The sequence below is a fragment of the Winogradskyella litoriviva genome, assembly GCF_013249065.1.
Taxonomy (GTDB): Bacteria; Bacteroidota; Bacteroidia; order Flavobacteriales; family Flavobacteriaceae; genus Winogradskyella; species Winogradskyella litoriviva.
Window position 1 is genome coordinate 288,357 of record NZ_JABRWQ010000005.1, and the last position, 57,671, is coordinate 346,027.

Annotated in this window: 54 protein-coding genes (2 of these 54 cut by a window edge); 22 read left to right on the forward strand and 32 right to left on the reverse strand. The window is 31.8% G+C overall.

Going from position 1 to position 57,671, the window contains the following annotated elements; all coding sequences use genetic code 11:
- From HNV10_RS12780 to HNV10_RS12815, 8 genes are all read right to left on the reverse strand, one after another.
- Window positions 1–1,009, reverse strand: partial view of a cryptochrome/deoxyribodipyrimidine photo-lyase family protein gene (locus HNV10_RS12780; protein ID WP_173301773.1) — the 5' portion only. It extends 482 nt beyond the left edge of the window; 1,009 of the gene's 1,491 nt are visible here — the first part of the coding sequence; its start codon is at window positions 1,007–1,009; its stop codon lies off the left edge, out of view.
- 1 nt (window position 1,010) lies between these two features.
- Window positions 1,011–2,480 (reverse strand): cryptochrome/photolyase family protein, encoded by a 1,470-nt coding sequence (locus tag HNV10_RS12785; RefSeq protein WP_173301774.1) that lies wholly within the window; start codon window positions 2,478–2,480, stop codon window positions 1,011–1,013.
- A 129-nt stretch (window positions 2,481–2,609) separates the two neighbouring features.
- Window positions 2,610–3,917, reverse strand: coding sequence for a DASH family cryptochrome (locus tag HNV10_RS12790; RefSeq protein WP_173301775.1), 1,308 nt, complete (start codon window positions 3,915–3,917; stop codon window positions 2,610–2,612).
- Window positions 3,887–4,036, reverse strand: coding sequence for a DUF2256 domain-containing protein (locus HNV10_RS12795; protein ID WP_173301776.1), 150 nt, complete (start codon window positions 4,034–4,036; stop codon window positions 3,887–3,889). The genes HNV10_RS12790 and HNV10_RS12795 overlap by 31 nt, the downstream gene beginning before the upstream one ends.
- Window positions 4,033–5,451 (reverse strand): SDR family oxidoreductase, encoded by a 1,419-nt coding sequence (locus HNV10_RS12800; RefSeq protein WP_173301777.1) that lies wholly within the window; start codon window positions 5,449–5,451, stop codon window positions 4,033–4,035. Before HNV10_RS12800 ends, HNV10_RS12795 begins: the two co-directional genes overlap by 4 nt.
- Before the next feature lie 2 nt (window positions 5,452–5,453).
- On the reverse strand, window positions 5,454–6,089 hold the full coding sequence (locus HNV10_RS12805) for a flavin reductase family protein (RefSeq protein ID WP_173301778.1): 636 nt from the start codon (window positions 6,087–6,089) through the stop codon (window positions 5,454–5,456).
- Window positions 6,090–7,400 carry an ABC1 kinase family protein gene (locus HNV10_RS12810; RefSeq protein WP_173301779.1) on the reverse strand — a complete coding sequence of 437 codons (1,311 nt, stop codon included), beginning with the start codon at window positions 7,398–7,400 and terminating at the stop codon, window positions 6,090–6,092. It lies immediately after the preceding gene.
- A 5-nt stretch (window positions 7,401–7,405) separates the two neighbouring features.
- Window positions 7,406–8,062 (reverse strand): TetR family transcriptional regulator C-terminal domain-containing protein, encoded by a 657-nt coding sequence (locus HNV10_RS12815; RefSeq protein WP_173301780.1) that lies wholly within the window; start codon window positions 8,060–8,062, stop codon window positions 7,406–7,408.
- A gap of 268 nt (window positions 8,063–8,330) precedes the next feature.
- Here HNV10_RS12815 and HNV10_RS12820 point away from each other — a divergent pair, with 268 nt between their 5' ends.
- Window positions 8,331–9,176: a DUF2911 domain-containing protein gene (locus HNV10_RS12820; protein WP_173301781.1), complete on the forward strand. Its 846-nt coding sequence runs from the start codon at window positions 8,331–8,333 to the stop codon at window positions 9,174–9,176.
- A gap of 67 nt (window positions 9,177–9,243) precedes the next feature.
- Here HNV10_RS12820 and HNV10_RS12825 read toward each other — a convergent pair whose 3' ends face one another.
- The 4 genes from HNV10_RS12825 to HNV10_RS12840 all read right to left on the reverse strand — a co-directional run bounded on the left by HNV10_RS12825 (window position 9,244) and on the right by HNV10_RS12840 (window position 15,764).
- Window positions 9,244–10,218 (reverse strand): Gfo/Idh/MocA family protein, encoded by a 975-nt coding sequence (locus HNV10_RS12825; RefSeq protein WP_173301782.1) that lies wholly within the window; start codon window positions 10,216–10,218, stop codon window positions 9,244–9,246.
- The gene (locus HNV10_RS12830; protein ID WP_173301783.1) at window positions 10,218–12,026 is read right to left on the reverse strand and encodes a sodium:solute symporter; all 1,809 of its coding nucleotides are present in this window, start codon (window positions 12,024–12,026) and stop codon (window positions 10,218–10,220) included. Before HNV10_RS12830 ends, HNV10_RS12825 begins: the two co-directional genes overlap by 1 nt.
- A gap of 194 nt (window positions 12,027–12,220) precedes the next feature.
- Complete coding sequence (locus tag HNV10_RS12835; protein ID WP_173301784.1) at window positions 12,221–14,728, reverse strand: PIG-L family deacetylase; 2,508 nt, start codon at window positions 14,726–14,728, stop codon at window positions 12,221–12,223.
- A gap of 163 nt (window positions 14,729–14,891) precedes the next feature.
- On the reverse strand, window positions 14,892–15,764 hold the full coding sequence (locus HNV10_RS12840) for an AraC family transcriptional regulator (RefSeq protein ID WP_173301785.1): 873 nt from the start codon (window positions 15,762–15,764) through the stop codon (window positions 14,892–14,894).
- 198 nt (window positions 15,765–15,962) lie between these two features.
- Between HNV10_RS12840 and HNV10_RS12845 the strand changes: the two genes are divergently transcribed.
- Complete coding sequence (locus HNV10_RS12845; protein WP_173301786.1) at window positions 15,963–16,544, forward strand: hypothetical protein; 582 nt, start codon at window positions 15,963–15,965, stop codon at window positions 16,542–16,544.
- A gap of 152 nt (window positions 16,545–16,696) precedes the next feature.
- Here the strand turns inward: HNV10_RS12845 and HNV10_RS12850 are convergent, their stop codons facing one another.
- The 4 genes from HNV10_RS12850 to HNV10_RS12865 form a co-directional block, all read right to left on the reverse strand.
- On the reverse strand, window positions 16,697–17,920 hold the full coding sequence (locus tag HNV10_RS12850; protein ID WP_173301787.1) for a DUF4272 domain-containing protein: 1,224 nt from the start codon (window positions 17,918–17,920) through the stop codon (window positions 16,697–16,699).
- 67 nt (window positions 17,921–17,987) lie between these two features.
- Window positions 17,988–18,713 (reverse strand): siderophore-interacting protein, encoded by a 726-nt coding sequence (locus HNV10_RS12855; protein ID WP_173301788.1) that lies wholly within the window; start codon window positions 18,711–18,713, stop codon window positions 17,988–17,990.
- Window positions 18,714–18,944: 231 nt separating this feature from the next.
- Entirely contained in the window at window positions 18,945–20,237 is a 1,293-nt protein-coding gene (locus HNV10_RS12860; protein WP_173301789.1) for an OsmC family protein, read from the reverse strand.
- 80 nt (window positions 20,238–20,317) lie between these two features.
- Window positions 20,318–20,887, reverse strand: coding sequence for a Crp/Fnr family transcriptional regulator (locus HNV10_RS12865; RefSeq protein ID WP_173301790.1), 570 nt, complete (start codon window positions 20,885–20,887; stop codon window positions 20,318–20,320).
- Window positions 20,888–21,381: 494 nt separating this feature from the next.
- Here HNV10_RS12865 and HNV10_RS12870 point away from each other — a divergent pair, with 494 nt between their 5' ends.
- Window positions 21,382–22,998: a CTP synthase gene (locus HNV10_RS12870; RefSeq protein WP_173301791.1), complete on the forward strand. Its 1,617-nt coding sequence runs from the start codon at window positions 21,382–21,384 to the stop codon at window positions 22,996–22,998.
- Between the two features lie 122 nt (window positions 22,999–23,120).
- Window positions 23,121–25,034: a membrane protein insertase YidC gene (gene yidC / locus HNV10_RS12875; protein WP_173301792.1), complete on the forward strand. Its 1,914-nt coding sequence runs from the start codon at window positions 23,121–23,123 to the stop codon at window positions 25,032–25,034.
- A gap of 242 nt (window positions 25,035–25,276) precedes the next feature.
- On the opposite strand, the gene HNV10_RS12880 is transcribed toward yidC, so the two are convergent.
- On the reverse strand, window positions 25,277–26,257 hold the full coding sequence (locus HNV10_RS12880) for a fasciclin domain-containing protein (RefSeq protein WP_173301793.1): 981 nt from the start codon (window positions 26,255–26,257) through the stop codon (window positions 25,277–25,279).
- A 64-nt stretch (window positions 26,258–26,321) separates the two neighbouring features.
- Between HNV10_RS12880 and HNV10_RS12885 the strand changes: the two genes are divergently transcribed.
- The 10 genes from HNV10_RS12885 (at window position 26,322) to HNV10_RS12930 (ending at window position 35,591) form a co-directional block, all read left to right on the forward strand.
- The gene (locus HNV10_RS12885) at window positions 26,322–27,032 is read left to right on the forward strand and encodes a toxin-antitoxin system YwqK family antitoxin (protein ID WP_173301794.1); all 711 of its coding nucleotides are present in this window, start codon (window positions 26,322–26,324) and stop codon (window positions 27,030–27,032) included.
- 138 nt (window positions 27,033–27,170) lie between these two features.
- A complete protein-coding gene (mnmA, locus tag HNV10_RS12890; RefSeq protein ID WP_173301795.1) occupies window positions 27,171–28,358 on the forward strand; it encodes a tRNA 2-thiouridine(34) synthase MnmA in 1,188 nt (395 codons plus the stop codon).
- A gap of 156 nt (window positions 28,359–28,514) precedes the next feature.
- Window positions 28,515–30,137 carry a S8 family serine peptidase gene (locus HNV10_RS12895; RefSeq protein WP_173301796.1) on the forward strand — a complete coding sequence of 541 codons (1,623 nt, stop codon included), beginning with the start codon at window positions 28,515–28,517 and terminating at the stop codon, window positions 30,135–30,137.
- 150 nt (window positions 30,138–30,287) lie between these two features.
- Window positions 30,288–31,229: an NAD(P)H-dependent flavin oxidoreductase gene (locus HNV10_RS12900; RefSeq protein WP_173301797.1), complete on the forward strand. Its 942-nt coding sequence runs from the start codon at window positions 30,288–30,290 to the stop codon at window positions 31,227–31,229.
- Window positions 31,230–31,449: 220 nt separating this feature from the next.
- Window positions 31,450–32,025, forward strand: coding sequence for a hypothetical protein (locus HNV10_RS12905; RefSeq protein WP_173301798.1), 576 nt, complete (start codon window positions 31,450–31,452; stop codon window positions 32,023–32,025).
- A gap of 137 nt (window positions 32,026–32,162) precedes the next feature.
- On the forward strand, window positions 32,163–32,681 hold the full coding sequence (locus tag HNV10_RS12910; protein ID WP_173301799.1) for a DUF3124 domain-containing protein: 519 nt from the start codon (window positions 32,163–32,165) through the stop codon (window positions 32,679–32,681).
- Window positions 32,682–33,290: a MarC family protein gene (locus HNV10_RS12915; protein ID WP_173301800.1), complete on the forward strand. Its 609-nt coding sequence runs from the start codon at window positions 32,682–32,684 to the stop codon at window positions 33,288–33,290. It abuts the gene before it with no gap.
- A 39-nt stretch (window positions 33,291–33,329) separates the two neighbouring features.
- A complete protein-coding gene (locus tag HNV10_RS12920; protein ID WP_173301801.1) occupies window positions 33,330–34,715 on the forward strand; it encodes an MATE family efflux transporter in 1,386 nt (461 codons plus the stop codon).
- Between the two features lie 79 nt (window positions 34,716–34,794).
- Window positions 34,795–35,022 (forward strand): hypothetical protein, encoded by a 228-nt coding sequence (locus HNV10_RS12925; protein ID WP_173301802.1) that lies wholly within the window; start codon window positions 34,795–34,797, stop codon window positions 35,020–35,022.
- Window positions 35,022–35,591 carry a phosphatase PAP2 family protein gene (locus HNV10_RS12930; RefSeq protein WP_173301803.1) on the forward strand — a complete coding sequence of 190 codons (570 nt, stop codon included), beginning with the start codon at window positions 35,022–35,024 and terminating at the stop codon, window positions 35,589–35,591. The genes HNV10_RS12925 and HNV10_RS12930 overlap by 1 nt, the downstream gene beginning before the upstream one ends.
- On the opposite strand, the gene HNV10_RS12935 is transcribed toward HNV10_RS12930, so the two are convergent.
- The 5 genes from HNV10_RS12935 to HNV10_RS12955 form a co-directional block, all read right to left on the reverse strand.
- The gene (locus tag HNV10_RS12935) at window positions 35,578–37,188 is read right to left on the reverse strand and encodes an ArnT family glycosyltransferase (RefSeq protein WP_173301804.1); all 1,611 of its coding nucleotides are present in this window, start codon (window positions 37,186–37,188) and stop codon (window positions 35,578–35,580) included. The two genes, HNV10_RS12930 and HNV10_RS12935, sit on opposite strands and share 14 nt — an antisense overlap.
- 2 nt (window positions 37,189–37,190) lie before the next feature.
- Window positions 37,191–37,814 carry a lipid-A-disaccharide synthase N-terminal domain-containing protein gene (locus HNV10_RS12940; RefSeq protein ID WP_173301805.1) on the reverse strand — a complete coding sequence of 208 codons (624 nt, stop codon included), beginning with the start codon at window positions 37,812–37,814 and terminating at the stop codon, window positions 37,191–37,193.
- 8 nt (window positions 37,815–37,822) lie between these two features.
- Window positions 37,823–38,539, reverse strand: a complete 717-nt coding sequence (locus HNV10_RS12945; protein WP_173301806.1) for a glycosyltransferase — start codon at window positions 38,537–38,539, stop codon at window positions 37,823–37,825.
- A gap of 77 nt (window positions 38,540–38,616) precedes the next feature.
- The gene (locus tag HNV10_RS12950; protein ID WP_173301807.1) at window positions 38,617–38,844 is read right to left on the reverse strand and encodes a hypothetical protein; all 228 of its coding nucleotides are present in this window, start codon (window positions 38,842–38,844) and stop codon (window positions 38,617–38,619) included.
- A gap of 152 nt (window positions 38,845–38,996) precedes the next feature.
- Window positions 38,997–39,566, reverse strand: coding sequence for a DUF2911 domain-containing protein (locus tag HNV10_RS12955; protein ID WP_173301808.1), 570 nt, complete (start codon window positions 39,564–39,566; stop codon window positions 38,997–38,999).
- 267 nt (window positions 39,567–39,833) lie between these two features.
- Here HNV10_RS12955 and HNV10_RS12960 point away from each other — a divergent pair, with 267 nt between their 5' ends.
- The 4 genes from HNV10_RS12960 (at window position 39,834) to HNV10_RS12975 (ending at window position 43,332) form a co-directional block, all read left to right on the forward strand.
- Window positions 39,834–40,331 (forward strand): RNA polymerase sigma factor, encoded by a 498-nt coding sequence (locus HNV10_RS12960; protein WP_173301809.1) that lies wholly within the window; start codon window positions 39,834–39,836, stop codon window positions 40,329–40,331.
- On the forward strand, window positions 40,315–40,884 hold the full coding sequence (locus tag HNV10_RS12965) for a hypothetical protein (protein WP_173301810.1): 570 nt from the start codon (window positions 40,315–40,317) through the stop codon (window positions 40,882–40,884). The genes HNV10_RS12960 and HNV10_RS12965 overlap by 17 nt, the downstream gene beginning before the upstream one ends.
- A gap of 46 nt (window positions 40,885–40,930) precedes the next feature.
- Window positions 40,931–42,517 (forward strand): hypothetical protein, encoded by a 1,587-nt coding sequence (locus HNV10_RS12970; protein ID WP_173301811.1) that lies wholly within the window; start codon window positions 40,931–40,933, stop codon window positions 42,515–42,517.
- Window positions 42,518–42,645: 128 nt separating this feature from the next.
- Entirely contained in the window at window positions 42,646–43,332 is a 687-nt protein-coding gene (locus tag HNV10_RS12975) for a peptidoglycan DD-metalloendopeptidase family protein (protein WP_173301812.1), read from the forward strand.
- Here HNV10_RS12975 and HNV10_RS12980 read toward each other — a convergent pair.
- The 9 genes from HNV10_RS12980 to HNV10_RS13020 form a co-directional block, all read right to left on the reverse strand.
- Window positions 43,329–44,627, reverse strand: coding sequence for an APC family permease (locus tag HNV10_RS12980; RefSeq protein WP_173301813.1), 1,299 nt, complete (start codon window positions 44,625–44,627; stop codon window positions 43,329–43,331). The genes HNV10_RS12975 and HNV10_RS12980 overlap by 4 nt on opposite strands.
- 71 nt (window positions 44,628–44,698) lie before the next feature.
- On the reverse strand, window positions 44,699–45,106 hold the full coding sequence (locus tag HNV10_RS12985; RefSeq protein ID WP_173301814.1) for a hypothetical protein: 408 nt from the start codon (window positions 45,104–45,106) through the stop codon (window positions 44,699–44,701).
- 62 nt (window positions 45,107–45,168) lie between these two features.
- Window positions 45,169–46,248, reverse strand: a complete 1,080-nt coding sequence (gene corA, locus HNV10_RS12990) for a magnesium/cobalt transporter CorA (protein WP_173301815.1) — start codon at window positions 46,246–46,248, stop codon at window positions 45,169–45,171.
- A gap of 2 nt (window positions 46,249–46,250) precedes the next feature.
- Window positions 46,251–46,784 carry a mechanosensitive ion channel domain-containing protein gene (locus tag HNV10_RS12995; protein WP_173301816.1) on the reverse strand — a complete coding sequence of 178 codons (534 nt, stop codon included), beginning with the start codon at window positions 46,782–46,784 and terminating at the stop codon, window positions 46,251–46,253.
- Between the two features lie 37 nt (window positions 46,785–46,821).
- Window positions 46,822–47,757 carry a septum formation inhibitor Maf gene (locus tag HNV10_RS13000; protein WP_173301817.1) on the reverse strand — a complete coding sequence of 312 codons (936 nt, stop codon included), beginning with the start codon at window positions 47,755–47,757 and terminating at the stop codon, window positions 46,822–46,824.
- 79 nt (window positions 47,758–47,836) lie between these two features.
- On the reverse strand, window positions 47,837–48,430 hold the full coding sequence (locus HNV10_RS13005; protein ID WP_173301818.1) for a Maf-like protein: 594 nt from the start codon (window positions 48,428–48,430) through the stop codon (window positions 47,837–47,839).
- A gap of 6 nt (window positions 48,431–48,436) precedes the next feature.
- Entirely contained in the window at window positions 48,437–49,363 is a 927-nt protein-coding gene (locus HNV10_RS13010; protein ID WP_173301819.1) for a geranylgeranylglycerol-phosphate geranylgeranyltransferase, read from the reverse strand.
- A 162-nt stretch (window positions 49,364–49,525) separates the two neighbouring features.
- On the reverse strand, window positions 49,526–50,059 hold the full coding sequence (locus HNV10_RS13015; RefSeq protein WP_173301820.1) for a KdsC family phosphatase: 534 nt from the start codon (window positions 50,057–50,059) through the stop codon (window positions 49,526–49,528).
- A gap of 15 nt (window positions 50,060–50,074) precedes the next feature.
- Complete coding sequence (locus HNV10_RS13020) at window positions 50,075–50,866, reverse strand: Rossmann-like and DUF2520 domain-containing protein (protein ID WP_173301821.1); 792 nt, start codon at window positions 50,864–50,866, stop codon at window positions 50,075–50,077.
- 69 nt (window positions 50,867–50,935) lie between these two features.
- On the opposite strand from HNV10_RS13020, the gene HNV10_RS13025 reads away from it, so the two are divergent.
- The 3 genes from HNV10_RS13025 to ccsA all read left to right on the forward strand — a co-directional run bounded on the left by HNV10_RS13025 (window position 50,936) and on the right by ccsA (window position 55,203).
- Window positions 50,936–51,325: a group III truncated hemoglobin gene (locus HNV10_RS13025; protein WP_173301822.1), complete on the forward strand. Its 390-nt coding sequence runs from the start codon at window positions 50,936–50,938 to the stop codon at window positions 51,323–51,325.
- A gap of 56 nt (window positions 51,326–51,381) precedes the next feature.
- Window positions 51,382–51,831: a large conductance mechanosensitive channel protein MscL gene (mscL, locus tag HNV10_RS13030; RefSeq protein WP_173301823.1), complete on the forward strand. Its 450-nt coding sequence runs from the start codon at window positions 51,382–51,384 to the stop codon at window positions 51,829–51,831.
- Between the two features lie 105 nt (window positions 51,832–51,936).
- Window positions 51,937–55,203: a cytochrome c biogenesis protein CcsA gene (ccsA, locus tag HNV10_RS13035; RefSeq protein ID WP_173301824.1), complete on the forward strand. Its 3,267-nt coding sequence runs from the start codon at window positions 51,937–51,939 to the stop codon at window positions 55,201–55,203.
- 10 nt (window positions 55,204–55,213) lie between these two features.
- Here ccsA and HNV10_RS13040 read toward each other — a convergent pair whose 3' ends face one another.
- Window positions 55,214–56,899, reverse strand: a complete 1,686-nt coding sequence (locus HNV10_RS13040) for a carbamoyltransferase family protein (RefSeq protein ID WP_173301825.1) — start codon at window positions 56,897–56,899, stop codon at window positions 55,214–55,216.
- Window positions 56,900–56,996: 97 nt separating this feature from the next.
- Between HNV10_RS13040 and HNV10_RS13045 the strand changes: the two genes are divergently transcribed.
- Window positions 56,997–57,671 carry the 5' portion of a trans-sulfuration enzyme family protein gene (locus HNV10_RS13045; protein ID WP_173301826.1) on the forward strand. Its footprint extends 483 nt past the window's final position, so the window shows 675 of its 1,158 coding nt (coding positions 1–675); it begins with the start codon at window positions 56,997–56,999; its stop codon lies beyond the right edge, outside the window.

Genomic DNA, 57,671 nt, shown 5'->3' on the forward strand with positions numbered 1-57,671 from the left:
AATTTACGTATCCTGTTTCAAGTAAACAACGCATACTCGCATCTACTAACGGAAATCCGGTTTGGCCTTCTTTCCATGCTTTTTGATAACTTTCCGATAGAGTTTTCTTTAATTTATGATAGCCTTTATTAACACTTGCGTTTTCCATGGTGTGTTCCATTTCAAACTTTTGAATGAAATGGGCTTGCCATCGTAACCTTGAAATAAATGCACCAATATGACGTTTATTTTCAGCTGTAGATTTTAATTGTTGTGCTTTCTGAAACACTTGCCTAATGGACAAATTTCCCCAAGCTATATATGGCGAGATTCTACTACAACTGGTTCTTGAAGCTTCGGGTTTTGAAATATTAGCCATGTAATCTTCATGTCTATTTTTAAAAAATGAATTGGCATATTTCCAACCCATGGTTGTTCCACCTCTTTGAAACTTGGTGTCTTCTGGTGTTGATAAATCTGTTTCGGATAAGACGTCTTTTAAAGTTTCAATTTCTGAATGATTTAAAAACTGATTGTTGGTAGGTTGAAAAACTTCCAAAGCACTATTCATGTAAGTTTCCCAATTTTCAAACCAATTGTCTCTGTTTACCAAACCACGTTCAACACCATTGTTTTTAGATTCTTCCCAGTTAATAAAATTGTTTCGGCAATAGCGTGTAAATTCTTTATCTCTATTGTAAGTGACTAGCAATCCGGTTTCCACATGCGAAAAAATAGAATCAATTTTGTAGAATGCTTGTAGTTGATTAAAGGCACTCGTGATATCGCTAGTTATTGTTAGTACCTTTGTATGATGTGCTTCAAGATTTTCATTTAAATCTCCTAACGATTCTTTTATAAAATTGAAATGACGCTCGCTGTAATGTGCATCATTCAGCAATAAATGTTCAAAAACATATAAAATAAGAACACGTTTGCCCGATTTTAAAGCGTTCGAAATGGCTTCATTATCCTGAAGTCTTAAATCGCGCTTCAACCAAACGACATTAATATGTTCTTTTGTTTTCATCTTAAAGTTGTTCTAAAAATTGTTCTGCGTTGTTAAAATGATTTTCTAAAGTTTCTTTTTTCATTTTGTCTAAATTGCCCAAAAGCATGCCTAATCTTGGATTGCCAGCAAAGAAATCGCGATGCTTATCCATAAACGTCCAGAATAAACCATCCCAAGTGTCTTGCCAATCGCCTTTAGCATAGTTGCTCATTTTCATAATGTAATTGCTGCTACTGATGTAGGGTTTTGTAGACATTAAACCACCATCGGCAAACAAACTCATGCCATACACATTGGGTACCATCACCCAATCGTACGCATCTATAAACAATTCCATAAACCATTGGTAAACCTCGTCTGGATGAAATTCGCAAAGCACCATAAAATTACCGAGTAGCATTAAACGTTCAATATGATGGGCGTAACCTGTTTTTAATACTTTTTTAATAACATCATCAATAGGTTGAATTCCTGTGGTGCCTTCATAGAATGAGGCTGGTATTTTCTTGTTGAAGTTCCAAAAGTTTTTTGTGCGTTCTTCTGTGCCTTTTACTTCGTACACACCTCTTATAAATTCGCGCCAACCTAATATTTGACGCACAAAACCTTCTAATGAATTTAAGGGAACGTCATTAGATTTGGCATCATCAATGGCCTTTTCTATGACATCCATAGGATTTAGCAGCCCAACATTGATAAGAGGCGAGAGGATGCTATGATTTAAAAAGTGTGCTTCCTTAACAATGGCATCTTCATAGGGTCCAAATTCGTGAAAACGTTGTTCAAAAAACTGGTTCAACCATTCTTCTGAAGATTTGAAATCTATAGGATAAACAACAAAATCATTCAGTTCACCATAATGCGCGCTAAAATTAGCGTTGACATATGCTTCAGCTTCTTTGTGATAATCTGTTTTATCAGGAAAATGAATAGGTGGTGGTGTTTTGTCTTTGGGATATTTCTTACGGTTATCAGAGTCATAGGTAAGTTTGCCACCTTCTGGTTCTTTATTAACCATTAAAATATCACGTTCTTTACGTTGCTGCTTGTAAAAAGAGGTTTGAAAGAATTTCTTTTTAGTTGGTTTAAAAAAGGAACTTAATTCTTCTTTGGTATTAATGAATAGTGGATTTTCATACCATTCAATTTCTATGGATTTTGAAACTGAATTAATATGTTTTTGAAGCCAATTATCTGTTGGGTCAATGACGTGAAGTTTTTCCATACCATCTTCAATTAGATTTGGTATCAGCTGTCTAACATCAGCTAGTTTTGTGGTGGCTTCAATATAATTTACGGTTTTATCTTGAGATTCAAGATAATTCCCATAAGCTTTCATCGATGCTCTGTGAAAGGCAATTTTTTGTTTGTGGAATTTGTATTGATTAAAGAATAAGAATTCTTCAACTAAATAAATATCAGCATCTACTTTAAGAATTGGTGTATTCTTAAATAATTGATGTGGAAATATGAGTATGGCTGCTTTCAATTTTTTCTTTTTAGTTTTTAATCCTGCTACGATTTAAGCGCATTTTAGTTATTTATGGTTGGTTTTGAATATATTGCATCTCGATACTATTTTTCATTCTTCAAAATCACTCGATGTGACGTTTTGTTTTCAGAACAATGTTGGTTGTAACCATAAACTTCTAAATTTTCTATTCGAGTCATAGCGTTCCGCTTGTAATTCAACATTAAAAGTTCTATCTCTAGGGTCGTTACCAACCCCAGCAACGTACATCCAATTGCCATAATTGCTGTGCACGTCGTAATCTACGAGCAAAGACTCAAAATAAGCAGCACCAATGCGCCAATCTAGTTTTAATGATTTGGCAAAATATGAGGCCACATTTTGGCGTCCTCTGTTGCTCATCCAACCAGTTTCTTTGAGTTCAATCATATTAGCGTTCACAAACTCTGATTCAGTTTCGCCATTAATCCAATCTTGAATTTGTGTTTGGTTTGACGACCAATCGTAATCTTTATTAAGTATGCCTTCTAGTTTGAAGATTTGGTTACCATGTTTTAAGGACACATATTTAAAATAATCGCGCCAAATGAGTTCAAAAATGAGCCAATAGGTCGATTGATTTTTGAAGAATTCCTTTTCAAACTTTTTCACTTGCCAATAAATGGTTCTTGTTGAGATGCAGCCATTTGCCAACCAAGGCGAAAATTTTGAACTATAATCCGCACCAATTAAACCGTTTCTCGTTTTTTTGTAAAATCCTAATTTTTTAGTGTTGAAGAAATAATCCTCAAGACGCTTATTGGCTTCGGTTCCGCCACCTTTAAAAGGAAAAGCCGAATGCGGATTGGTTTCAAATTCATGAAAGCCTAAATCGTTAAGTGTTGGTATTTTAGTGTTGTCGGTAATTCTATTACTTTCTGGATATGTTTTCGGTTGTAATTCAGGACGAATGGCAACATTCTTTTCCAGTTTTTTTCTAAAATTGGTAAAGACTTGTGGTGTTTGTTCAATTTTAAAATTAAGGTCTTTTGGATGGTATAAAAACTGATTGTAAACTGCATGCCAGTTAATAGAATTTAATTTTGATTTAACAGCATTTTCCGTTTCTAATTCTTCTGACGTCCATTCCTTTTTAAGAAATATTGAATTGATATTATAAGTTTTACAAAGCTCTGGAATAATAACTTCTGGTTCTTTATGATAAACTAATAAATCAATATTTAAGTTGTTGAGTTGCGCTCTTAAATCTTGTACAGATTCAATTAAAAATTTCGCTCTAAATTTCTCGGTTTTTTTAAACCCGAATTTGTCAATAGCAAAGTGATTAGGATTGAAGCAATAAACAGCTATAATTGGATTACCGTTTTTTTGAGCTTCAAATAAAACGGCATTATCTATGGTTCTTAAGTCGTTTCTAAACCATATTAAGTTGCTACAATTTTCTGTTTTTTGCATCTGTCACTACAATATTTAACGTGTTCCCAATCGCGTTCCCATTTTTTGCGCCATGTAAAAGGGCGATTACAAACAGGGCAGAGCTTTGTTGGAAGATTATCCTTTTTTACACCTCTCATTTTTTTACCAAAGCGTTAATCATACCATTAAAAACAAAAGCATGAAACGGTAAAACAGCGTACCAATATAAGCGTCCCCAAATCCCTTTAGGTCTAAAAACCGCACGTTGGTGTAATTGGTCGTCTACAATTTTAAACTCTAACCAAGCTTCGCCAGGTAAACGCATTTCTGCGAAGAGTAAAAGTCGTTTTTCTTCTTTGTTGGCATATAAAACGCGCCAAAAATCTAGTGCGTCGCCAGCTTCTAAATAGGTATCGCTTGTTCGGCCGCGTCTTAAACCAACACCACCAAAAAGCTTGTCCATATATCCTCTAATTTTCCACAAACCATTAAAGCTGTACCAACCATTTCGGCCACCAATAGCCCAAATTTTATTCAGTGTAAATGCTTCGTCAGTCACTTTTCGTTGCTTCACATCTCTAAAACAACCAAATTTTGGTAATTCAATATGCTTAGATAATTGGTCTTTAAATCGTCCGCTACTCACAGCATCTTTCCAACTCGATATCACTGCATTTTGTTCAATTTTCTGGAAGGCTAAATCCACAGCAGTTTTATAATCCATGGGTTCAATACCAATGATGCTGTTGATGTCGCTTGGTTTTCCAATGACTTCAACTTTCATGCTATCTACTAATGCTGCTGCTAATTTAAACGAGGTAGAGGTTACAAAATATAACCAATACGATGATAGTTTTGGTGTTAGTACAGGAAGTGTAACGATGTAGCGTTTTAAACCTCTTACTTCAGCAAATTGAAGCAACATTTCTTTGTACGTGAGGACTTCTGGACCATAAATATCATAAGCATTATTATAGAGTTCGGTTTTACCTAATCCACCAGCTAAAAAGTTAAGTACATCACGAATGGCTAAAGGTTGCGTTTTGGTATTGAGCCATCTTGGTGTAATCATAAAAGGTAATTTTTCAACGATATCTCTTATAATTTCGAATGATGCACTTCCGCTACCCACTATGATTCCTGCTCTAAATGTAGTTAGTGCATAGGTTTCAGACTTTAAAGTGTTTTCAACCTGTAATCTCGATTTTAGATGTTTCGATAATGATTCGTCATTAACAATGCCGCTTAAAAAAAGCACTTGTTTACAGTCGGTAGTTTCAACAAGGTCTTTAAAGTTTTGAGCACATTGTTGTTCTAAATCTTCAAAATCATCTGAACTTGTGGACATGGAATGAATCAAATAATAAGCAGCATCTATGTCTTTTGGTATCTCAGCATCTTCAGGTTTTAAGAAATCTACTTTTATAAAAGAGCATAAAGGATGGTCTTCGATTTCATCTGGAATTCGGTTTAAATCACGTACACAGCAAACCAACTCATGCTTATCTTCAAGTAATTGAAGGGCGAGTCTTTTGGCAATATAGCCTGTTGTGCCTGTGATTAATATGCGCATTATTATTGAAAGTTTACAAATTCTGGTTTCGGTCTTTGGTACTCTAAACGTGTTTTTAATTCTGGAATGGCATAACCATCTAAACCATTGATAGTAGCCACGTTTCCTTTAGAAAGGTTAACAAAACCATCGTCGTTTAACAAGGTATCTTGAATGTATAGTTTTTCAATTTTACCAATAACCAAGATAGTATTGTTCGCAGCGATAGGATATTCTTCAACAAATTGTAAGGCTAATTGTACAGGTGCATTTTTCACATAAGGTGCCCAAAATTCATCTTTATATGCTTCCGTTAATTTTGTGGTATCAAATTCTGATATGTGCGAATCGTATTTAGCCGAAGTGTGATGTGCATCTTCTATAATTTCAGAATGAATGTGATTTATAGTGTATTTTCCTGTGTTTTTTAAATTTGAGTACGTATTACGCATTACCGTTGTTGGTCTTAAAAAGAAACCCAATAAGGCAGGATTAGAACCTAAATGCGTCACAGAACTAAACACAGCAACATTACTAATGCCATCTTCGCTTTTGGTACCAATGAGATTTGCAGATTTATAACCAGAACAACTGTTAATGAGGTTAATTCGGTATAAATGGTCCATTTTTTCAAAGTCGTCACTGGTAAATTCTAACATCTATAGATTTTTGAAATTATTGATTTTAACGTTTTTAGATTTTAAATCGAACATTAAATTATATAGTCCAAAGAAGGTTCTGTTGATGTAAATAAAGTGTTTAGAACCTCTATTACCGTTCATGTTTCTAAGTTCTGTACTTTTTGAATAGCGTTGTCCCATTTCTGAAATTTGATTGAAAAAATCAGGATTTGAAAAATCGAATTCTTCAACATGAAACGGTTTTGTAAACAAGCTTAACAACTCATGAAACATTGCACTAAAGAATTTTATCTCTTCATCTGAATCATCTGGTCTTAAAATTTCTAATTCGTAAAGCTTTTTGGTAAACAACTTCGGATTATCGATGCATTCTTTTTCTGCTAATTCGAAATACGGAATGTAAAAATCTTCTGGAATTGTTTTCATACAGCCAAAATCGAGCGCAATTAAATCACCAGAAGCTGATATTAAGAAGTTACCAGGATGTGGGTCTGCATGCACTTTTCTCAAATTATGAATTTGAAACATGTAGAAATCCCAAAGGGCTTGGCCTAACTGATTGGCTAGAGCTTCATCAGTATTGTGCGTTACAAATTCCGAAAGGTGTTCGCCTTTCATATAATCCATAGTAATAATGCGTTCAGACGATAAGTCTGAATAATACTTAGGAAATTTTAAGTTAGGAATATGTTGGCAAGCATCAACAACGGCTTTACTTTGTTCTATTTCTAAAATGTAGTTGGTTTCTTCTGTGAGTTTATTTTCAACCTCTTTAAAATATTTATCAGAATCCTTTCCTTTAATATTAAACATCTTAATAGCAATAGGTTTAACCAAAGCTAAGTCTGATGCAATACTTTCCGCAACTCCAGGATATTGGATTTTCACAGCAAATTTCTTCCCATTCTTCTCTGCAATATGGACTTGGCCAATACTGGCAGCATTAACTGAAGTTGCGTTGAAAGTATCAAATAAATCTTCGGGATGTTTCCCAAAATATTTTTTAAATGTTTTTATAACTAGAGGTGGCGATAATGGTGGTACCGAAAATTGAGATAAAGAAAATTTCTCTACATAAGCCTGTGGCAATATGCTTTTTTCCATGCTCAGCATTTGCGCCACTTTTAAAGCACTTCCTTTTAGTGTTTTTAAGCTATCGTAAATATCTTCTGCGTTATTCTGGTTAAGACGTTCTTTAGCATCTTCCTTAGAATTAACCATTTTATCGCCATAATATTTTAGGTAATTAACACCAACTTTTGCACCAGTAGAAACTAATTTACTAGCTCTAGATATTTTTGAAATCGGTATGCTGTCTATAGTTTTCATAAGCGCTATTTGGTTTGCATTTTTTCTTTGTATAAAAATTTACCAAAGTCGATAATGCTTTTTAATGGTGTTGTATCTATTAAATCGAAACTTGTTTTTAACGATTTTTCTATAAAAATATCAGTTTTTTCGAATGAAGACGATGAGTCGTCCATCCAAAACCTTAGCGTAACTAATAATTGAATCCATGCGGATTCTTTCAAGGCTTTATTCTGAATTTTTTCTAACTTTTCTTGTTTTAAATCAATAGTCTTAATGTCTAAGTGTGCTACGTAATTAGTAAAGCTGTCTTTTAAATGTTTTAAGACTTTTAAAGTTTCTAATTTGTTATTGCTAGCATTTAAAGCATGAATCACATAACTTCTATTTGCCGTTAAAATCTCAAAGAAGGTAAAATAGAAACTGAGCATTTTGTTTCTGGCATCAAAAGCATGATAATCTTCACTTTTATCAAGATTAGCAATTGTATGGTCGAAAAATATTTGAAATATAGCTTGCTCTAATGCTTCAAAAGACCCAAAGAATTCATAGAATTTCTGTTCTTCAAAATTATTGTCTTTTGCAAAAGCATAGACCGATTTTGGCTTGTGGTTGTGTGTTAAAACATAATCCATGTAAAAATCGATTAAGTTAGATTGTTTGATTGCCTTTTTTTTTGCCATGATATATTCGTTTAAGAATGGTGTAAAGATAAATAATGTTTAACTATTTTAAACAATAGTTAAACAAAATTTAACAAGAATTTATTGCTTAGCTATTTTGTGAGTGCGAAAGTGATGTCTTTAAAGATACTGATTTGTCATCTCATTATTGGTGTCTAATGCGCATCTTAAGAAAAACTAATTGGTATTTTAAGTTTTTATTAACAAAGACAGATTGGCTTTAGGCGTAATTTTATACCCATTATAAACACACTTAACACTATAATTTATGAAAAAGTTAGTACTATTTACATTTGCGTTAACATTATTGTTTTCTGCAAATGCACAAATTAAAACACCACAACCGAGTCCTGCTGCTAAGTTAGAACAGGTTGTTGGATTAACAGACGTTGCTATTGAATACTCTAGGCCAGCAATGAATGGCAGAACAATTTTTGGAGACCTTGTACCTTACGGTAAATTATGGAGAACAGGTGCTAATAAAAATACTATGGTAACCTTTAGCGATGCTGTAGAAATTGGAGGAAAAGAATTAAAAGCTGGTGCTTATGCCATTTTTGTTACACCTTCTGAGAAGTCTTGGGAAGTAATTTTCTATACGGATACTAATAATTGGGGAACTCCAAAGGAAATTGATGAATCTAAGGTTGCTGTAAGAGTTACTGCTGAAGTATATCCTATAGAAATGGATATTCAATCATTTACAATTTCAGTAGATGATATTACTAGTAGTTCTGCCGTTATAGGTATGATGTGGGAGAAGACTTATGTTGGTGTAGAATTTAAAGTACCAACCGATAAAACGGTTAGTGCTGCTATAGAAAAAGTAATGGCTGGTCCTTCTGCAAATGATTATTATGCAGCAGCAATTTATTACCTTGCTGAAGGTAAAGATATAAAGCAAGCGAAAGAATGGATGGATAAAGCGATGTCTATGATTAAAGAGCCTCGCTTTTATCAATTACGTAAGCAATCTTTAATTTATGCAGCAGCAGGAGATAAGAAAGGTGCGATTGAAATTGCTAAAAAATCTTTAGAAGGTTCTAAAAAAGCCGGAAATGCAGACTATATTAAAATGAATGAAGATTCTCTTAAAGAATGGGGCGCAAAATAATGCTCTCTACTTAATTTATATTTAATATTCTGAAAAACGCAACTTTATAGGTTGCGTTTTTTTGTTTTTAGTATTCTAAATCTATTAAATCTCTAACCGTGTCTAAAGTACTAATGAGTTCTTTGCTTTTTTTAAACGACATTAATGTGCTTTCCGTTTGATTGTCTCTGATTAATTGATTGAAATGTTCAATTTCAAAACTATACCCAATGGTTTTATAGTCGAAATCTATGTCTTCAGAATGACCTTTATTATCAATTAATGTAACCGAAGAAGGCTCATGAAAACGACTATTTATTTTTATAATGCCTTCTTCACAGTAAAATATTGCTTCGGTATTGGTTTCCTTTAATAAGGTACTTTTTAAAATTGCTTCTGCATTATTATATTTAAATAAGATATTGCATTTTGAATCTGCTCCAGATTTAAAAAACTCAGCTTTAGCTTCAATAGAATTTGGTTTTCCTAATGTTGAAAGTGCTATAAAAATAGGGTAGATGCCTATATCTAGTAGGCTTCCGCCACCAACAGATTTATCAATTAATCTTGAAGTTTCATCATAGGTTGGGTGAAATCCAAAATCAGCTTCAAGTTTTAAGATTTGTCCAAAATGTTTGCGTTGAAGTAGCTCTAAAACATAATTAAAATGTGGAAGAAAATTGGTCCACATGGCTTCCATTAATAATGTATTCTTTTCTTTAGATAGTTGAATCATGTCTTCAACTTCTTGCAAGTTCATAGCGAATGGTTTTTCGCATAAAACAGGTGTATTATGCTTTAAGCATAAAGCCGTATGCATTTTATGAAAACTATGTGGTGTTGCAATATAAATGGCATCGATATTTTTGTCTTTTACAAGCTTTTCATAACTTCCGTAAGCGACATCTGCGTGATATTGTTTTTTGAAATTTTCTGCCTTCTCTTTAGTTCTAGAGGCAATTGCATAAAAATTGCAATTAGAAACTGCGTTTAAATCGGTAGCAAATTTTGCAGCAATTTTACCTGCTCCAATAATTCCCCAATTAATAGTTGTTAATTCCATTATACTACTTTTTTAGGCGTTAATAATTGGATAAAATGAGCAATACTGATAACAACGACACACCCAAATAGGTTAAGCCATAAATAAGGCATCCAATCTAACCACCAACCTAAAACAACAATGGCTTGCGTAATTAAAGCACCATTAAAAACAGCATTTCCTTTGATGTGTTTAAAGAAAAATGCTAATAAAAATATACCTAAAACATTACCATAGAAAATAGAACCAATAATGTTAACAAGCTGAATTAAATTCTCAGCCAAATCGGCAAAACAAGCAATAATTATGGCTACAATTCCCCAACCTAATGTAAATAATTTGGTCATTTTAACCATGTGGTCGTCTCCTTTTTCTTCTTTAAGATTTCTTCCGTATAAATCAATAGAGGTTATAGTTGCTAATGCGTTAATTTCTGAAGCGGTAGAAGACATGGCAGCAGATAAAATAACAGCAAGTAATAAACCAATTAATCCTGTTGGTAGTTGATTTAGAATAAACCTAATAAACATGTAGTCTCTATCGTTAGTTTGCGTGTCTTTTGCCGCATCTTTATATAATGAAGCCAATGACGCTGATTTGGTTAAGTAGGCTTCACTTTCTGGATTAGCTTTTAGCGCTTCAACTTCTTTTTTAAGTGTATTATATTCTTTAGTATAATCTGAGTCTACGGCCTTTTTAATTAAAAATTTAGACTCTAAACGATATGTTTTTTCAATGCTATCGAGTTGAAATAATTCGTGTTTTAAACTGTTGTCTTCAGTTTTGGATAATGCTAAACTTACGCTTTGTTTTTCTTCGAATAAGACAGATTGTTTATCTTGTAGTGCTCTATATTCATCACCGTATTCTGAAGCTAAAACGGTTTGTGTTGAAGCATCTATAAAGTTTAAAGGCGAAGGGTTAAATTGATAAAAAACAAATACCATAACGCCAACTAGTAAAATAAAGAATTGCATTGGTACTTTTAGCATACCATTAAATAGTAAGCCCATTTGCATTTCTTTCATGGATTTACCAGAAAGATAGCGTTGTACTTGACTTTGGTCTGTCCCAAAATAAGAAAGCATTAAGAATGTACCACCAATTAAACCAGTCCATACAGTATATCTGTTTTCTAAATCAAATGAGAAATCCAAAACCTGCATTTTACCTGAAGCACCTGCAATATTTATAGCATCGATAAATGAAACCTCTTCTGGAATTAAACTTATAGTAATAAATAAGGCAGCCAACATACCAGCAAAAATGACGAACATTTGTTGTTTTTGCGTAACTGTTACAGCTTTTGTTCCTCCAGAAACGGTATAAATAATTACTAATACTCCAATGATAACGTTCAGTGTGACAATATTCCAACCAAGAACGACAGAAAGAATAATAGCCGGAGCAAATATGGTAATACCAGCAGCTAAGCCACGCTGTATTAAGAAAAGAATGGCTGTAAGACTTCGAGTTTTAAGGTCGAATCTATTTTCTAAAAATTCGTAAGCGGTATAAACTTTAAGGCGATGGTAAAGTGGAATAAATACCAAGCATATAATAACCATGGCAATTGGGAGTCCGAAATAAAATTGAACAAATCCCATTCCATCGGAGAAAGCTTGACCCGTTGTAGAAAGAAAAGTTATTGCACTGGCTTGTGTAGCCATTACAGATAGGCCAATAGTCCACCATTTAGAAGAATTACCTCCTTTTATATAATCTTGTGCCTTTTTTTGTCCTCTAGTTTTCCATGTGCCATAGCCAACGATAATAGCGAGGGTTGCTATTAATACTGTCCAGTCTTTCCAATCTAGAAATTGTGGCATTAATTAAGCAAATGAAGCTGTAATAAAATAAAATAAAACGATATAAAGTGCATTTGCTATTAAAACTGCAGTATACATTTTATTCCATTTTTCTTTTGGCTGAGGGTTGTTTTGGTTTTGCATTTGATTAGTTTTAAGTTGATTCTGTGGTTGTAGTATTAGGTTGTTAAGGTTATTATGTTGCTATTATTTAGTTACTGTTTATCGGATTTTTTTGCGGATAACAAGTTAGCAAATATTCTGTAAGAACCTAATACTCCAGCCGGAAATTCTCTAAAAAAGCTCAAACCTGTATAAATATAGTTGCCTTTTCCGTAGTTTGCAACCAGTAAAGCACCTTCTTTAGAAGTTTCACCTTTATCGTTAGAAGCTAGTAATGGCGTGAATTCTTCCGACCATTCATTAGGAAAATATAAGCCACGTTCTTGTACCCAACCTTTAAAATCTTCAATTGTAATTTTATTGGGATAATTTAAAATAGGATGATTTGGTTCTAAAATTCTTACCTCTGCATTTTCGTCTGTAACTCTATCTCTAGATAATTTTAAATCATAAGGCGCAATATTATCCACCTTAAGTCTTCTGTTGGTATTGTATTGAATGATTAAATTACCGCCTTCTTTAACATAGTCTAGCAAGAATTTTTGCTTAAACTTTAATTCATCCACAATATTGTAAGCTCTAATGCCAACAACTATAGCATCAAAATTAGTAAGGTTTTCTGGTGAGATTTGTTCAGGTTTAATGATGGTAACGTTATAGCCAATTTGTCTTAAGCTTTCTGGTACAACATCACCAGCACCTTCAATATAGCCAATGTTATTACCTCGTTTTTCGATGTTTAATCGCACTACTTTGCTTTCGCTTGGGATTAAAATGGTTTGAAATGGAATATGAGCATAATCGATTTCTATAAGTTCATCTGTGTAAAATTCGCCATCAATATTTACCATTGGAGTAATTAAGCCTTCACTCTGATTTTTTGGAGGAATAACAGTAAATACCACTTTTTGAATATCACCTTTATTAACGATTTCAATTTTTTGTTTTTGTGGAAAGACTTCCCAATCATTAGGATATGCTAATTGCACATAACCTTCTATTATATCTTTACCAGCTTTTACGGTAACTTCAATTTCTTTTTGTTGGTCGTTTTCAAAGATGTAGACTTTATCGCTTAAGCTAGCCGAAACAATAGGTACAATTTCAAAAGGTCTATAAAGTTCGCCTTTATCTGGTTTAGAATATCTGTAAATTACAGGCTTTGTAAAACTAATTGGTGTGCCAGCAATCATTAAATTAAAATCTACAAAAACGGTTCTTGGTGTTTCTGGTAATCCTATTAATTCTTGGGCTTTTACATTGTACATGCCTAATGTACTTTGTTTATTTAACCAATAAGGTGTTGTGTAACCACTCTTTGCAGGAATGGTAATAGCTTCATTAAAATTTAATTTTTGATTAGAAGCTAAAACCATATTTTTAGAAATACCGTTATTTAAAGTAGATAGCTTATAGGACACTAAATCTATTTTAGCAGAACTTCGGTTTAAAACTTCCATATTTAAAGTCACATCAGAGTTTGGTGCTGCATTTGGTGTGTTAGCCGAAACTTCAAGGTATAAGCCAGTACAGGCTTCAATTATGGTTTTAATTTCTTTTGTTTTAACAGATTTCCAGTGTTTATTGTCTAATTTTTGAATTAATTTATAAGCTTCTAAAAGCTCTGGTAGATGTGAAGCAGGATTTTTGAAATTGAAATTGTTTTCTACTGATTTTAAAATAACTTCTATTGCTTTTCCGCCTTTAACTCTGCTCCAAGATGTATCAATACCTTCAAAAATATTGTCTTTTTTATCTAGAGGTTGTCCTTTTAAAAATTCGATATATTCTTGTTGAGAACCACGTTGCGATAATCGTCCAAAACCTTGACAAAGGTGCTGACTACTTGCTAAAGATGCAACTTCGTTGTTAGACATACCTTTACTTGGGTAATAGACGCCAATATCAAAATTGAGCATATTGGTTTTATCTACTTTATCAAATTCTTCTTGACTTCCGTATCTCCACCAACTGGTATTGTAAAATAATCGTTTAGGCTTCCAGGTTTCTGTAAGTTTTAATTGACTAGGATATTTAGATGCATCGTAAGCTAAATCAAAAGCTTCTAAGCTTAAAAGGGCAGATGCAGTATGGTGTCCATGTGTTTGTCCGGCTCTTCTATGGTCAAAACGATTAATGATGACATCTGGTTTAAATGTGCGGATTGCCCAAACCACATCTGATAATACTTCGTCTTTGTTCCAAATTTCTAGGGTTTCATCTGGATGTTTAGAATAACCAAAATCGTTAGCTCTAGAGAAACGCTGTTCTCCACCATCTATTCGTCTAGCAGCTAGTAATTCTTGTGTTCTAATAACGCCTAAAAGTTCTCTAATTTCGGGACCAATAAGATTTTGCCCACCATCGCCTCTTGTTAAAGATAAATAGGCTGTACGTGCTTTAACTTCATTAGACATATAAGAAATTAAGCGTGTGTTTTCATCATCTGGATGCGCAGCAATGTATAAAACGGAACCTAAAACATTAAGTTTTTGAACGGCTTCATATATCTCAGAAGAATTGTATTTTTTTGGTTGTTGTGCTTGTAATGAAACAATAGAGCTTATAATAAGCAATAGACATAGTCTAATTTTGTACATGAGGTTTGTTAGTTAGTTGCGCCTCAAATATAGAAAAGATAGAAAGCCGTTTGGCTAGTTTTAGATTTTTTTAACGTTGTAGAATGCTAGGTTTTTTTCAAGTTGTAGATTAAAAAAACGTTTTTTTTTAAATGCTTTAAAAATAGAAATAAGATTTGGGAAATTATTGAACCAGTTTTTTAAGGTTACTTCTATATTTAGAAGCGCTCTCTCCTGTAGTTTCTTTAAAGACTTTATTAAAATGAGAAAAACTATTAAAACCACATTCATAGCATATATCAGTGATACTCATATCGCTTTCTTGTAATAACTTAGTGGCATGTACTATTCTATACTCATTAACGAGTTTTGTAAATGTTTTTCCTGTTATCTTTTTGAAATATCTACAAAATGCAGGAACCGTCATACTTACAGCATCAGCAATCTCGTCTAAAGGAATTTGTCTATTAAAGTTATTGTTAACATGTTTATAAATGATATCCATTTTAGCAGTATCCTGTGGCTCTACTTCAAAGTTAAAACCTTCAGGGTTTAGTACTCTATACTCATCAGTAATAGATAACTCATGTAATATATCTAAGAACTTTACAACTTTATGGTAGCCTTCATAGTTTATCAATTCTTCTATTTTTGGACCAAGCTCCTTTTTTATCTTCGGATTAAATAATAAACCTTTATTTGCTCTTTCAAACAGGTTATTGATGTCTTTCATTTCTGGAACATCAAAAAACGAATCTCCTAAAAATTCTTTTTTAAACTGTATAATAGTTTCTTTACCATTATCTGTAATACCATCTGTAAAACCTTTGTGCGGAATATTTGCTCCTATTAATAAGAGCTGACTGTTATTAAAGTATGAAATATGGCTTCCAACATGGCGTTTACCATGACCTTGATTAACATAATGTAATTCAATTTCTGGATGAAAGTGCCAAAATGCAGTTTTACTATCTAATCGTTCGTTACGTTGTACAATTAGAATTGAATTTCCGAATTCTGAATTTAGTTTCTTTAAAACAGGTTTTTTAATAATCATTGCAAATATTTTATGCAAAGTTAGCTCCTTCTTTTTAGAAATTATACACAAATCTAACTAAATTATGCTCTATATTAACAATCGGTAGGTTTGAGTGTTGTGTTTTGGGTAATTTTGAGTATAAATTGGTCAAATATGGTGTTTTGTAGCCCTTAAATCTCTTATACATTTGTAGTGTAATCATTAAAACAATTTATTATGAAAAATATATTAAAAAACAGTTTAGTAATAGTAGTACTTTTTACTTCTTTATTTACAAATGCCCATTCTACTTTAAGAATGTCTAAAGATGCTACAAAAACAATCTTAACATTAACTAATGTTAATGAAGGAAACGAATTATCAGTTAAAGATGCTTTTGGTCTTACTTTATATAGTGAAATGATTGAAAACACTGGAGATTATATTAAAGGATTTGATTTAACAGAGTTGCCAGATGGAAATTACCATTTTGAGTTATCTCAAGATTTAATACTTAAGACTATTCCTTTTTCAGTAGAAGAGAACAAAATTAAGTTTCAAAAAGAAAACGAAGTAACTGTTTTTAAACCATTTGTTAAATTAAATGATAATGTAGTATCCATCTCAAAATTAACTTTAAACAAGAAAGCTGTAAAAATTGAGATTTACTTTGATAATGAAGGTTATAGTTTATTACATTCCGAAACTATTGAGGGAACTCAAGACATTAAAAGAATGTTTAAATTAACTAAAAAAGGTAACTACAAAATTGTAACTAGATCTGAAGGTAAGACTTTTGTAGAGTACGTTAGCATATAATAAAAAAATACAACTAGTTTATTTTAACTAGTTAACATACTCATAAATAAATCAGTAGGTCGGAAAAGATAATCTTTTCCGACTTTTTTTATGCTATTTCTATTCTATATTCTTAAAAAGTGAATATAAATAGTTGTTATATGCCTTTAATTTTAAGTATCGCATGTTACATCATCCCAATCTGAATTCATATAATTTATGAGCCAATTAAGTGTGTAATGCCTTTCGTAAACTACACCACTGTTGACCTCTGTAATTTGTCTACCATTTATTCTGGCATCAACACAAGCCCAATCTAATCTGTAATACAAATCATTTGCGTTTAATATTTCGGTTTTAGTTCTTATGTTTTTTTGAGCGTTTATAAAGTCATTTGGGTCTTTGTTATTACCAATAGGATAATTTTCTATTGGGATATTATTTAAGTCAGCCATTTCATTTGGGAAACCTAAATTATCAACAATGTTTAAAGCCCACATTAATGTCCAAATACCTTCGCACTTCCATGTTTCTTGACTTTTTTTCTGGTCTGTTGGGTTTTCTAAAAAATCTATTTCCTTTGGTGTTACTTTATCCCACAAATTGAAATGTTTTAAAACTTCTATGGCTTTGTCGCCTGTAATGTTATTAAAAGCTACTCCATTTGTAATGGTTAATACAGATACTCGTTCGGCAATTTCTTTAGCAGTTCTAATAGTAGTTTCGTTTTCACTTTCTATACAGGGTAAATTATAGTTAATTTTTACTTGCTGCTGTTCTAAAATTCTTTCATTATTAGCTTTGCGAGTTGTTTGGTCTTCTGTTAGTTCTGTAGGCTCAGTATCATAATATTTAGAATCAATAGAAACATTTAAATCATCAATTTCGCAATTACCACTTGGGTCAATAATTAAATTAAGATTGGTATCTAAAAAATGTTGATTGCTTGATTTAGAAATTATAGTATTTGGTTGTGCAAAAATAATAGGGTCAAATGCTTTTGCTAATTGCTTTATAATCTCTTTTAGGTTTTTGGTTGTGCCTTTTTCTTGAATAAATGAGAACTCAGAATTTAAAGTCTGAACTTTACGTAGTAATAATTCCTTTACTTTTTCATTGTTTGTTGGTAAAGAAGATACAAAGCCATAAAGTCCTTTTAAGTTTTCGTTTAATGGACAATCTTCTGTGTCATGAATTTGATAATCTGGTTGCAGTCGTTCTCTGTAAGAAACTTTTAGGAAAGCGTCAGAGGAGAATAGACCACCTTTTGTTTTTATTTCTACAACTTTAAAATCATCTATTTCTGAATATGAAATTTTTGCTTTAGGAATATTACTTTTAAGTGTTTCTACTATTTTTTCTAATCCTAATTGGTGTGAGTAAAATGTGCAAATCATTGGTTGTATTTTCTTTCAAGCTCTATAGTAAGAAAACTTGTTGGTTTAAACAAACTAACATTTTAAATTATTCCAATCCTTTTTTATTTGGGTTCCAAAATGGTTTAGTCTTGATTTGCTCTGTTTTCCAATTTAGGTTTTTTCTAAAATAATTATTTAAAGCGATACATATTCTGCTGTCTCCAGCGATATAAACCATTTTTCGACCTTGCATTTTATTAATTAAACCTTGAAGGTTATCAATTATCTCGTTGTATGGGTTTAGTTGCATTTGGTAAAACTGAAAAGGTTTTGTACCGTCCACATCTGTGAATAATTCATTGATGTTTTGACTGTAAATAATACTCTCTACGTGTTTTTCTTTAGGTAGATTTCTATTAATTATATAGAGATGAGACAATGCAGATAAATCACCAATCATTAAATAACTATCTGCCGACTGGTCTATAGTAAATTTTCCTTTTTTCCATTTAAAGTGAATTGTATCTTGAGGTTTACAGTTTTCAACCCACTTTGTTCCTATGCCATTACCATGGGTTGCAATGGCCAAATCCATGGTTTTGTGATTTCTGTCAATATCCCAAACACTATAACTTCTTACTTTATCCTTCATGGGAATATCATCTTTCCCTATACCGACTCCTAATCTTAAAAAATGACCAGGAATAAATTCAATATTGCTTATACTATCACTTTTTATTCTGATTTTATAAACGGATTGAGACAGTTTTGTTTTTTGTGTTATTATTCCTTTTTCAAGCACTTTTTTCATTATAGATTCAACTATTCCCATTATCTGTTTTATTTATTTTTGATATTCAATAATTTTAGAATGTGTTTGATTCAAAATTCCTTTGAAAATATTTGGAAAACATTGACCAATGATAAAATCATTCATTTACATAAAGAAAGTAAATGATATTGATTGTTTTTTTAATATGAGGTAAGACCTATTCTAAATTAAGTAGTTTTAAAATAGGTCTTATTGGTTTTATTGAATTAAATTAAAATTGAACATAAGTTTTTAATTTAAAAGTTTTCCGTTTAGATATATATTAGTTTCCATTTCAGTTTCTTGTACAATACCTTCTCCGGCAAAACAACAACGAAGCGATTGGTTAGCAAATTGATTTGCTGAATTTTCATCTGTATCACTTTTAACTAAAATTCTCGTTGTAACCTCTGTCATCTCTCCTGTCATTGATGGTGTCATAAAATTGTTTTCAATGTAATTAAACTGATGTTCAACACTAAAATCATCAATTTTTATTCCCTTTTTCTTAAAGTACATCATATTAGGAGTAAGCTGACTCATTAAACAAAACGATGTACCTAAAGTAAAGTATTCTCTCGATGTAGGTGCTTTATTTAGGCCTTCGTAGCCACGACTATCATCAGCATATAGTTCCCAAGTTTCGTAGTTTTTAGTAAGTGATTTGGCTCTAATTCTATGTAGATATGGATGTTCATTATCATTTGCTGACTCTACAATACCGATTTCAGAAAATTTCATTTCTTTAGGAAAATCATTCATGTCCATTTCAAGATCTGCTTTTACTTTTATGGTCTCCAATTGTAAAGCTGGAGTTGTATTGGTAATAGTGAGTCCATTATCGATAGAAACTGGTGAAGGTATTTGGCCTGGTTGCGCTGCTTTTCCATCCCAATCATCTCCATTAATTATATTTGCTGCATCTATTTTAGTTTTATTAGCCAAGGATTCACCGATGGACCAAGCTTTAATTGCCATTGTTTTTAATGCTATGATGTTTTCGGCTGGCTCATCACTATCTATAATAATATTAGTAACTATTTTGTCTGTAAAACCAGCCCAATCATCAGTCATAATATCGCTCCATCTAAAAAAGAATTCTGTTTCTACTTTTACCTCTTTAACCTCCAAATTCATTATTTGAATACCTCTTTCTAATTGAGTTAATAAGTCTGATGCAGCTCCAGAAGTAAAGTATGTTAATGGGTTAGGTGCGCTCTGAGGGTTTCCGCCTTCATCACTTGTCATTTGCCATGTGCTTAAATTGTCTTCACCTATAGTTTTTACTACACCTTTTTTTAGAAAAGGCTTTTCTTTATTCAAAACTCTTTTTGTAGAAGTCACAACATTTTCACTAATTGCACCATTGACAGGTATTGCTATTGTAGGGTAAAATGTTGTAGGCTGGTTAAAATTATCTACCCTTTTTACTACTGAGTATTCTTTTGAAACTTGGTTTATGTTTTCTTGTCCGAAACTAGTTTCACTTCCGATTAAAACTGTTATTAGTAATATAATAACTTTAATGTTTTTTGTTGTTTCCATTGTTACCTTATTTAGTTTGTTAATAAGTAACAAAGTTGATGTATAATAACATCAAAAAGATTGACAAATGATAAATAAAATCACTTTTTGGCTTTTATTCTGCTTAAACTCTCTTGGGTAATACCAAGAAAGTGAGATAAATTTTTATTAGATAAACGTTGCACTAACCTTTTGTTATTTTTTAATAAATATTCATAACGCTGTTTCGCATCTAAACGCAAAAAAGTCTCTATTCGCCAATGATTATTAAGGTATGTGGTTTCAAGCATTTTTATATAAAAATCTTTAAAAACGGAACTCTTGCTTAGCTCTTTCTTAAAGTTGGTATAAGAAATCGCTAATAACTTTGTTGGTGTTATTGCTGTAATATATTCGTTAGAAGGTGTTTGTTTTATAAAGCTGTGTAAGGATGAAATTAATTGATTCTCAAAAGCAACATAGCGTATAGTTTCTTGACCATTTATATCAATAAAATTTGCTTTTACACTACCCTCAGTAACTAAATATAAATAACGACATACTTTACCTTCTTCAATTAGTATTTCATCTTTTGCAGCTTCAACATATTCAGAGTGTTTTATTATCTCAGAAATTTCATTTGAGGTACACTCGAATTGATTCGCAAAAAATTGTTCTAAGTGTTCGGTCATAAAAAGAAGATTTACAAAGGTTATTTAAACTATTGTAAGTTAATTAAAAAATGCATAAACAAGTAGAACAATGAATTGTAAATATTCCTGACTGATTTTAAATTACAGTTTTTTGTTTATTAGCTGTAGAGTTATAGTGGCCTTTGTTTGAAAACAATTTAACAAATAAAGTCCTAAAAGGATGTGCAGCTAAATTTAACAGAAATTGAACATCTATTTGCTTAGAATAAGCATTTATAATAAAAGACAAATTGTATAACAAAAGTTGTTAGTTTATGCCACATAAACAAGACTTCTTGTTATAATAATGAAGATTAGTTAAATGTAGATTGTAGATTAAAAATCTTAGGTAATCTATAACACTTTGAAATTCATTATTTAAGTTCTTAATTTAAAACATAATACATTAGAAAAAATAACATATTAACAAACCATAAACAAATAGGGAATAAGTCATTAAATTTCGTAATTTTGCCTGCGTTTAAAAACGTATCATGACTACAAACCCTAAATATATTTTTGTAACAGGAGGCGTGTCTTCTTCACTTGGAAAGGGCATTATAGCAGCATCTCTAGCTAAACTTCTACAAGCACAAGGTTACAGAATTACCATCCAAAAGTTAGATCCATATATAAATATTGATCCAGGAACTTTAAATCCATACGAACATGGCGAATGTTATGTCACCGATGATGGTGCTGAAACCGATTTAGATTTAGGACATTACGAACGTTTTTTAAACGTACCAACCTCACAAGCTAATAACGTAACAACAGGTAGAATTTACCAAAGTGTTATAGATAAAGAAAGACGCGGTGAGTTTTTAGGTAAAACCGTACAAGTTATTCCACATATTACAGACGAGATTAAACGAAGAATTCAAATCTTAGGTAACTCTGGTGATTACGATATAGTAATTACAGAAATTGGAGGAACCGTTGGTGATATTGAGTCTTTACCATACATTGAAGCCGTTAGACAATTAGAGTGGGATTTAGGCGAACACAACACGTGTGTTATTCATTTAACCTTAGTGCCTTATTTATCTGCTGCAGGCGAATTAAAAACTAAACCAACCCAACACAGTGTAAAAACATTGATGGAAAGTGGAGTACAAGCAGATATTTTAGTTTGTAGAACAGAGCATAAACTTAACGATGGGTTAAAAACCAAGTTAGCACGTTTTTGTAATGTAAAAAAGGAAGCCGTTATAGAATCTATTGATGCATCTACCATATATGATGTGCCAAACTTAATGTTAGAAGAAGGTTTAGATAAAGTGGTTTTAAATCAGTTGCAACTTAAAAGCGATGTGCCAGATTTAAAACGTTGGAACGAATTTTTAAAACGACATAAAAATCCTAAAAGTGAAGTTACTATTGGTTTAATAGGTAAGTATGTAGAACTTCAGGATTCTTACAAATCTATACTTGAAGCCTTTATACATGCTGGAGCAGAAAATGAAGTTAAAGTCGTTGTAGAACCTATACATTCTGAATATTTATCTGAAAGTAATATTGAATTTAAACTCGGTCATTTAGATGGTGTTTTAGTAGCACCAGGATTTGGTGAGCGAGGTATAGAAGGAAAGATTGAAGCAGTTCGTTTTGTAAGAGAACATAATATTCCGTTTTTAGGAATTTGTTTAGGTATGCAGATGGCAGTAATAGAATATGCCAGAAACGTCCTTAATCTCAAAGATGCCAACTCTGTAGAAATGGATGAAAACACATCAAATCCAGTAATCAACTTAATGGAGTCGCAAAAAGATGTAGTTAATAAAGGTGGTACCATGCGTTTAGGAACATGGGATTGTAAAATTGAAAAAGATAGTATAGCCTATAAGGTGTATAAATCTGAATTAATTACAGAACGTCACAGACATCGTTTTGAATTTAATAATGATTATAAAACGCAATTTGAAACAGCAGGACTAATGCCAACAGGTTATAATCCTGATACTGGTTTAGTAGAAATAGTAGAGATACCAGGAAATAACTGGTTTGTTGGTGTACAATATCACCCAGAATATAAAAGTACAGTAAAAAATCCACACCCATTATTTGTGTCATTTGTAGCTGCTGCATTAAAATATAAGAAAAAGAAATAATTATAAACGTGTCACTTTGGCGCACTATTAACTTTTGGATAGTTTTTTGGGTTGTTCAATTGTTACCATATAAGACCTGTTAGATTTTAAGATTTTGACAGGTCTAAAACTGAAAAATAAACATGGAAGAAAAGAAATTAGACACTAAATCTATAATTGGGTTTATCCTCATATTCGGGATTTTTGTATTTATGATGTACCAAAATCAGCCAACACCAGAAGAGATTGAGGCGCAGAAAAAAGCTGAGCAAGAACAAGTGGAAGCTGAAAAGAAGGAGAGTAAGCAAGAGGAATCTTTAGTTACCACCTCTAATGATTACGTCAATACGCAAGTTCTAGATTCTACACAAAAGGCTGCACTACAAAGTAAAGTTGGTTCTTTTGCCTATGCATTAACATTACCTTCTGCAGAAGACAAACAAACAACCGTAGAAACGGACGTTTTTGAATTAAAATTCAATAATAAAGGCGGACATTTAGCGCAGGTTAAATTAAAGAACTTTGTAGATTATGATTCTGTGCCAATTTATTTGGTAAAAGACAATAACAGTGCTTTTAATATTACATTTGGTACTTCAGATAATAGAACTTTAAATACACAAGATTTTCCTTTTGAGCCAACCGTAACTAAAAGTGGAGAGAATACGGTAGTTTCTATGAAACTTAAAGTCTCAGAATCAGCTTTCTTAGAATACCGTTACGAGTTGAAACCTAAGGATTATATGATTGATTTTTCAATTAAATCACAAGGTTTAAGTGGAGTTTTTAATACTTCTCAGCCTATTACTTTAGATTGGAAACAAAAAGGGATTCGTCATGCAAAAAGTATCACTTACGAAAACCGTTATACGAGATTAACGTATATGCATGATGATGGTAAGGTTGATAAATTAGCGCAAATGGGCGATGATGATGAAATTGTTGAAGATGTAGAGTGGTTATCTTACAGACAATTCTTCTTTAGTTCTATTTTAGTCGCTAATGACAGTCCGTTTAAAGATGTAGCCATGACATCTAAAAATTTAGTAGATGATGAAGAAATAGATACTTTATTTACAAAAACATACTCATCTAAATTGCCATTAGCTTACAATGGTGGAGAACTAAATAAGAGTTTAGGGTTGTATTATGGGCCTACAGATAGTAAGACACTTAAAGTTTACGATAAAGGTTTAGACCAAAGTATTCCGTTTGGTTGGGGAATTTTTGGCTGGATAAATAAAGCTATTTTTATTCCATTGTTTGGCTTCTTAAGTGGTTTCTTACCTTACGGAATTGCTATTATTGTAATGACTATTTTAGTAAAGATAATGTTGTCTTTTGTACAGTATAAACAATTTTTATCTCAAGCTAAGATGAAAATATTAAAGCCAGAATTAGATGCTGTAAGAGAAAAGTATAAAGACAATAAGCTTAAGGCACAGCAAGAAACAATGGCAATACAAAGTAAAGCAGGTGCAAGTCCATTAAGTGGATGTTTACCAGGTTTAATGCAGATTCCTGTTTTCTATGCCTTATTTCAGTTTTTCCCAACAGCGTTCGATTTAAGACAGAAAAGTTTCCTTTGGGCAGACGATTTAAGTTCTTACGATTCTATTTTAGAATTACCATTTAGTATTCCTTTCTATGGAAGTCATGTTAGTTTATTTCCAATTTTGGCAGCAGTTGCTATTTTCTTTTATATGAAGATGACAACAGGTCAGCAAACCGCAATGCAGCAACCAGCACAAGAAGGTATGCCAGATATGGGGAAAATGATGAAGTATATGATTTACTTCTCACCATTATTAATGTTAGTTTTCTTTAATAATTATGCGTCTGGTTTAAGTTTGTATTACTTTGTATCTAACTTAATTAGTATTGGTATAATGTTAGTAATTAAAAACTACATTATTGACGAAGAAAAGGTGCTAGCTAAAATTGAGGTAAGCAAAACAAAGCCAAAGAAACAAAACAAGTTTCAAAAGAAAATGGCAGAAATGATGGAGCAAGCCGAAGCACAAAAGCAAGCACAGCAAAAGGGTAGAAAAAAATAATACCAATAATTTCACATAACAAAAGCCTTAACAACTATACGTTAGGGCTTTTTTGTTTAAATATTTAGACTGTTTGTCTTAAAAGAAAACTGATGAGACTTAGAAAGCTTTGCGCACAGTTTATATTAAAACTACTGTGCTGCTCTTAACTTTAAATAGTAAAAGCCCAAACTTTTAGGTTTGAGCTTTTACATACTAACTATCAATCAACTTAAAATAAGGCTGTCAACCTTTTTTATTTTTTATTGTGGTGTTAAAATAACTTTATCTATCACATGTACAACACCATTAATACCTTGTATATCTACCAAAGAAACAACAATATTACTTACTCTATTATTAGCATCCGTTAATGTAAACATAGTATTGTCTGCTGTAATATCTCCTCCTAACGTAGCAACCGTTCCATTTGGTAAACCAGAAGACTGAATATTTCCACTTACAATATGGTAGAGTAATACATCATTAACAGTTGCTGTTCCTAAATCAGCTAAACCACTAATGTTTAATTCTGTTAATAAATCAGCAAAAGCATCATTAGTAGGTGCAAATACAGTAAAAGGACCAGCAGTTGCGTCAGAAACTGTATCTATATAAGGTACAGTTGGTGTTCCTGAGTCTGCATAAACTAAAGCATCAACTAAAGTAGATAAAGCAGGATTAGAAGTTGCAAATGTTGCAATAGTTGGTAAGCCAATAACTTCATTTACAATATGTACTATACCATTAGAAGCTGTGTTATCTGCGTTATTAACAGTAGAGACTCCATTTAAAACTACACCATTAGTTGTATTAAAGTATAAACTTAAATTTTCTCCATTTGGTCCCGTTGCTCCTGTGTTAGTGTAACCAGAACCAGCGTTTACTAATGCTGTTGAGTTAATAGTTTCACCTATTATAACATGATTTAATAAAATGTTTCTAACAAGAGCTTCTTCAGCTGTAGATAAATTATCTAAATCTAATCCTGTTGCTGCCAGCAAATCAGCAAAAGCTTCATTAGTTGGTGCAAAAACTGTAAAAGGACCACTACCTTGTAAAGTTGTTACTAAATCTGTAGCTTCTAATGCTGCGGCTAAAGATGTTAAATTGTTCGCAAGTGCAATATCTACAACTGTTGTAGGTGCTGTTGTTCCGTTGTCGTCATCATCACTACAAGAAGTAAATGTAACCGCTAATAGAAATACTGCAAGTAATTTGAAGTTTTTTGAAATAATTTTCATTGTTTTGAGTTTTTAAAGTGTTCAACATTCAAACTATATTAAGTTTGTTTAACGAAATTACAAAATGATTAAACAAAAAGTATTTTTACTCTTCTTTTTTACAATAACTTTAACAACTGTTTATGCCCAAAAAACAGTGAATCAATTCGATAAAGCCGGTAAACGTCACGGTTTATGGACTAAAAACTACCATAAGACTGACCAAAAACGTTACGAAGGGTATTTTGTCCATGGCAAGGAGGTTGATTCCTTTAAATACTATACATTATCTGGTGGTAAAAGCGTGCTGAGCGCTGTAAAAGTCTTTAATATAAGCGATAGTATAGCAGATGTTACCTTTTTGGCTTCTACTAAAAAGGTGATAAGTAAGGGGAAAATGAATGGCAAACGTTTTATTGGTAAATGGGTGTTTTATCATAAAAATTCTTCAACCATAATGATTACCGAAAATTATAATGAGGAAGGATTATTAGAAGGTGAGCGTTTTGTTTATTTCAAAAATGGAAAAGTTGCAGAAAGCGCTAACTATAAAAATGGTGAGTTGCATGGTGAATCAAAATGGTATTCAGAACAAAACGTTTTGCTTAGACATGCAAATTATAAAGAAGGTGATTTAGAAGGAAAAACCATTCATTACAATTCTGAAGGTGATGTTGTTTCTGAAGGTAATTACAAGCAAAGTAAAAAAGATGGCATTTGGAAATATTACAAAGCAGGAGAGCTTAATAAAAAAATAGACCATACCACAGGCGAAATTATATATAAGAAAGAATAGTTTTAAGCTATACAGTCTATAGAATTTGAAAATGGTAATCTTATAAAGATTGCCTTTTTTATTTTGTAATTTTGCCGAAGTTTTTTAGACTAAGATTTTTTAAACTAAAACGAGATTCCTGTTTTACAGGGAATGATTATGAAAAGAGTTATAGTAGGACTTTCAGGAGGTGTAGATTCTAGTGTTGCAGCTTATCTTTTAAAAGAGCAAGGCTATGAAGTTATTGGGCTATTTATGAAAAATTGGCACGATGATTCTGTGACCATTTCAGATGAATGTCCATGGTTAGAAGACAGCAACGATGCTATGTTGGTGGCAGATAAATTGGGTATTCCTTTTCAAACTGTAGATTTAAGCGTTCAATATAAAGAGCGTATTGTAGATTATATGTTTAATGAATACGAAAAAGGACGTACACCAAATCCTGATGTGTTATGTAATCGCGAAATAAAGTTCGATGTCTTTATGGACATCGCACTAGAATTGGGTGCAGATTATGTTGCAACTGGTCATTATTGCAGAAAAGCAACCATTGAAAAAGACGGAAAACAAATTCACCAACTTGTAGCTGGTGCAGACAATAATAAAGACCAATCTTATTTTCTATGTCAATTGTCGCAACAGCAATTAGCAAAAGCATTATTTCCTATTGGAGAATTACAAAAACCAGAGGTTAGAGAAATAGCCAAAGCGCAAGATTTAATTACTGCCGAAAAGAAAGATTCTCAAGGCTTGTGTTTTATAGGAAAAGTTAGGTTGCCAGAATTTTTACAACAACAATTAAAACCAAAAGAAGGTGATATTGTTGAGGTTGATTCTAGTTTTGAAATTTACAATCGAGCAATTCCCGAATTCAATTCTAAAGAAAATGAATTAGAATTTTTGTCTAAAAAACCAACCTATACTATTACCGACGGAAAAAAGGTAGGTAAGCATCAAGGTGCACATTATTTTACAAAAGGTCAACGAAAAGGACTTGGTGTTGGTGGTACTGTAGAGCCTTTATTTGTTATAGATACAGATGTAAAAGAAAATGTTATATACACAGGTCAAGGAAAACAACATCCTGGATTATACAGAAATGTATTGTTTGTTTCTAATGAAGAATTGCACTGGGTAAGAGAAGATTTAGCCTTAAAAGAAGACGAAACTTTAGACGTCATGGCAAGAATCCGTTACAGACAAAATTTAGAAAAAGCTACCTTGTATAAAGTCGCTTCAGGATTATACGTAGAATTTGAAAATAAACAATCTGCAATAACCGAAGGTCAGTTTGTAGCTTGGTACATAGAAGACGAATTATTAGGTTCAGGAGTAATTTCTTAAGTATAAGTGTGAAAAGATTAAGTTTATTATTTTTACGAGCAATTACTTAACTTGCAATTGAAGTTTTAATTGAGTTATTTTTATTTCAAGATTTAAAAACTTGAAAGGTTTAGTTTCTTTTACTGACTAAAACTTTAAACCTAAATAAGCAAATCCATGAAAAACATTTTTACATTATTACTTCTATTTCTTGTAATTGGAAAAGGTTTTTCGCAAGAAGATGCATGGATTTACCTAACTGACAAACCAAACGTTGCTGCTTCAATTGCAAATCCTATAAGTATACTGACGCAAAAAGCAATTGATAGAAAACAGAATCATAATGTAGCAATAGATGAACGTGATGTGCCTGTGAATGAAACTTATATTTCAGATTTAAAACTTCAGACAGGGATTACAGTAATGGCAAAATCAAAATGGTTTAATGCTATACATGTAAGAGGTATAGAAGCAGATATTAATGCGCTTAGTAATTTAAATTATGTAGATCGTATTGATTTTGCTAATAAAAGTTTAAATGCAGCATCAAGAAACACTTCTAATTTAAATAAATGGGAAGTAGAAAATTCAACCATCGCTTTTACTTATGGAGACACGCAAAATCAAGTAGAAATGATTAATGCAGATAATTTGCATATAGCAGATTTTACAGGAGAAGGCATTACTATTGCTGTAATGGATGCTGGTTTTCCTAGTGTAAACACAATGTCTGGTTTTCAACGTTTAAGAGATAATGGCGATTTACTAAATGGTTACGATTTTGTAGATAGAGTTTCAGATGTTTATGCTTTTACCGGAAACAATCATGGTACAAAAGTATTGAGTACAATGGCTGGTTTTGTTCAAAATCTATACGTTGGTACAGCTCCTGATGCTTCGTATTATTTATTTAGAACCGAAGACTCAGCAAGTGAAAACCCTGTAGAAGAAAGTTATTGGGTAGAAGCAGCAGAACGTGCAGATAGTTTGGGTGTAGATATGATTAATACATCATTGGGTTACACAGATTACGATAACTCTAACTACGATTATACACCTGCAGATATGAATGGGCAAGTTACTTACATTGCCAAAGGCGCTTCTATTGCTGCAGAAAAAGGTATTTTAGTAGTAGTAAGTGCTGGTAATTCTGGCGCAACAGCTTGGCAAACGGTTGGTTCGCCTGCAGATTCACCAGATGTATTAAGTATTGGGGCTGTAAATGCAGACGGAAATTATGTGTCTTTTAGTTCGCAAGGAAGTTCAGCACAAGTGGGTTATCAAAAACCAGATGTGGTTGCCAGAGGAGGAGCAACTTTTGTTATAGACCAATTTGATGCTATTGTTCAAAATAACGGAACATCGTTTAGTGGACCAATTATGTGTGGCGGAATTGCATCATTATGGCAAGCAATACCTAATGCTTCACCAACTGAAGTTATGAATTTGGTTAGAGAATCTGCATCGCAATACACGTCACCAGATAATTTTTTAGGCTATGGTATTCCAGATTTAGATTTAGCGAGAACAAATGCTTTATCTGTAGATGCTGTTGAATTAGAAACCTTCACTATTTACCCTAATCCTTCGCCTTCAAGGTTAAATATTAAAATGCCATCAACAGTAAATAAAGTTGAAGTTTCTATTTGTAATCAAATAGGGCAAGAAGTGATACAACAATACATCACTCAAGATTCAAATTATATTGATGTTTCAGAATTAGTTTCAGGTGTTTACATGATTACAGTAGTTACAAACCATAATTCTAATACGTATAAGTTTATTAAAAGTTCTAATTAGTAATTATAAACTACATCAGTTCGAGTGATTTCGAAACATGAGAAATTGTAGCGAGAACAAAGTGGACTAAAATTATCTTTATTTTCAATCGTGAAACTCGTTTGAATTGTCGAAATTTATACTCTATTTTAATAGATTTAATTTCTAAACATGGCAAATAAAATCACGTCACTTTTCAATATAAAATATCCAATTATCCAAGCCGGAATGATTTGGAATAGCGGATGGAAACTAGCCTCAGCAGCAAGTAACTCAGGTATATTAGGCTTAATTGGTGCAGGTTCAATGTATCCAGAAGTTTTACGCGAGCATATTCAGAAATGTAAAGCAGCAACTGATAAACCTTTTGGTGTTAATGTACCAATGTTATATCCAGACCTAAAGGAAATTATGGATATCATTGTAGAAGAAGACGTAAAAATTGTATTTACAGCAGCCGGAAATCCTAAGACTTGGACCAAATGGTTAAAGGATAAAGGGATAACCGTTGTGCATGTGGTGAGTAGCGTAAAATTTGCACTAAAAGCACAAGAAGCTGGTGTAGATGCTGTTGTTGCTGAAGGATTTGAAGCAGGAGGACATAACGGAAGAGACGAAACCACAACCTTAACGTTAATACCAATGGTAAAAGAACAACTTCAAATTCCGTTGATTGCAGCAGGTGGTATTGCCACTGGTAAATCCATGTTAGCCTGTATGGTTTTGGGAGCAGATGGTGTACAAGTAGGAAGCCGTTTTGTAGCTAGTGAAGAATCTTCTGCACACCAAGCCTTTAAACAAGTAGTTGTAGAGGCAAAGGAAGGCGATACACAACTCACTTTAAAAGAATTGGCACCTGTAAGATTAATAAAAAACAAATTTTATAACCAAGTACAAGACTTATATAAAACAGGTCCAACAACAGAACAACTTAAAGAATTACTAGGTAGAGCAAGAGCTAAACGAGGTATGTTTGAAGGTGATTTAGACGATGGCGAATTAGAAATTGGCCAAATTTCTGGTTTAATACATGACGTGAAACCGGTTGCTAAGATTGTAGAGGATATGGTTACTGAGTTTGAGGAAGCTAAGCGATTGATAGTTAGTTTTTAGCGTAAATATTTTTGTAATAATTTTCTTTAAAACATGTAGTTTTACGTATTGATTTGCTTATTGAAAAACACTAACTTGGCTTAACAATTGATGTAAATTATAAGGAATAACGGACTTATATCGATTAGGGTTAAACGCAACACCATAACTATGTTAAAAATATACACATCCAACCAAATGCAATCTATTATCAATATCTTAAACAATTAATTATTTAGCCATGAGAAAAAGACTCCTCCTTTCTATACTTACATTAGGACTTTTAGGTTGTGAACATGAAAATCAAAAAAATAGCAACCTAACAAATTTAGAAACAGTAGATGGTTTTGTTGATGTACCTCTCACCATATTAGAAACTAAGGAGTTAGATGAGTATTTTGAGTACAACACTGGTGCTATGGTAAATAAAGACACTATTGGTCTCATTGTGAGGTTAAAAAAAAACATTCCTGCAGGATTTGTTAATGGTCAACCTAAAAATATGTTTTTAAGTGAAGGCATTCAATTTGTTTCAAAAGGAAAAGAAAGTGATGATTTATTGAGTTTTTTATCTTATAAATATGGACTTAATAATAGTAACCTTAAGCTAAAGGATTCTCAAACCTTTACATGCGCTAATCTTAATCAAGAAAAGACAAATTATAATATAGGAGAAAGCCGATTTAAGATTTTCTTAGAAGGCGAAGAAGACTATTCAGAACTTTATGTAAACTTTAATTTCTCAAAAGGCGTTGTTTATTTAAATGAAAAAGATGAAGAATATAGAGCACCATTAATAAAACTATTAAAAAAGTAGAAGCTCTAATATTGTTAAATAGATATAGCTTAAGTGTTATTTAAATATAGGTAAACAACACTTAATTATCCTAAAAATAAATTCTATCAACTAAAATCAATCTATTATCTTTATCTTATCTAAATAACATTTACATCATGAAAAAAATAATAGTTCTATCAGTAATACTTTTAGGTTTTTATGCTTGTGAAAATAAGATAAACTTAGATCCAGAAGAACCAATTAAGGTTAATTGGAATGAGCGTGTAGCTTCTATTTCAATAGCAGATTCTCTTTTAAATACTGGACATTCATATTTGTCTATATATTCTCAGATTTATAGTTATTCGCAACACAAAACCTATAACCTTACAGCAATGGTAAGTTTAAGAAATGTAAGTATGACGGATACAATCTATCTAACCAATGCAGATTATTACGATACGCATGGTACACTTTTAAAAAGTTATATTAAAAACCCTGTGTTTTTAGCACCTTTAGAAACCGTTGAAATTGTTATAGATGAATCAGACATTTCAGGTGGCACAGGTTCTAATTTTCTGTTTGATTGGAAAACACCAAAAGAAGCACCAGAACCTCTTTTTGAAGGCGTAATGACGTCTACAGCAGGTCAGCAAGGGTTGTCTTTTGTAACGCATGCCAAAAGAATTAGATAAATGGCAGAAATTTTAACGAGTATTTTTTTTCTATTTGCAGTTATTGATCCTATTGGTTCAGTGCCTGTATTTTTAGAGGCAACAAAAGAGTTTGATAAAACATATAAGAAGAAAATTGCGCTTAGAGCATCTGGTATAGCATTTTTAATTTTACTCTTTTTTATTGTTATTGGTCAGCTTATATTAGAAGGTATGGAGGTGTCTTTAGATGCGTTTCAAATTTCTGGTGGTGTAATCTTATTTTTGTTTGCTTTAACCATGATATTTGGAGATGGTAAACCCGAAAAGGAGAAAAGTCAAATTTCAGATTATAAGCATGTCACAATATTTCCTGTTGCTATTCCGTCTATTGCGTCGCCTGGAGCAATAATGGCTGTTGTATTATTAACAGATAATCATATTTATACCATTAACGAACAGATATTAACCACATTTTTAGTTTTAATAGTAATTGGATTAACCAGTTTAATTTTATTGGCTGCAACTAAAGTACAAGAGCGCATCGGTAGCTATGGAATTACCGTAATTAGTAAAATTATGGGCTTAATTTTAGCTGCTTATGCTGTACAGAATATCTTATCCGGAATTTCAGATTATTTTGCGAAATAATTAGACCGTTATAGCGAAACGAAGTATTACTTTTGCAAAATGGTTTTAAGTGACTACACAAAAGAATTTAAGTACAATCTCAAATTAGCATCACCTGTAATGTTAGGTATGTTGGGTCATACCTTTGTGAGTTTTGTAGATAATGTTATGGTTGGTCAGTTAGGTGCTGCAGAACTTGCTGCAGTATCATTAGGTAATAGTTTTATATTTATTGCCATGTCTTTAGGTATTGGGTTTTCTACAGCTATTACGCCTTTAGTGGCAGAAGCAGATACCGAAAATAATTTTGAAAAAGGAAAATCAGTTTTTAAACATGGATTGTTTTTATGCACTGTTTTAGGGTTATTTCTATTTATAATGCTCTTATTTGCTAAACCCTTAATGTACGTAATGGATCAGCCCGAAGAAGTGGTTGCTTTAGCAATTCCGTATTTAGATTTAGTAGCTTTTTCGTTGGTTCCTTTAATTATTTTTCAGGCCTTTAAACAATTTAGTGATGGTTTATCGCTTACCAAATACCCAATGTATGCTACCATTGTTGCCAATGTACTTAATGTGGTAATCAATTATGTTTTAATATTTGGTAAGTTTGGTTTCCCAGAAATGGGCATTGTTGGTGCTGCTGTTGGGACATTAATATCTCGGTTTGTAATGGTAGCGCATTTATGGTGGTTATTGGCTAAACGCACAAAATCTAAGGCATTTGTTACTAATATTAAATTCTTTCAACTTAGAAAACAGCCTTTAAAGAAATTGAGCAATTTAGGTTTGCCAAGTGCAATGCAAATGTTTTTTGAAGTAGCCATTTTTACAGCAGCTATATGGTTGAGTGGTACATTGGGTGCCAACCAACAAGCCGCAAACCAAATAGCCTTAAATTTGTCCTCAATGACCTTTATGGTAGCCACAGGATTAAGTGTTGCTGCTATGATTAGAGTTGGTAACCAAAAAGGATTAAAAGATTTTAAAGCCTTAAAACGTATTGCAGAATCCATATTTTTAATTGGCTTTTTCTTCGCAGTTGTTTTTGCTCTGTTTTTTGTGGTATTTCATACTATGCTTCCTAAATTATATGTAGATTTAGATGATCCAGCAAATGCGTTAGATACGGCTGAGGTTGTAAAAATTGCAGCCACGTTATTGTTGGCATCTGCTGTTTTTCAGATTAGCGATAGTCTTCAAGTTATTGCGCTTGGTGCTTTACGTGGACTTCAAGATGTTAAGATTCCAACTATAATAACGTTTATTTCGTATTGGGTTGTTGGTTTTCCTGTGAGTTATTATTTAGGAAAAGAAGATGCATACGGAAGTTTAGGTATTTGGATAGGTCTTATTGTAGCACTTAGTGTTGCTGCATTTTTATTATTTATTAGGTTTAATTATTTGACTAAACGGTTGATTTTAAAAAGTGCTTCTAACTCATAACTAAATTCGTATTTTTGCTGCACAATTAAGAAACTTTAGGCACTCTAAGTACATATAATTTTTAACTTAACAGACAAACATGGAATTACCAAAATTCATATTAGGAGATAATACAGATCATCCTGAAGCTATATATATTATTCACACAGAGTTTCCTCGTTTTATCATTAATCTCGAAAATGATGAAGTAGAATGGTTTGAAGAATTTGACCAACATGATGAAAAAGAATTAGAAACTGAAACAGAAAACTATATTAAAGAAGCTACAGATTTTTACGATAGAGAAGTAGCGAGATACGACGATTAATGTTAGAACAACTTTTACAATACGATACTGACCTTTTTTTATATCTAAATAATCTAGGTTCTAAAACTTGGGATACGATGTGGTTGGTAATTACCAACAAGTTCTCATCCATACCTTTGTATCTTATTTTGTTGTTTTTAATTTATAAAAAATTTGGTTGGAAAGCGCTATTGTTAATGGTTTTTGTAATTGCAGGTATGATTGCTTTTACGGACCAAATGACTAATTTATTTAAAGATACCTTTCAGCGCCCTCGACCTTGTAGAGCAGAAGGAATAATGGATTTAACCCGTTTTATTGCGCCTCGTTGTGGTAAATATGGTTTTTTCTCTGGTCATTCTTCTAACTCAATGGCAACTGCGATTTTTGCAGGTTTGTTATTAAAACCATATTTTAAAAATCTAATTTATATACTACTTATCTGGAGTTTAGTGGTGGCTTACAGTCGTATTTATGTTGGTGTACATTATCCTATAGATGTAGTTTGCGGCTTAACCTTTGGTGTGTTTTCGGGCTTTGCATTCTATAAACTAACGCTATATCTTATTAAACGATTTATTTCAGAGTAAGTTTATAAAGTTGATTGACCAATCTCGATTTATGATCTCTTGCAGAAAAGTTTAAGTCGTACGTAGCAATAAACTCAATATTATACAATTTAGAAAGTTCAATAATTTCTTCTGGTTTTGATTTTGAAGTGAGAAGATTGAATTGTTTCTCGGCAGGAATCACAATACCATCATCCGTTTTTATACTCAGTATTTTATCGCCATAATTATAAATCGCCTCAGGCGAAACACCATCTAAAGTATAAAGTGGAAGGTTACTTGAAGCAAGGTCTGCGACAGATTTATAATGTTCTTGCGCTTGAAGCTTTACAAGAGGTAATACCAAAAACCCAATACTCATCATAAAAGCAACAACAAGGTAAAAAACGGTTTTAATATTTTTTGCTCTTAGTTGTTTAAATATGAAGAAACCAATAACGGCTAATACAAGACTAGAAACGATAAATCTAATTTTAAAAATCCCAGGTGAAGCGGTCAATAAAAACATACCAGAAACCCAAAATAATAGCGATATACTTCCAATTAAACCAAATTGAAAGTAGACTGGAATAGTTTCTCTCTTAGATTTGAGAGTCTTAAATTCACGAATTAGATATTCAATATAAAAGCCAATATTTATAGCTAAAGGAATTAAAACAGGCATTAAATAACGCGATTTCTTTTCAGGAATAACAGAGAGAAGAATTACAGCAATAATAGTCCAAAAGAAACTAAAACGATAGGCTTTTAAATTCAAAACTCTCGTTTTCATATAAGGATAGAGTAAACTGATAAACGCAGGTATAGTCCATAAACCACTCTGAACAAAGAAACTCCAATAATAATAAAAGGGTCTTACATTATAACTGCTCCAATTAGAAGTTTCGCGTTCTGCAATGGCTGTAAATGTTTCAGGATCTGCAACTCTCACATGAAAATACCACCAACCACCTAAAACAATTCCGAATACTAAAAGGCTTACTAATTTTAAAAAATGAATGGGTTTTCCTTTAAATTTAAATGCAATACCATACGAAATCACAAATGGTAAGAATAATACATAAAGCGAAACAGGTCCTTTAGATAATACAGAACCAGCTAAACAAAATACAAAAAGTAAACTTCTTAATAGCGATGTGCTTTCACTTTTAAATAATATAAATAACTGATACAAAGCCATCAACATTAGGCCATGCGTATAAATATCCCAAGGAGCTTCTATAGTTATACCAATACAATAAAATGACGTTATTACAATAAATCCATTAATTAAACTATGGCTTTTACTAAGCTCTAGTTTTTTGGATAATAAGTAAATTGAAATCCCTAAACTCGTTAAAAAGAGCAATGCTGGTAAACGTAAAGCCCAAACGGACGTTATACCAAAAATATAACCAAATACAGCTGTAATCCATGTAGGCAAAGGTGGTTTTTGGTAACGTGGTTCGCCATTCATGGTGGTTAAAATCCAATTATCATCCGTAAGCATTTCTCTTGCCGAAATAAAATTACGAGCTTCCATAATTGTTACCGGAATTGCATCTATAGTAAAGCCAAGCATTACCAATACAAAAATTAAAAGACTAATAAGAGGATATTTTTCTATAAGTTTTATCATGCTTAATCTTTGGTTTTTCGAATTAAATACGCATTTCTGGCATAAATAATTAAGCCAAATAGATGACCAACAAACAAAACAGGATCTTCTCTAATAATGGCATAGGTAAGTATTAATCCTGCGCCAATTAAACTCAAAACCCAAAATCCCATTGGTAAAGTTGATTCTTTTTGTTTTTCAGAATGAATCCATTGATACACAAAACGTAATGTAAAAACGACTTGAGCTACGATTCCTAAAACTAATAACCATGTTGGTATATCTGCATTTTTAAAAAGTAAATCAACATCTATTTTATTGTTGTTAAAGTAAAAAATAACAATAAAAATAGGTGTGAAGAATAATAGGTATTGCACTATTTTAGGAAATTTTTGCCATTGTCCTTGTAATTGTAGATTTCTAATATAAATAAAGTAGGTTAAACTTTGGCCTAACATAATGGCAAAGTCTAAGCGTAAATAACCATAAATAAATAGAAGGAAAGAAGCAATTAAACTGAGGGTCCAAAATGTTTTTGGTGTAATAACCTTGCGTTGTTTTTCGGAGGTTATCCATTGTATAATTAATCTCGAAGAAAATAAAATTTGAGCTAAAAACCCGATGCTGTAAATAATCCAGTCTTTCATGTGCTAGATTATTTACTAGATTTTGAAACTTCGTAATTAATATATTTTTTCTTCATCCATAGATAAGCAAAGCAATCCATTAATGGACCTAAAAGTCTGTTCCATAGTCCAAATTTAGCCGTGCCAGCCATTCTTGGAAAATGCTGAACCGTTACTTGTGTAACTCGCCCGTTTTGAAGCATTATCATTGCAGGTAAAAAACGATGTAACCCTCTAAACATTGGTATGCGTTTAGCGTAGTCTGTTTTAATTATTTTTAGAGGACAACCAGTGTCATCCATACCATCGTGAGTAAAAGCACGTCTTATGCCATTAGCAATTTTAGAAGACATGTTTTTTACAAATGAATCTTTTCGGTTAGAGCGCACACCAGTTACTAATTCATAAGCATCAATGTGTTTTAATAAAATATTAAAATCTTCAGGAGTGGTTTGCAAATCAGAGTCAATGTAACCAACCAGTTCAGAATCTACATAATCAAAACCAGCTTTAATAGCTGCACTTAAACCTCTGTTTTCTTTAAAAAGAATATAATCGAAGGCTTCGTTACGCTCGCAAATGGCTTCTATTAACGCCTGACTTTTATCTGTAGAACCATCATTTACAAATAAAATAGACGTAGATACTGTAGCAATTTTAATATAGCTAGAAAGTTCTTTCTCTACACGTTCTAAATTGTCTTCTTCGTTATAAACAGGTACTATGATGGTAAACTTATACGTCATGCGTTTAATTGCTTAGTCTGTGCAAAAGTATTGTTTTTTATTGTACTGATAAAGACTAATTCGTGATAGCCGTTTAATTAAATAAACATTCTCCAAATACTAAAAACAGAAATAATAATAGCAGCTAAAGATATTAAAACAGCAACTAAAGCCAATTCTTTTATTCTATCTTTTATAGCTATGATTATACTAACAATAAAACCTATAGCTGGTGGAATTCCATAATAGTATTTGAAACTATAACTGAGTAATTCTGTTAAACCAAACAAAGCTCTATTTTTTCCTGTAGATGCAGAATAATCCAAATATATGCTAACCTGAATTTTTATTAAAACAATCAGACAAAAACCGCTGACAATTATAATGCTATAAATAATTTTTTTATTCAAAATTAAGTAAGTATTTGGCAGTAGTAAAAGGTGTTATTATTACTTCTTTTGCATCTACAGGTAATAATCTACGGTTTTGTTGGTGATTTGTATTCTGATAAAGGAACTTCAATAAATGTATTGTCCCAAGCCATGGTAAGTTTTAATTTTCCTGTTTTGTGATCAAAGGCAATGGTAAATTGCTCTACTATTTCATCAATATGTTCTGCAGCAACTTCAATTTCTAAAGCATCATAATTAGGATCCCACATTGGTTCCATTTTTTCATTAACTCCCCAATCATATTGCTTAGAATTAAACATCACTTTCCATGTGTTTTCCATAGGAACCGTCCAAATGGTATATTTTCCTTTTCTTAAAACCATGCCATCAATTAATAAGTCTTTGTTGGTTTCAAACGTTGTTGCTTCGTTTGCACCAGTTCGCCATACTTTATCAAAAGGTACAAGTGCGCCAAATACCACACGTTCTCGCTTAGACGGTCGGTTGTATTCCACTTTTAGTTTTAAATCGTTTAATGTAATTTCTGCAGTATCTTTTGGGCTTAAACGAGGTGCAAAAATATTTTCTACAAACACAGAATATAATAGTAAACCTAAGGCTAAGATACTTAGTATAATGAGGAGGCGTTTTAACATAGTCTTTATTCTATAAATTAAGTCAGTTCAATGAAATGCAAACTTATGCATTCTAAGTTTAAAGATAATTCAAATCAGTAAATTTATAAACTACAAACGATGAATTTTCAGCATTTCTTATAAAAACGGATTTTTTTTGAAAAATTTTGCAACACTTCATTTTTTGTGTCGTCTTTAAGGTGTAATCAATCAAAAACCAAAAGTAAAATTAGCACGTTTCAAATTCATATAGTTGAACAATGCAAACAGAACAATAGGCAAGCGCAAATGCAATTGTATAATCAATATTGTAATGGTATGTTGGCTGTAGCCAATAGATATATAGATAATACCATGGAAGCTGAGGACGTTGTGCAAGATGCATTTATAAAAGCATTTTCAAAGTTAGAGCAGTATAAAGCCGAAGTAAGTTTTGGAGCATGGTTAAAACGTATTGTAATTAATAGATGTATTGATGTTTTAAAATCTAAGCATCAACGAATGGTAGAATTAGAAGATTTTCATTTAAATGTTATAGCTGATTATAATGAAAATGATTGGGAAATTGAAAAAGGAATAACCGTTGAAAATGTAAACCAAGAAATTGAAAAATTACCAGAAAAATATAAATATGTAGTGTTACTGTATTTAGTTGAAGGTTACGATCATCAAGAAATTTCTGAAATATTAAACATTACCGAAGTTGCCTCTAGAACACAACTATCACGAGGAAAACAAAAATTGAAAAATGCCTTAAAATTGAAAAGAAATGAAGCAAGATATTAGAGATTTATACAAAATTGAATCTAAAAACGATGCGGTTAAAATGTCCGAAGGACATGAGTTACGTTTTCTTCAGAAACTAGAAAAAGAATTACCAATACAGCAAAAGTCAACAAATAGGTTTATTCTTTTTAAAATTGCTGCAAGTGTTACTCTCTTATTAGGGTTGAGTTTTGGCGCCTTTAAATATTTTAAAGCATCTAAAGTAGAAACGGATCCAATTGAAGTTGTAAATACAGAAATAAAATCCTTAGGAGACGTTTCACCAGACTTTAAACGTGTTGAGGACTATTATTTGGCAAGTATTAACCTAGAATTGTCTAAAGTGCAACTAACACCAGAGAATAAAGAACTTTTTGATGGTTATATAGAACGATTAAAAGAGTTAAATGATGAATATAAAAAGTTAACCATTGAGCTTAATGAAAATGGACCAAATGAAGCCACTTTAGATGCTTTAATTGAGAATTTAAAGTATCGTTTAAAACTGGTAATGCGATTAAAAGATAAACTCAATGACTTTAATTTAGAGTCTTTAGAACAACAGAATATATAATTATCAATCAATCAATCAAAAAACGAACAGTTAAATCAAAAAAAACATGAAAAAAATTAGAATCTTAGTATTGTGTCTCATCACCACTTTGGGGTATGCACAAAAAAAATTAAGTAAAACATCACAATCTATTAATGTAAATAAAGATGTCGTTGTTGACTTAAATACGAGTTATGTAGAAATACAACTAGAGACTTGGAATAAAAATACTGTAGAAGTTGAAGCTTATATTGAAAGCGAAAAGTTAACTAAAGAGGAATTAAAACATGCATTAGAGTCTTGGAATCTTAAAATCGAAGGTTCTAATGATAAAGTGACAATATCCTCGAGTGGAGGCAGTAGATTTGGTGTAGTTGACGCAAGTGAATATCCAAGTTTAATAAAAGAGTTAGAATATCAACTCATTGAAATGCCAGAGCTTCCAGAACTGCCAGAATTCCCAGAACTGCCAGAGATGGTTAATATGCCAAAGATGCCAGAACTACCAGATATGCCAGTTATGCCTAAATTACCAGAGTTGCCTAAAGGTGTCACAACTATTGAATTTGATTATGAAAAATACCAAAAAGATGGTGAGAATTATTTGGCAGAATGGAGTAAAAAATATGAAAAGAAAGGTGGAAAAGAATTTCAGAAAAAGATGGAAGATTGGGCCAGAAAATTCGGTGAGTCTGGTTATCAAGAAAAAATGGAAAAATGGGGAAAAGAATACGCAGAACGTTTTGATGGTAAGTGGACTAAAGAAATGGAAAAATGGGGCGAAAAATTTGGAGAGAAATATGGAAAGGATATGGAGAAATGGGGAGAAGAGTTTGGTGAGCGTTTTGGTGAAGAATGGGAAGAGAAAATGGCAATTTGGGGCGAACGCTTTAGTAATGAAATGGATGAACGCTCAGAAGCTTTAGAACAAAGAAAAGAGGCTCTTAAGAATAGAAAAGAGACTTTGTATAAAGAAAATGAAGCTCGCAGAAAAGCTCTAGAAGCAAGACGAGATGAATTAAACAATAGAAGAGACGTACGCGTAATTCAACGATTAGAATCAGGGACTAACAGCAAAGTAAAAAAGGTATTGAAAATTAAGATTCCTAAAAAAGCAAAACTAAAAACTAATATAAGACATGGCGAATTAAAATTGTCTTCTGTTATTTATAATATGAAAGGTGATATTTCACATTCCTTTTTATTAGCAGAACACATTGATGGAGGTGACACTTCCATCAATGTGTCTTATTCACCTGTGGTCATAGATACCTGGAGTTTAGGTACGCTTAATCTTAATTTTGTAAATAAAGCTCAAATTACAAATGGTAATAATTTAGTGCTAAATTCTAAATCGTCTAATATTAATATTGAAAATTTAACTGATACAGGAATTATTGACGGCAGTTTTGGAGACCTTACTATTTCTAACCTTTCTCAAACATTTAAGAATCTTAATTTAGTTTTAGAAAATAGCGATGCATTGGTTAATTTACCCGATAATCTATATTACACGCTTTACTTTAAAGGCAATCGTTCTAAGTTGAATAATAAAACAACAGAGCAAAAAACGATTAGAAATTATCCTAATGGTGAAAGCTCTAACCGAAGTATTGTAATTAATGCTAAGTATAGTGATGTGATTATTAATTAAAGTTTTTTTTTATTTGAATTTACTCTAGAATATTAAAGTCTTCAAGTAAATTAGTTTTATTTTTTTGAAGCACAATTTCTTCATGTTTTCCATAGAATACATTTGTATTTTTATGGAAATTTTATTTTATGCTAGTTCCGTCTTTTGAATCTTTTCTTAAATCTCTTAATGCGCATTCAGTAATTGATGCTTCCATTAAAAAAACGGATTATATACTCTTAGATTTATCAATTGATAATACTGAATTAAAGTTTGTTAACACGTCATCTTCTTCGGATTTAGAACAATTCATTTTCAATTACATAAAAACCAACAAAGCAAAAGTAGCTTTTGGTGGTTATCTCGAAAAACGTAATATCTATCAACGAAGCACGTATTTTAATCAACATAACTCTAAAGAAGAACGTAATATTCATATCGGATTAGATATTTGGGTTGAAGCGAATACAGCCATTTATGCACCTTTAGACGGAACAATTCATAGTTTTAAAAACAATACTAATCATGGTGATTATGGTCCTACTTTAATTTTGAAACATCAGATAAACGATTTTGAATTCTATACACTCTATGGTCATTTAAGTGAATCATCAATTGCTAATAAATCAGTAGGTATAGAAGTGAAGCAAGGTGATGTTATTTCGGTATTAGGTACATCTGAGGTGAATGGTGATTATCCGCCACATTTACATTTTCAGATTATAAAAAATATAGAGGATTACAAAGGAGATTATCCTGGTGTTTGTAATTTATTGAATCTAGAATTTTATAAATTAAATTGCCCAGATCCAAATTTACTCTTAAAATTAAATTAGCTTTTTTGGTTACGCTCAGTGGTTTTGTATATCCATTCAGCAATAAAACATAGTAATATTATGGACATTGACACAATGACTCCTGTGAGATTGGTTAAATATTGTTGGTGAATTAAAATGACCAATGCTACCATACACAAAATAAAACCTATTATAGGAATTACTCTATTACTGCCTGTGTCTTTAGCAAGTTTAAAACCTACTAAATTTACAATACCAAATATGAGAATAAAGCCAACGCTTCCGGCTGTTGAAATACTTTCTAAATCTAAAACATTGACTAAAATTAAGGTTGCAATGGCTGTGATGAATAAACCTATGGGTTGATTCCAAAGTTTAGAAGTAAAGTGATTTGGTAATTCATCATCTTCAGCAATTTCAAAATTGACACGACTTCCACCATATAATGATGCATTAATAGCTGAAAAAGTTGAAATTAAAGCCGCAATTGTAATTATGGTAAATCCTATTTTACCAAGCATAGGTTTAGCTGCTTCTGCTAAAACGTAATCTTCAGCTGTGGCAATTTTATCAAAAGTAAGCGAGCCAACGGTAACGATAGCAATTATAAAATAGAGAACAATTACAAAAATAACAGAGTAATAATAGGCTCTCGGAATGTTCTTTTTAGGATTTTCGATATCTGGTGCTGCATTTGCAATGAGCTCAAAACCTTCATAAGCCACAAAAATTACCATACCAGCAGCAAATAATTGTAAAGGTGTTTCCCAGTTAGACAATGCTAATTGCGAGAGATTAGGGTTGCCAATAAGTCCGTAAGCACCAATGCCAATAAAACCTATTAGTATGATTAGTTTAATAATTACAGCATAAGATTCAATTTTACCAACTATTGCAACGCTATAATAGTTTATGGCTGTTGCTAAGATTATAATAGCGCTAGCATAAATATGAAAGTTTATGATTTTGTTTTGTGTTATTTCAAATAAATTAGGAGCATAAGAGCCAAAAGCAGAAGCATACAAGGAGAGCATAATAATATAGCTTGCCCAAAGTAAATTGTTGATACTTCCACTAAAAATAGTTACACCAAAACCTTGATTGATAAACTTAACGGTTCCGCCTCTGTCAGGATATTTCTGTGATAATTTTACGTAACTATAAGATGTTATTAGAGCTAATAAACCAGCAAATAAAAATGCAATTGGTGTTCCGCCTTGTGCAATGGAAACTGCTAAACCTAAGACCGCAAATATTCCACCTCCAACCATGCCACCAATTCCTATGGATATCGCTTCTTTTAAACTTATTTTGTCTGATGTCGCTATAGGCATTAATAGGGTTTTAGATTAAGACTAGAATAATTTGGGTGTCAGTTTTATAACCACTAAATGAATTAATCAATCTAAAAATTTGTGATTTGTTTCTGAGCTATTATTTTTCCTATTAAAAATCCTGCAATAGCAAATATGCCATCGGAAATAGAAAACCACAACTCTTTTGGTAACATAAAAATGGTTACAAAAGTGGCTATTAACATTAATCCGCCTACAATATGAGAAGGTATTATACTTTGTTTAGAAATCTTTGCAGCTGTAAACATACCTACAATAATACCAGCAAAATGAGCAATAACAACAATTATTTTGGATCCAGTAGGTATTTTATCCATGTTGTTTTTTATCCATTCCATATCTGAAAGTTGTGCATCAGCAGGAAATGTAAATAGGTTATGACCAATTACGGCTTCAAAGAGGTGCACCGTTAAACCAGCGATAATTAATCCGATGATAGTTGCTAATACGTTTTTCATGGCTATGTTAATTAGAGGTATAAGATAATAAAATTATAGAATACGAATTATTAAGCGTTAAATTATAACCACTTTCTACGTTTAAAATAATATAATAATCCTAAAAACATTAAGAACATTACACCCAGTAAAACAAAGTAGCCGTATCTGTATTTTAGTTCTGGGATGTACTCAAAATTCATTCCGTAAATACCGGCAAGAAAAGTGAGTGGGATAAAAATGGTAGACATTATAGTGAGTACTTTCATAACCTCATTCATCTTATTACTAATGGTGGTCATGTACATATCCATTAAGCTCCATATCATTTCTCTGTAAATATCAATGTTTTCTGATACTTGAATTAAATGGTCGTAAATATCTCTGTAGTAGGTTATTGTGCGCTTGTAAATTAAAGGGTGTTCACCTTTTTCAATGCGATTTATTATTTCACGTAACGGAAATATAGCACGACGCACTTTTAATATTTCACGTTTAAGTTGTTGTACTTCAATGTTAATATTATCTCGAGAATGACCTTCAAATAAATCAGTTTCTAAGTCCTCAATTTTGTTGCCTAAAGTTTCTATAATACTAAAGTAATTATCTACAACAGCATCAATTAAAGCATACAATAGGTAATCGGATTTTAAACCTCTAATTCTGCCGTTTCCAATTCTAATTCGTTCTCGTATGGTATCAAAAACATCACCTTCGGATTCTTGAAACGATAGCACATAATTTTTTCCTAAAACTAAGCTTACCTGCTCAATTACAATGTTTTCATCTTTATCATAATACAGCATTTTTAGTACTACAAAAAGGTAATCGTCATACTCATCAATTTTTGGTCGCTGCGTAGTATTTACAATGTCTTCTAAAACAAGAGGGTGTAAATCATACTGCAAACCAATATTTTCAATCTCACCAATAGAACTTAATCCATCTATATTAATCCAAGTTACAGAATCGGTTTCTTTAAAAGATTTAGCATCTTCAATATTTGTAAGTATCGTTTCAGATATAGAGTCTTTGGTATAATCAAAAGATTCTATTTTAACATTTTTATGCGATTTTTCACCTGTGTAAACAAGTGTGCCAGGAATTTGGCCTGTATGTTTCTTATAATGTTGTGTGCGTTTTTTTGTTCTTTTTTTCTTCATGGTTATAAAATACTAGAATCATCTAAAGCATCCTTTTGCAATAAAGTTACAGCTTTTTGAAGAAGAAGATTGTTTGGGTATGTGACTAAATCACCATTATCTTCTCTAAGGTGAATTTGAAATGCTCTAATATCTTCTATAATAGCTTCTACAGGATAGTCTTTATCATGAATTCTTATCTTATCACCAACACGATACGGAAAGGAAAAAAACATAATAAAACCAGAGGTTACATTGCTTAATATAGACCAAATGGCAAATAAACCAACTCCAATAACTGCGAAAACAGAAGAGAAAACTAAGGATACTTGCTCTGGTTCTACACCAAGAATAAATGCTTCAATAAGTAGAGCAACTAACACTAATATTACGGTTAGATAGCGACCAATTAAACCAGCTCTTGCTTCTGTAGTACCACTTTTTTTACCAATCTTTTTTACGGTTATAACTATGATAGTCCTAATAATTATTAGTATAATTAATAATATAATAGAATAAATAATCTCATTGAGATGGTTGGTTAAAAATTTAGTCATATTAAAGGTTCTTTTATTTTATAAGGTATAAGATAGGTTATTGTAATTTTAAATCTTTTCTAAGTCCTAAATCAGCATTACTTTTCTTGTTCCAATAATCTGTTTTTAGAGTTTCTAATCTGGTCGCTTTTGTTGTTAAGGTTTTAGCAGATAGACCATCGCCTGTTGTTGTGGTTTCTTTCCATCCTAAAATATCATAAGGGAAATTAGGGTTGAAATCAATTTGTAATGTTCTGCCTAAATCTTCATAACTAACAATGTAACTCTTATTGTTTAAACTCGCTGTTGCCTTGTATGCTTTAAGTTCATTATGATTTAAACGAACACTTTCTATAGATGGTATAAGATTTATATCTCCAACAGGAAGACTTTTTGGGTCTATTCTTAATTTTGCCCATAGTTCATTTTCTGTCCAGTTTTTTTCTAGATTAACCTTGGTGTCTGCTTCACCTTGAAAATAAGAATGAGAAACTATCTCAAAATTATCTCTGTTGTTTAATTGTGTATACACATGTCCACACCATTCTTGTATTGAAGCAGAAATTTTTATAGCATGTTGGTTATTTGCCACAGGAAAAAAGGTGCTTTGCATTATAGAGTAAGGGTAAATGCCAGTATTGAAATTTTTAGTCCTATTCAATTTTAAAACAGGAATATTACTTGCATCATAATTATTAGCTTTTACTTGCTCGTTAGGTAAAAAATCTTCCGTTACAAAGATTAAGACTGAAGTCCCTTCTTTTATTTCGCCATAACGCGCTTGTTCTAATTTGTAAGAGGTTATTTCTGCTTCACCATTATACCAATAATCTTTAAAGTCTTCAGATAATTTGGTTTTTGGTGCTAAAGGTTCAACTTTTGACTCTGAAATCTGAGCTGTTTCCGTTATAGTTGAATTATTTTCTTTACAAGATGTAATGCTTAAAACACTTCCTGTTATTAAAACAACTATGAGTTTTAAATTCTTTATCATAATGTGAGTATTTCGTCGTTTTTATTTCCAAATAAAGCATAGAAAATCCAACGTTAATTTTTATAATAAAGGTACACTTCTAAATACGGTCTGCAATGCTATTTAACGTTTTGTAAAGTAAATGTGTTGGTAAGCCTACAACATTATTATAAGAGCCTTCAATGCGCGTTATAGCAATGGCACCAATCCATTCTTGTATGCCATATGCACCAGCTTTATCTAGTGGTTTAAAATGGTTAACGTAATACCAAATTTCTTCGTCAGTTAAGCTTTTAAACGTCACTTTTGTTGTGGTATTAACAATCCGTTTTTGTGAGTTAAATGTGATGCAAATAGACGTAATAACGTTGTGTGTTTTGTTACTTAATGATTGTATCATTTTAAAAGCATCTTCCTCATTTTTTGGTTTACCAATAGCTTTTTCTTCTAACCAAACAATAGTGTCACTAGTAATTAGAATATCATTTTTTTTAAGGTCTTTAACAAATGGTTTAGCTTTTAGTTCTGCTAAAAAATCTGTGATTTCTTCCCCTTTTAGATGCTCAGGATATATTTCTTCAACCGGCTTTAATTGTATATTAAAATCGAGATGCATGTCTTTTAAAAAAGCATGTCGTCTAGGCGATGCTGAAGCTAATATTATATTGAAGTCTTTGAGTTTTTCGTTTAACATATTATTTTATTTCAAGATGAAATTGTAAAGCAATAACGATAACATACCTGTAAGCATTACTAACTTATATATTAAACTGATATGCTTATAATCTGATTTTTCTTTCGCACCAAATAACTTTATACTAGCATAAATTAAAGGTGCAATAACCAAAATTAAAAAGTAACCTACAACGGGTAATTGTTTAAATAAATACGTGATTACATAATAGGTAATTGCGAGAATAGGCATTATTGAAATAAAAAATATTATTGCATTAGAGCGTTCTCTTCCAAGAATTACTGGTAATGTTTGTATTTCGGCTTTTTGGTCGCCTTCAATGTCTTCTAAATCTTTAACTAATTCTCTAACCAGATTAATCATAAAAGCAAAAATGGCATAATCTTTTATAATATTAATAAAGGTAGTCTGTACGGCTTCATTTGTATAATTCATAGCCGGAATCAATTCAAAAATTCCAACTAACAAAATACTTAAAGCAACAACAAGAGATACAATGGCATTACCTACAATGGCAATTTGTTTTAGAGATGTAGAATAGATATAGAGTAGTGCAGAAGCAATAAAAAAGATAGCGAAAAAACTAGTTTTGCCTATACTATATGTTAGATAAAAACCTAAGCCTACACCAATAATATTAAGTACCATAAATAGTGTAGTTGCGTCCTTTTCACTGATAGATTTATTTATTATCAATTGATTAGGTTTGTTAATTTTATCGGTTTCAATATCATTGATATCATTAATAACATAACCAGCTGCTGCAATAAGAAGCGTAGCCAACACTAACAGAAAAAAATTAAAATGCGATAAGGTTGTAACAACGCCATGGCTTTCACCAAAAGGTAATAACAATGCATATTTTATTAAATATTGCATAATGGCAATAATTAATAAATTTTTCCAACGGATTAAATTGAGAAAGTGAATCATTTGAGGGTTTATGAGATAATATTTTGTAATTAAATAATAGCTACTACAATGATAATAAAAACAATGGTTTAAGAATTAATGTTTGTTTAAATCATCCTGTTCTTAATTTATGTTTGAGCAGTGTACTCAGCAATTTGTCTTCTTTTTGCTAATATTTTTAGTTTAATCGTATTTAGCATTAAAATTGCCATTCCATTTACCTTGAACTTTTAAAACTTGCTCAATTACATCTCTGGCTGCACCTTTGCCACCATTTTTATGCGAAATATATTTTGAAATAGCCTTAATTTCTGGAACCGCATCTTGAGGGCAGCATGGCAAACCAACCAATTCCATAACCGGAAAGTCTGGGATATCATCTCCCATATATAAAACTTCAGATTTAGAAATATTATGTAAGTCTAGATAAGAGTTAAGTTGTTCAATTTTGTTGTGCGCACCTAAGAATATATCATTAATGCCTAAAGCAGCCAAACGTTTACGTACACCTTCATTAGAACCACCCGAAATAATACAGAGATTAAAACCAGCATCAATAGCGGTTTTTAGTGCAAATCCATCTTTAATGCTCATGGTTCTTAGCATTTCTCCATCTGTTGTCACAGTTATAGTGCCGTCTGTTAAAACGCCATCTACATCAAAAATGAAAGTAGTAATGTCTGTTAAATATTCTTTATAACTTTTATCGTCGCTCATGGGTTGTTTTGTCTTTTAGTTGGTTTTTGATTTGCTTGGTCTAAAATTTGAAACATTATGCGTCTTTTTAATAGATGCTGTTAACATTTTGTAAATCGCTTCATGCTCTTCTTTTTCAATCAATTTTAGTTGTCGCTTTATGGTTTTTTTGTCATTACGTTTAGCAGGACCCGTTTGTGCCATAAAAGGTGACATTTGCTGAATTTTTTTAGCCGTTTGTTCAATTAAAGGATGTAATATCTCAAACTCAATGTTCTTGGTTTCACATATTTCATGCCCTATTCTATAAAGTTGATTGGTAAAATTATTAACAAATACAGCTGCTAGATGAAGGGTTTGGCGTTGTTCGGTTGTAATTTTATGTGGTTTACAACCTACAGCTCTTGCCAAATCTCGTAAAAGTTCAAGATTTTCTTTTTCATATACTTCAACGCAAATAGGAACTTCAGAAAAATTAATATCAGCACCTTTAGAAAAAGTTTGTAAAGGATAAAATACGCCAATTTTATTTTTCTTGTCTATGTCATGCATAGCAACACTTCCAGATGTATGCACAACAAGACGGTTGGTAAATGGTAAAGCTGAAGAAAACTCGGCAATACTATCGTCGCTAACTGCTATTATATAAATATCTGCTTCTTTTAACTCTTCTAAAGAATCTGTTATGTCTACTTCATTTGAATACGACGAAATTGAAGAACGCGTGCGGTTATACCATTGTGTAACAGAAACCGTTTCCGAATCTAAAAATGCCTTATATAAATGTGTGGCTACATTGCCAGCACCAAGTAATATTACTGAAATCATGCTGTAAAAATACTAAGATTTCTTATCTTAAAATAACAAGAAAGCGATTAAAAGAATAACTTTGAAACAATGAAGAAAACAGACATAAAAACCAGAGCAGATATTTTTCAATTGGTTACCTCATTTTACCAAAAAGTTAGGAATGACGAAAAATTGGGTCCCTTTTTTAATGAAACCATAAAAGATTGGAATGCACATCTAGAGCATTTAACTACGTTTTGGGAGTCGAGTTTATTTCTACAAACCAAATTTACAGGTAACCCTTTAGAAGCACACGCCAAAGTAGATAAAGCTTTTAACCATAGTATTACAGAATTGCATTTTGGGTTATGGTTAAACTTGTGGTTTCAAACTATAGATGAATTGTTTGAAGGTGATTACGCAGAAAATGCCAAGCGACGTGCACGTAAAATGGGGACATTTATGTATATGAATATATTTGCTGCAAGAAATTCTTAATCCTTAGATGCTTCTTTATAAATTTGTGTTTTAAAACATCTAAAAGAGATTAAAACATGAAACTTATAAAAGAATTTAAAGAATTTGCTGTAAAAGGAAATATGATGGATATGGCCATCGGTATTATCATTGGTGCGGCTTTCAATAAAGTTATAGATGTATTGGCGAAGCAAGTTATTTTGCCACCATTGTCGTTATTAACGGATGGTGTTAATTTTAGCGACAAAAAGTTAGTGTTAAGAGATGCTATTGTAGATTCGGCTGGTACAATTACAACAGCAGAAGTTGCAGTCGCTTATGGTAAATTATCTGAAGTATTTTTAGATTTTTTAATCATTGGTTTTTCGGTTTTCATAATTGTAAAATTTATGAATAGACTGCGTAATAAGGCTCAAGATACTAAAGATGAAACAGTTGTTACGCCAAAGGACATTGAGTTGTTATCTGATTTAAAGGAGTTAATGGAAGAGCAGAATAGAATGTTAAAGGCAAACGTTGGTAATTAACTTCATTTTATTAATAGAATTTTAACAACTTTTGCCAATGTTAAAGGAATTTTTAAATGGTTTAAAAGATATATCTTTGCACGAGCTTAAAAAAAGCCTATAGCTATGCAAAAGAAAATCGCTAATTTCCTATTCTCTACAAAACTCACTGCGTTTTTATTTATTGCCTTTGCCGTTGCAATGGCAGTTGGTACTATTTTAGATAGAAACATGGATACATCTCCAACACCTTACACCAGAACATTAATCTACAATGCATGGTGGTTTGAAACAATTATGGTGTTTTTCATTATTAATTTTGCAGGGAATATTTTTAGATATCGCTTATTTAAAAAGGAAAAATGGGCAACTTTAATTTTGCATTTATCGTTTGTTCTAATACTTCTGGGTGCATTTATTACAAGATATATTAGTTTTGAAGGTATGATGCCAATTGTAGAAGGTTCTACAGAAAATGAATTCTTCTCTCAAAAAACTTATATAGGAGGAAAGATAGTAGGTGATTATAAAATTAATGGTCAATTACAACAACGTAGAATAGAGGAGGAGGTTGATTTTTCGCCAAGGTTGGACAATGAGTTTAATAAAACGTTTGATTATGGTGATGAACAAGTTAATATAGAACTTGTGGAGTTGATAAAAGGTGCCGAAAAAGATATTATACCTAACGAAACAGGAAAGCGCTATTTAAAAATTGTTGAAGCTGGCCAAGGCGCACCACATAATCACTTTTTAGAAGATGGAAAAACAGCAAGTCTTCATAATGTTTTAGTGTCTTTAAATAAATTTCAGGAAGGCGCTATTAATATAACGGAAACCGAAGAAGGTCTTTTTATAAATTCGCCATACGAAGGTGAATATATGACCATGGCAACAAGAGCCCAAGGAAAATTATACAAAGATAGTTTGCAACCCTTAATTTTAAGGTCTAGATACATTATTGGCAATATGCAAATTGTAATGCCAAAACCTATTGTTAAAGGGGACTTTGGCGTTGTAAAAAAAGCGTCGTTTTTAAAAAATGATGAAGATGGTGTTATTTTAAATGTTACTGCTAATGGTGAAACTAAAAAAGTTGGCCTTTTAGGTGGACCTGGTAATTACGGAACTCTAGAAGAGTTTGAAGTAGGTGGATTAGAAATAGCATTACAATATGGTCCAAAAATTTTAAAATTACCCTTTGATATAAAATTGAATGATTTTATTGCTGAAAAATATCCTGGTACAGAAAACGCGTATTCATCTTATAAAAGTAAAGTAACCGTTTTTGATAAAACTGCTGAAGATTTTGATTATGACATTTTTATGAATCATATATTAGATTATAAAGGTTATCGATTTTTTCAATCAGGATTTGATTCTAATGAGACTAGAACAATTCTTTCTGTAAACCATGATTTTTGGGGAACCTACATTACATATGCAGGTTATATGTTATTGTATTTTGGCCTATTGGCAATTCTGTTTGCAAAGCATACTCGTTTTGATGAGATTAGAAATAGATTAAAAAAATTAAGAGAAAGTAAAGCAAAAATGATGACCGCTATATTGCTTTTAATATCGCTTTCTAGTTTTGCTCAAGGACATTCAGAAAACGATGGTCATAATCATTCAAATGAACCAGAAAAAGCACAAATAGATTCTATTTTAAAAGTTCATATTACACCAAAAGAACACGCTCGTAAGTTTTCTGAAATGGTAGTGCAAGACTACAGTGGTCGCATGATGCCTATGCATACATATTCTTCAGAAATGCTTCGTAAGTTAAGTAAAAGTGATACTTACGAGGATTTTAGTGCAGACCAAATATTTTTATCTATACAAGAAAGTCCGATGCTTTGGTATAATGTTCCAATTATATATTTAAAACCAAGAAAGGCAGATTCTATTAGAAAAATTATAGGAATTGGCTTTGAAAAAAAATATTCTAGACTTGTAGATTTTTTTACGGCTGATGGTAGATATAAATTAGCACCTTATTTAGAAGAAGCTTATAAAGCACAGGTTCCAAATGGGTTTCAAAAAGAAGTGAAAGAAGCTGATTCTAGAGTTAATTTATTGTACAATGCCATAGAAGGACGTAGTAACAAGATATTCCCAATTCCTGGTGACGAAAATAATAAATGGATTTCTTCTTTAGAATTTAGAGAACAAGGTTTTAGAGATAAAATTAAAGATACACTTTACGGGAATTTTATCAATAATGGTTTTAGCGCCTATTTAGTGACTTTAAATAATGCAAAGCAAACAGGAGATTATTCTAAGGCTGAAGAATTATTAAGTGGTATTAAAAAAACACAGCAAAAGTATGGAAGCGCAGTAATGCTTTCGGATGAAAAAATAAAAGCAGAACTCTTATATAACGATTATGATATTTTTAAGCGTTTATTTATGTGGTATATGCTTGTTGGTGTATTGTTGTTTATTTTAATTATAGCGCAGATTTTTAAATATAAGAGTAGAGGACTTAAGATTGCAATAAATGTATTAATTGGTGTAATTGCATTATTATTTTCTTTACATACGCTTGGTTTAATTTGGAGGTGGTATTTATCTGGTCATGCTCCATGGAGTGATGCGTACGAATCTATGATTTACGTTGCATGGTCTACAATGCTCTTTGGTTTCATAGTTGGTATAACTAATAGAAAAAAAACTATACATAAAAAAGATATCTCTGGTATTGTACTGGGAATTTTAGGTAAAAAAAGTACGTCTAGCTTAACGGTTGCTTCAGGAGCTTTTGTTACGTCAATGATACTAATGATAGCACATTGGAATTGGATGGATCCTGCTATAGCAAACCTTCAGCCAGTTTTGCAAGGGTATTGGCTAATGATTCATGTTTCAGTAATTGTAGCAAGTTATGGCCCATTTACATTAGGAATGATTTTAGGAATTGTAGCTTTGTTTCTTATGATTTTTACAACAAAAGAAAACAAAGAACGTATGCTCATAAGTATAAAAGAGTTAACCATTATAAACGAAATGTCGTTAACTGTTGGTTTAGTAATGCTTTCTATAGGAAACTTTCTTGGAGGTATGTGGGCAAACGAAAGTTGGGGAAGATATTGGGGTTGGGATCCAAAAGAAACTTGGGCTCTGATTAGTATTATGGTTTATGCTTTTGTAATACATATGCGTTTAGTGCCAGGATTACGAGGTCGTTGGATATATAACCTTTTATCAATTGTAGCCTTTGCTAGTATATTAATGACCTATTTTGGCGTAAATTTCTATCTAGCAGGATTGCATTCTTATGCCAGTGGAGATCAAATATTGAGTTTTAAGTTTATAGCCATTACGGTTGGTATAATTGCTATAATCGGCTATTTCTCTTACCGAAAATACAAACTGTATTATAAGAAATAAAATTTGATTCTTATTTTTCTAAAATGTAATTTCCTATAGCTAGAGCATCTAATCCTGTTGAATAAAAACAACGCAAAGCATCTACAGGAGACTCAACTACTGGTTCACCTTGTATATTAAAACTAGTGTTTAAAACAACAGGTACTCCTGTTTTTTCACCTAGTTTATATATTAGATTATGGTATAAAGGATTTGTTTTTTTGTTAACAGTTTGTAGTCTTGCAGTACCATCTACATGAGTTATAGAAGGCAAAATACCCTGTTTGTCTTTTAAAACATTACATACTTTTAGCATAAAAGGAGCTTCAACTTTTAGGTCAAAATAATCTTTATAAGATTCCACTAAAGCAGAAGGAGCAAAAGGTCTGTATGCTTCTCTATGTTTAACTTCAGCATTAATCTTGTCCTTCATATCTGGATATGTTGGATTAGCTAAAATACTTCGATTACCAAGTGCTCTAGGTCCAATTTCCATAGCGCCTTGAAACCAGCCAATAATTTTACCTTGTTCTAGTAGAGTAGAAGCTTCAGCAGCAATATCTTCTACATAACGAGCTTTTAATTTTGCACCACTAATTGCTTGTTTTATTTCTTCATTAGAATATTGTGTTCCTAAATATGGATTATCATGTACAAATACTCTTGGGTTTTTAAGTAAACCATTATACAAATAGTAAGCAGCACCAATAGAAGTACCATTATCGCCAGCCGCTGGCATAACATAAACATCTTTAAAAGGCGTTTCTCTAACAATTCTACCATTCATTACAGAATTTAAAGAAACGCCACCTGAAATTACTAAATAGTCTGCTTTTGTTTTTTTGTGTAAAATATTACACATTTCAATAACCTTGTTTTCAAGAACTTTTTGAAAAGCTGCAGCCGTATTTAAATGATTATCTTTAAACTCTCCATTACTACTTCTAGGTTCACCAAAAGTGGTTAAGAATTTTTTTGAATAACTGTCTTTTATTAAATATTGAAAATTGAAGTAAGATAAATCTATTTTTAATCTCCCTTTACTGTCTACATCAATCATTTTGTCTACTTCATCAAGATAAACTGATGCATCTCCCATTGGAGCTAAACCCATAGTTTTTCCTTCGTCATAATTAGGTTTAAATCCACAAAATTGAGTAACAGATTCATAAAACGAACCTAAAGAATTGGGAAAAAAACTTTCACTAAACTGCTCTATAGTATTTCCATCGCCATAGCCTAACCAAGTCGTTGCCCATTCACCAGAGCCATCAATACCCAATAATGCCGCTTTTTTATAGGGTGAAACAAAAAAGGAACCTGCAACATGAGTTAAATGGTGCTTAATAAAATGAACTTGAGGTGCTTTAGAATTTTTCCAAATTTTATTTTTCCAAATTTTAAATCGACGTTGTTTGGCATATGCATTAGCAACATGATGACCAAAAAACGGAACAAATAGACTAGGGTGTTTTAATAAAAATCCTAATTTATTAGACCAGTTGGTAGTAGGTTTTATAGATACGGCAATGTGGTCAATATCGTCGTATGTTAAGCCAGCAATATCTAGACATTTTTTAATAGATAAACTAGGGAAAGCTTGCGTGTGTTTGTCTCTGTTTAAGCGTTCTTCTTCAATTGCGGCTAAGAGAATTCCATCCTTAACAATACATGCAGAGGAATCATGAAAATAGTAATTTAGGCCTAAAATTATCATATTAATAAAATAAGTTAAACAATTAATTAATGGCTATTAATACGTTTATTAAAGATAAGACTATTTTTAGTATTTTTATTAAATTAATTAAGATGACATGTCAAAAAACAAAAAACTCGGCTTAAACACCATTTGTGCACATATTGGAGAGGTAAAAGACGAACAATTTAAAGGTGCTATTTCTCCTATATATTTAAGTTCATCTTATGAGTATTTAGATGTCGATGTAAAACGTTATCCTCGATATTTTAATACGCCAAATCAAGAATTCTTAGCTAAGAAAATTGCTGCTTTAGAAAATACAGAAACAGCAATGATTTTTGGGTCTGGTATGGCTGCAATTAGTACTATGTTTCTGGCATTTTTAAAGCAAGGCGATCACTTAGTAGTGCAAAACACCTTGTATGGAGGAACTGTAAATTTTATTAAAGAAGAGTTTCCAAAATACGGCATTGATTATACATTTACCAATGGCTATAAACTCGAGGATTTTGAAGCAGCGATAAAAAGTAACACAAAATTAATTCATATTGAAACGCCTTCTAATCCTTTATTAACAATTACTGATATTAAAGCAGTTGCAAAATTTGCTAAATCTAAAGGAATCCTTACATCTATAGATAATACTTTTGCTTCTCCTGTAAACCAAAAGCCTATGGATTTAGGTATTGATATGGTAATGCATTCTGCAACAAAATACTTTGGAGGTCATAGTGATATTTGTGCAGGTGCTGTGGCTAGTTCTGCAGAAAATATTGAACGTATTTGGAAT

Bases quoted from the DNA above. Each gene is read 5' to 3' on its own strand.
- HNV10_RS12790 (WP_173301775.1), bottom strand. From the start codon at position 3,917: ATGCAAAAAACAGAAAATTGTAGCAACTTAATATGGTTTAGAAACGAC.
- HNV10_RS12795 (WP_173301776.1), bottom strand. From the start codon at position 4,036: ATGAGAGGTGTAAAAAAGGATAATCTTCCAACAAAGCTCTGCCCTGTT.
- HNV10_RS12800 (WP_173301777.1), bottom strand. From the start codon at position 5,451: ATGCGCATATTAATCACAGGCACAACAGGCTATATTGCCAAAAGACTC.
- HNV10_RS12805 (WP_173301778.1), bottom strand. From the start codon at position 6,089: ATGTTAGAATTTACCAGTGACGACTTTGAAAAAATGGACCATTTATAC.
- HNV10_RS12810 (WP_173301779.1), bottom strand. From the start codon at position 7,400: ATGAAAACTATAGACAGCATACCGATTTCAAAAATATCTAGAGCTAGT.
- HNV10_RS12815 (WP_173301780.1), bottom strand. From the start codon at position 8,062: ATGGCAAAAAAAAAGGCAATCAAACAATCTAACTTAATCGATTTTTAC.
- HNV10_RS12820 (WP_173301781.1), top strand. From the start codon at position 8,331: ATGAAAAAGTTAGTACTATTTACATTTGCGTTAACATTATTGTTTTCT.
- HNV10_RS12825 (WP_173301782.1), bottom strand. From the start codon at position 10,218: ATGGAATTAACAACTATTAATTGGGGAATTATTGGAGCAGGTAAAATT.
- HNV10_RS12830 (WP_173301783.1), bottom strand. From the start codon at position 12,026: ATGCCACAATTTCTAGATTGGAAAGACTGGACAGTATTAATAGCAACC.
- HNV10_RS12835 (WP_173301784.1), bottom strand. From the start codon at position 14,728: ATGTACAAAATTAGACTATGTCTATTGCTTATTATAAGCTCTATTGTT.
- HNV10_RS12840 (WP_173301785.1), bottom strand. From the start codon at position 15,764: ATGATTATTAAAAAACCTGTTTTAAAGAAACTAAATTCAGAATTCGGA.
- HNV10_RS12845 (WP_173301786.1), top strand. From the start codon at position 15,963: ATGAAAAATATATTAAAAAACAGTTTAGTAATAGTAGTACTTTTTACT.
- HNV10_RS12850 (WP_173301787.1), bottom strand. From the start codon at position 17,920: ATGATTTGCACATTTTACTCACACCAATTAGGATTAGAAAAAATAGTA.
- HNV10_RS12855 (WP_173301788.1), bottom strand. From the start codon at position 18,713: ATGGGAATAGTTGAATCTATAATGAAAAAAGTGCTTGAAAAAGGAATA.
- HNV10_RS12860 (WP_173301789.1), bottom strand. From the start codon at position 20,237: ATGGAAACAACAAAAAACATTAAAGTTATTATATTACTAATAACAGTT.
- HNV10_RS12865 (WP_173301790.1), bottom strand. From the start codon at position 20,887: ATGACCGAACACTTAGAACAATTTTTTGCGAATCAATTCGAGTGTACC.
- HNV10_RS12870 (WP_173301791.1), top strand. From the start codon at position 21,382: ATGACTACAAACCCTAAATATATTTTTGTAACAGGAGGCGTGTCTTCT.
- yidC (WP_173301792.1), top strand. From the start codon at position 23,121: ATGGAAGAAAAGAAATTAGACACTAAATCTATAATTGGGTTTATCCTC.
- HNV10_RS12880 (WP_173301793.1), bottom strand. From the start codon at position 26,257: ATGAAAATTATTTCAAAAAACTTCAAATTACTTGCAGTATTTCTATTA.
- HNV10_RS12885 (WP_173301794.1), top strand. From the start codon at position 26,322: ATGATTAAACAAAAAGTATTTTTACTCTTCTTTTTTACAATAACTTTA.
- mnmA (WP_173301795.1), top strand. From the start codon at position 27,171: ATGAAAAGAGTTATAGTAGGACTTTCAGGAGGTGTAGATTCTAGTGTT.
- HNV10_RS12895 (WP_173301796.1), top strand. From the start codon at position 28,515: ATGAAAAACATTTTTACATTATTACTTCTATTTCTTGTAATTGGAAAA.
- HNV10_RS12900 (WP_173301797.1), top strand. From the start codon at position 30,288: ATGGCAAATAAAATCACGTCACTTTTCAATATAAAATATCCAATTATC.
- HNV10_RS12905 (WP_173301798.1), top strand. From the start codon at position 31,450: ATGAGAAAAAGACTCCTCCTTTCTATACTTACATTAGGACTTTTAGGT.
- HNV10_RS12910 (WP_173301799.1), top strand. From the start codon at position 32,163: ATGAAAAAAATAATAGTTCTATCAGTAATACTTTTAGGTTTTTATGCT.
- HNV10_RS12915 (WP_173301800.1), top strand. From the start codon at position 32,682: ATGGCAGAAATTTTAACGAGTATTTTTTTTCTATTTGCAGTTATTGAT.
- HNV10_RS12920 (WP_173301801.1), top strand. From the start codon at position 33,330: ATGGTTTTAAGTGACTACACAAAAGAATTTAAGTACAATCTCAAATTA.
- HNV10_RS12925 (WP_173301802.1), top strand. From the start codon at position 34,795: ATGGAATTACCAAAATTCATATTAGGAGATAATACAGATCATCCTGAA.
- HNV10_RS12930 (WP_173301803.1), top strand. From the start codon at position 35,022: ATGTTAGAACAACTTTTACAATACGATACTGACCTTTTTTTATATCTA.
- HNV10_RS12935 (WP_173301804.1), bottom strand. From the start codon at position 37,188: ATGATAAAACTTATAGAAAAATATCCTCTTATTAGTCTTTTAATTTTT.
- HNV10_RS12940 (WP_173301805.1), bottom strand. From the start codon at position 37,814: ATGAAAGACTGGATTATTTACAGCATCGGGTTTTTAGCTCAAATTTTA.
- HNV10_RS12945 (WP_173301806.1), bottom strand. From the start codon at position 38,539: ATGACGTATAAGTTTACCATCATAGTACCTGTTTATAACGAAGAAGAC.
- HNV10_RS12955 (WP_173301808.1), bottom strand. From the start codon at position 39,566: ATGTTAAAACGCCTCCTCATTATACTAAGTATCTTAGCCTTAGGTTTA.
- HNV10_RS12960 (WP_173301809.1), top strand. From the start codon at position 39,834: ATGCAATTGTATAATCAATATTGTAATGGTATGTTGGCTGTAGCCAAT.
- HNV10_RS12965 (WP_173301810.1), top strand. From the start codon at position 40,315: ATGAAGCAAGATATTAGAGATTTATACAAAATTGAATCTAAAAACGAT.
- HNV10_RS12970 (WP_173301811.1), top strand. From the start codon at position 40,931: ATGAAAAAAATTAGAATCTTAGTATTGTGTCTCATCACCACTTTGGGG.
- HNV10_RS12975 (WP_173301812.1), top strand. From the start codon at position 42,646: ATGCTAGTTCCGTCTTTTGAATCTTTTCTTAAATCTCTTAATGCGCAT.
- HNV10_RS12980 (WP_173301813.1), bottom strand. From the start codon at position 44,627: ATGCCTATAGCGACATCAGACAAAATAAGTTTAAAAGAAGCGATATCC.
- HNV10_RS12985 (WP_173301814.1), bottom strand. From the start codon at position 45,106: ATGAAAAACGTATTAGCAACTATCATCGGATTAATTATCGCTGGTTTA.
- corA (WP_173301815.1), bottom strand. From the start codon at position 46,248: ATGAAGAAAAAAAGAACAAAAAAACGCACACAACATTATAAGAAACAT.
- HNV10_RS12995 (WP_173301816.1), bottom strand. From the start codon at position 46,784: ATGACTAAATTTTTAACCAACCATCTCAATGAGATTATTTATTCTATT.
- HNV10_RS13000 (WP_173301817.1), bottom strand. From the start codon at position 47,757: ATGATAAAGAATTTAAAACTCATAGTTGTTTTAATAACAGGAAGTGTT.
- HNV10_RS13005 (WP_173301818.1), bottom strand. From the start codon at position 48,430: ATGTTAAACGAAAAACTCAAAGACTTCAATATAATATTAGCTTCAGCA.
- HNV10_RS13010 (WP_173301819.1), bottom strand. From the start codon at position 49,363: ATGATTCACTTTCTCAATTTAATCCGTTGGAAAAATTTATTAATTATT.
- HNV10_RS13015 (WP_173301820.1), bottom strand. From the start codon at position 50,059: ATGAGCGACGATAAAAGTTATAAAGAATATTTAACAGACATTACTACT.
- HNV10_RS13020 (WP_173301821.1), bottom strand. From the start codon at position 50,866: ATGATTTCAGTAATATTACTTGGTGCTGGCAATGTAGCCACACATTTA.
- HNV10_RS13025 (WP_173301822.1), top strand. From the start codon at position 50,936: ATGAAGAAAACAGACATAAAAACCAGAGCAGATATTTTTCAATTGGTT.
- mscL (WP_173301823.1), top strand. From the start codon at position 51,382: ATGAAACTTATAAAAGAATTTAAAGAATTTGCTGTAAAAGGAAATATG.
- ccsA (WP_173301824.1), top strand. From the start codon at position 51,937: ATGCAAAAGAAAATCGCTAATTTCCTATTCTCTACAAAACTCACTGCG.
- HNV10_RS13040 (WP_173301825.1), bottom strand. From the start codon at position 56,899: ATGATAATTTTAGGCCTAAATTACTATTTTCATGATTCCTCTGCATGT.